Raw genomic sequence first — 57671 nt, 5'->3', positions numbered from 1 at the left:
ATGTTATCTTATATCATCGTTTTAATGATGATAGATATCCATCAACATCTACTTCAACAGAAGATATAGAAATGCATTTAAATTATTTTAAAGATAACAATTATAAAATGCTTACTCCAGAAGAGTTTCAAGATTATATTGATAAAAAAATAGATATTGAAAAAGGAGTATTAATAACCATAGATGATGGTTATAAAACTACTAAATACGCTTATGACTTATTTAAAAAATATAATATACCTTTTATGTTGTTTATAAATACTGACAATGTTGGTTATCCAGATTATTTAACTTGGGAACAATTATCTCAAATGAATAAAGATGATATTGTGACTCTTGGCTCACATTCTGCCAAACATGATAATTTTGTTTATATGTTAAAAACAAAAGGAAAAGAATTTACTTTAAAATTTTTTGAAGATGATTTAAAAAAATCTATAAAAACTTTTCAAGATAATATAAAATTCACTCCAAAACATTATGCTTATCCTTATGGATATTATACAACTGGAATGGATAAAATATTAGAAGAGAATGGTATATCTTATGCTTTTAGTATGGATTATGGACCATTTATACCAGAATATAGCAAATATTATATACCAAGAGAACCCTTAACAGAAGATTGGGCTTATAAATCTCATTTAAATTATGTTATGAATAGAAAAGCTTTAAAAGTAAAAGATATATATCCTGAAGAAATTCCTATTGATGAAGAATTTAAAATTTCTGCATCAGTTGATTTGAATTTTCATAATCCCATACTATATATATCTCAAGAAGGTATAATTCCTAATTATGTAAAAGATGATAATATATATTCAAAAGATTCTTATAAGATAAAAAAAGACAATAATAAAATAGCTTTATTTTTAAGAGATGAAAATAATATAGAACATGTTAAATATTGGCTTCTAAGACCTATTAAGGAGTTGAATTAATGAATATAAAAAATATATTAGCTTATGGAATCATAGGATTTGGAATTATTTTAATTGGATATTTTATAATAACTACACCTGCAAATATAATAATTCAAAATAATGAAGAACTTAAAAAAATTCCTGAAAATATTGAAAAAGAACTAAATAATAATTCAAAAATAATGATTGAAAAAGATAAAATCTCTTGGGAATATAAAAACTTTGAATCATGGAAAGATATAGAAAAATATTTTAATGATATCGATTATACTTTAAATACCAAAGAAATTCCCACATTAATAATTGAAAGTTTTCCAGAAAATTTTAAAAATATACCCGATGTAAACAAAAAAAAAGAGATGTTTGTTCAAATAGTTTTACCTATAATATTAAAAATAAATGAAGAAATTTCTTTTGAAAGAGATAAATTATTTTTTTATATAAAAAATGATATGAATGATGAAATAGAAATTTTAAAAGAAAAATATTCCGCAAAAAATATTGAAGATTTAAAAATAAAAATCAATACAATCCCAGTACATATAGCAATAGGTCAATCTGCTAAAGAATCTGGTTGGGGTAGTTCAAGATTTACCGTCGAGGGAAATAACATATTTGGTGAATGGACGTTTGAACCTGGAACTGGTATTGTTCCATCTGGAAGACCAGAAGGAGCTACTTATGAAGTTAAAAAATTCGATAATATAGAACAATCTATGAAATCATATGCAGAAAAACTCAATACTTTAGATTATTATGAAGATTTTAGGCTCATAAGATCTGGAAAAATTAAAGACAAAAGATATGAAGATGGACTTTTGTATTATTCACAACAGAGAGAATTATATGTATCTTCTTTAAAAAGTCTTATAGATTCTAATAACTTTGAAAAATATTCTGATTACTATTTAGAAGTACAGAATAATGAATAAATATGATAAAATTGAAATGAGGGAAAACATAATGAAAACATTCGTTTTTGATTTAGATGGCACTTTATTAAATAGCAATTCAGAAATAAGTAAAAAAAATATCGAAGCCATGAAAATGATTATACAATCAAAAAATCAATTAATCTTAGCAAGTGGCAGAATGCTTATTTCTATGAAAAAAATAATAGATAAATACATACCATTTATAAAAGGTATTTCACCAATAATATCTTACAATGGTGCCTATATAATAGATGAAAAAGATAAATTAATTTATGAATCTATAATAGATAAACAGGTCGCTGTTGATTTGATAAACCATTTGAGAAATATAAAATCCCATAGACAAATATATGTAAAAGATGTACTGATAAGTGAAGAAGAAAATGATTTCATTGAATTTTATTCAAAACATGCAAATGTTGATTATAAAATAGTGAAAGATTTAAATGATTTCATTATGCAAAAAGACAATGATCCATTGAAGATCTTATGTATAGATGATGAATTAAAAATAAGAGAAATAGAAAATGAAATTCAAAATAAATTTTCAAACAAACTCAATATAGTTCTATCATTTAAAAACTTCTTAGATATTATGTCCAAAGAAGCCTCTAAAGGAAATGCCATCAAAAAAATATCTAAGATATATAATATAAATTTTGAACAATTATATGTTTTTGGAGATTCAAACAATGATATATCTATGTTTGAAATTACAAACAATTCTTTTACTTTGAATAATGCCAACAAAAATGTTAAAAGTGCTGCAAAGCATATTTTACCCTCAAATGATGAGGATGGTGTTTATTATGCAGTTAAAAAAATACTTAATGATGATAATAATTTTGATGATTGGATTGACCATCAAAGCTGATGAATTCGAACTAATAAATATTTATAAGGAAAATATAGGATTTATATATGATAAATTAGAACCCATAAAAAAATCAGAAGATCTAATATATGGTTATATTTTAAATTTAAAAGAAATAGATGATGATTTATCTTATCTTTCTCTTGGAAGTGTCAAAAATTATGATCTAATAGAAAAATTAAGTATCGATATTGGAATAAAAATAAAAAGTTATGGTTTTGATTTTATAATATTTGGAAATTTAGAAATACTCAAAAAAGATACTGAAAACCCTTTAAATTATATAGGAAAGTCTCCATATATAAATTCTGAAATAATGTATAGAATGATACGTGGATTCGAAACTTCTGGTTTATATCCAATTATAAATGTAGGGTCTAATGATGATAAATCATTTATAGATTCTTTATTACAAAAAACAGGTTCTTTTTTATCTTATTCTGATACTTTAAAAAATGTCGATATCTATAAATCAGATAATATATACACATTATTAAAAAACTATAATTTAAAACTACCTTGGACTTTGAATAATAATAATTTAGATGAATCATTATTAAATATTTATAAAAATTCAATAGTAATTAGTGGTCATTTAAAAGGTGAAGAAGAAATCTTATTGAATAAAATAAATAATTCAAATTATAAAAAAATAACTTATTTTTCAAATAAAGTAAAAGATTTAGCAGAAAAAACCCTTAGAGGGGAAATACTACCCACAGGAAATAAAAATTGGTAAATAAAATATTGGGGGCTGAAAAATGGAAAGCTTAGAATTAAACACTTCTGGTAAAATAGTTGTAAATGGACCACAAACTGCCAAAGGTGATATATATATTTCTGGAAGTAAAAATGCTGTGTTACCTATAATGGCTGCATGTTTATTAACAGATGAAAAAATAACTCTTGATAATGTACCCGATCTTGCAGATGTTAGTACTATGATAGATATACTTGAAAGTGCTGGAAAAGTAGTAGATAGAATAGAAGATAAATTAATAATAACAAGTACATCACTCGAAGATTTTGAAATTCCTTATGAACCAGTAAGAAAAATGCGTGCTTCTTTTAATGTTTTTGGGCCATTAACTATAAAAATGAAAAAGGCAAAAGTAGCATTACCTGGAGGTTGTTCTATAGGAGTAAGACCTGTAAATTTTCATCTTGAAGGACTTAAAAAACTTGGTATAGAATCTAAAATTGAACATGGTTTTGCATTATCAAAATTCAATGGTGCTGAAAAGGAAGTAAATATATCTTTAAAATTTCCAAGTGTTGGAGCTACTGAACATATAATTACAACAGCAACTTTAATATATGGAACCAAAACAATTATAAGCAATTGTGCAATGGAACCTGAAATTTCTGATTTAATAGATTTTTTAAATGCAATGGGTGCAGATATAATTGGTAAAAATACTTCAACAATTACAATAAATGGAGTTGATAAACTTCATGGTTTGAATTATAGGGTTATTCCAGATAGAATAGAAGCTGGAACTTATGCCATAATGGGAGCTTTGATAGGAGATAATTTAACTATACATAATATTTGTTATGATGATTTAAGAATATTATTCTCAACATTTGATGATATAGGTATAAATTATGAATTAAACAAAGAAGAAAAAACATTAAAAATATCTAAAATAAAAAATAATAATTTAAATAATGTTATATTAAAAACAGAACCATATCCAGGATTCCCAACTGATTTACAACCACAAATTTCAGTATTATTATCTTTAATAAAAGGAAAGTCTACTATAACAGAAACTATTTTTAAAAGTCGTTTTAATCATATTGATGAATTAAATAGAATGGGAGCAAATATAAGACTCGAAGATAATACCGCCATAATAGATGGAGTTGATAAATTAACGGGTGCTCCGATTGAAGCAACAGATTTAAGAGCTTCTGCAGCACTTTTAATAGCTGGATTATTAGCTGAAGGAGAAACCATTATATCCAATGTAGATCATATATTTAGGGGTTATGAAAAGTTAGAAGAAAAATTAAATAAAATGGGTCTAAAAATGACTTATATTGACTAAAAGACGGCCAAAGGCCGTCTTTTAATTATAAATATAAATATTTAAATAATTCAAAATATAAATACCAATTCACTTTATTATCCATTTCATAAAAATTTCTGAAATATCCATCCGCATATCTTCTATTTTTTGTATTAAAAATTTTTATACCCATTTTTATTCCATCATAAGAAAAATAATTATCAAATTCAAAAGAATTTATAAAGTTGAAACTATTATTAAAATCAAAATAATAATTAAATTCAGAATAAAAATTATCTTCAAATTTCATTTTAAACCCTGGATTTATCATAAAATTGAAATCATCCTCAGCTTTATCATAAAAATATTTAAAAATAAAGAAAATATTATTACCAGACCCTATTCTATAATTTTTCTTATAATTTAAACTATATAAATAATCTCCAGTTTCAAGGTTTATAATAAATTTATCCAATAAAAAATCATTCCATTTACCAGAAAAATAAAAAAAATCAATTCCTAAAGTTAATGAAGTAGCCTCATTAGAACTTATCCCTTTAAAATCATATTCTTTTTTCATAAAATGGTCATAACCTTTAGTTGAAACACCAAATAATTGATTTCTTAAATATATATTTATATGTGGTGTTATTATAAAATTTTTTAAATTTATATTATTTCTATAATATGTATCACTAAAATAATATAAATCTACTTTTTTTAATTTTTGTTCATATGGAATTTTATAAATTAAAGTATCAATTTTATTTTTTTCTGAAGAATTGTTTTGTGATTCAAAATCTATTATTTCAAGATTATAATATCCATTGATCTCTTCATCTATATAAAGAATATCATAATCATATTTCCATTCAAAAGAATTTATAGTTTTAAATCCTTTTAAAAAACCATTTTTCCTACTTATATTAAAATCAAATTTAATATTTTTTTGATCTAATTTGATTTTTTCTTCCCTTACGCGATCATAATCATAGTAATATTTTATAAATGTTTTATCTTTTTGATTTTTTATTTCAATACCTTTTTTAAAATTTTCATAAGAATTTTCTTGAGATTTATTTTCAAATTTACTGACATATTCTTTCTCTTTATTAATATAAGCAATATTTATTTTAAGATAATTATTATTTTTAGTTGCATCATGAGTTATACCAAATTTATCATTTTTTAAAATTTTTTCATATTCAAAATCATAATTATAATTATTTTCTAATTTAATATCTTGAAGATATTTCCCATTCAAATCTTCATAGTATATAAATAAATCTTCTAAATATTTTTTCATGGGATAAATTCTAAATTGGCTTTCATTAAATCCCAATTTCAAATTAGCAAACTCCGCCTCAAGTAATGTATAATCAAAAATACTATAATATTTTTCTTCTTCTGCCCTTTTATATTTTAACCCTAAATTTACAGTAAATGTTGGTTCAAATGTAAAAGGGATTCTTATTTCATTTGTAGTAAAATATATATCAAAGTTTGTCCATGCGTCTATACCATCTGGATTTAAATAAAGTTTATATTTATTCATAAAATAAGAAGGATTTATATCATATGAAAAACAAAACATAAAAATACTTATAAAAAGAAATAAAAATATTATTCTTTTCAAATTTATCTCCCCATTTTTAATTTATAAAATAAAACCCGGCTATTAGCCGGGTATATTATATTAAATTATTACATTTCAAAAGATACTTTGAAACCAAATAATGGTTTTGCATCTTTTTCATTAACTTTAAATTCTGAATAAAGTTTGTATGTTAATAATTCATAGTCAGCTTCTACATATGGTTTAATTTCATAAACTGCTTTTGCATCTTTTTCAAGTAATACAGGAACAACTGCATCTACCCCAACCTTGTAGTCTTCCATGAATTTATAAGATACTTCTGGTTTATATGTTAATAATGTATCTACATCTTTTTGCATAACCATTTCAAATTTGTTATTGAATGTTAATGCGTCATAATTTAAATTAAGTTCTGGTTTATATGTTGTTTTTGTATCTACATCTTTTTCCATGTTTAATATAACTTCATTTTTGAAGTCAACTTTTCTATCAGCACCATCAAAAGCATATCCTATGTTAGCTTTTGCTTTTAATGTGTTTGTAGCAAAGTTGCTTTCTGTTTTATAATAACCTTCAACAAATAATGTTACAGGCATAGAAACTAATTTATCTACGTTTGAATTTAATTTTGCTTCAAGAACCATATTTGTTGCGCCTTCTGTTAAAGCTTTTGCTTTAAATTCAGCGTATATTGCTTTTTCCATATAATTAGCTGTAGCTTTTAAATCCATTCCTATTGTAGGTGTTGTTTCATGTGTAGCTACATACATAACAGGAGTTACAACAAATTCTAAGTCGTTCATTTTACTTGTTAAAGCTGCTGACATTCCAACTCTTGATTCTACAACTTTATGTTTACCATAAGTCAATTTTAAAGATAATGCATCTGAAAAATTAGCTTTATGATAAGCATAGAAATCTGTACCTTCAAGTTTTCCAAAATCATTCAATGATTCAGAAGCTATTGTTACTTTCCAACCTGTTTTTTCTCCATCTTTTGCAACTGAAAAACCTAATCCTTTTGCCCATCCACTGTCGATACCAAATGTATCTTCCATACTTAATTCTTCTTGATATTTGAAATCAAAATGTCCTTTACCTGAGATTTTCCATTCAGGTGTGCTACTAGCAAATGCTGCTAATGCTAATACTGCTACCATTAAAAAAGCTAATACTTTTTTCATTAAACCAAACCCCCTTTAATAAGTTTAATTTTTTTTGGTTTGAGCTTACTCAACTAATTATATCAGATGTACCAATAAATTGTCAATAGTAAATTATGTAAAAATCCAGATTTAATAGTTATTTTAACAGATTTTACAAAATTATTTTGCTACTGGCATGAAAATTCCTGCAACGCCTAGACCTACACCTGCTAAAGCAACAACCCATAATAAAATGTTGTTATTACCTTCAACAGACTTTATTCTTTCATCTTGTGCATTAACTTTTTCAGTTAAAGCTTCTATTTTATCTTTATTTTCTGCTGTTCTCAATGTTACTGCTGGAAGTGCTTCTAAGAACATTGAATTTTCATCAACTTTTGACTCTAATGTAGATATTTTTTCTGCATTTGCTTTAGCCATTGCATTAGCTCTATCTGTTTCATCCATCAAATACAACATATCTTCTGATAATGAATCACCCATATTTTTTGCTCTGAAAGCTGATTTTTTTACATTATCATAAGAAGCGCTAACATCTGATAAAAGTTTTTCTCTTCCATTTACTGATTCTTCAAGTTGTGCAACTTTATCTTCTAAAGAAGATATATTTGAATTTGTTTCATCGATTTTATCAAAAGCATCATATTTTAACTTTAATATAGCTCTTGTAGTTCTTGCTTTATACTCATCATAATCACCAATTTTTCCTGACAATTCTTTAACGACTTTTTCCATTCTATCTATATCTTCGTATTTAGCAATCATAGGTGAATTTTCTAAGTACATAATAGCTCTTGTAAACCATACTGATGCTTCAGATCTTGTCAAAGATTCAAAACCATTGAAAGTATCCTGATCTACAGGTATAACTCCCTTATCTACAAGATTTGTAACATAATCATATGCCCAGTGATCCTCTTTAACGTCTTTGAATCCTCCTGCAAACGCTGCAACAACAACTAATAATGCTACTAATACAGCTAATGTTTTTTTCATTTGTTTTACCCCCTTTTATAAAGTGTTTAATATTTTATATCCATTTTATTATACTACATTTTCGACTTTTTTCAAAGACAGAAACTTCACTTAATTTTTATTTTAAAGAAATTTCTTTTACCTATTCTTAAAATTTCTCCACCTTTTAAAACTAATTCCTGTTTGAAATCATCTACTTTTTCATCATCTATTTTTACTCCACCCTGTTTTATTAATCTTTTTATCTCAGACTTGGATGATAAAACTTTTGAATTTTCAACTAAATCTACTATATTTATTTCGGGTACTGTTTCTAAATCTTCTATATCATCTGGTATATCATTTTTTTGAAAAACTTTTATGAATTGTTCTTTTGCATCATTTGCAACTTCTTCAGAATGAAACATCTTTATTATTTCTATTCCCAAAAACATTTTAATATCTCTTGGATTTACTTCATTTTTTTCCATCTGATCTTCATATTTTTTTATTTGTTCTGGATCTGTGTTTGTTAAATATTTCATATATTTAATTATCAATGTATCAGGTATAGACATTATCTTACCAAACATATCTTTTGGCGTGTCTGTAAATCCTATATAATTATCATAAGATTTACTCATTTTTAAATGTCCATCTGTACCTTCAATTAAAGGCATAGTCATAACTATTTGTGGCTTTTTACCAGCTTCTTCAAGTAATCTTCTACCCATTAAAAGGTTGAATAACTGATCAGAACCTCCCATCTCAACATCGGCATCTATCATTATAGAATCATGACCTTGAGCTAAAGGATATAAAAATTCAGATATACTTATTGGTTGATTCTCTTTATATCTTTTATTGAAGTCATCTCTTTCAAGCATCCTTGCAACTGTAAGTTTAGAAGCAAGTTTTAAAACATCTTCAAAGTTCATCTCATCAAACCATTCACCATTGAATCTAACTTCAGTCTTTTCTTTATCCAGTAACATAAAAACCTGTTCAGTATATGTTTTTGAATTCTCAATTACTTCTTCTTTAGTTAACATCGGTCTGGTTTTAGATCTTCCTGAAGGATCTCCTATTCTCGCTGTAAAATCTCCAATTATTAAAACTACTTTATGACCTAATTCTTGGAAAAGTTTTAATTTTCTAAGCACTACGGCATGACCAAGATGTAGATCCGGTCTTGAAGGATCTACTCCTAATTTAATTCTTAATTGTTTTCCTGATTTTAATTTTTCAAGCATTTCTTCATCTGATATAAAGTCTATAGTATTTCTTTTAATTAATTCTAATTGTTCTTCAACGCTTAACACGTATATATCCTCCAATCAATTCAACATCTTATACTAATACCATAGTTGTCAAAAAACATGATAACATAAAGAATATTCCTAACCATAAAGCCCATTTAGCTGAAGTGTCAAGTCCTTTTTCTCTTCCAAAATGTGCTTGAGATGCTCCACCACCAAAAGCTCCACCTAATTCAGCATTTTTTTGCATTCTTTGCAATGAGAAAAATATTACACCTACTGCTAAAATAACATGTACAATAACCATTATAATTGCTAAAGCACTCATATAATTACTCCTCCTTATATTGTATATATTTCAAAATAAATTATACAATAATGCATCTTTATTTTCAAGTTTTATTGAGTTTATAAACGTAATAAACTCTAATTGGTTTAATTATAACAGATTATTTTTCATTTTATATTTAAATTAATTAAACAATTTTATATTATAATCATAAATATTTAATAGTTTTTATTTATAATTGATTATAAATGAATTAGATAATTATTAAATTAAATTATAAAATGAATATTGGTACAGGAAACGATTTCATTATAGTATTACAGGAGGAGCATTTAAATGTCTATAAATTATAATTCTTATCCAACTATAAAAGATGTTGCTAAAAAAGCTAATGTTGGTATAGCTACAGTTTCAAGAGTTTTAAATAATTCTGAGAAAGTAAGTGAAAAAACCCGTAAAAGAGTTCTTCAAATAGTTGAAGATTTAGGATATTCTCCAAATTTACATGCACGTTCTTTATCATCTAAAAAAGGTAATTCTGTATCTTTGGTTGTACCAAGTATAGGAAACGAAGTTTATGCCACCATTTATTCGGCACTTGAAAAAGAGCTTTCGAAAAAAGGTTATAGAATGATAGTCTTTCCACTTATGGATAATTTATCTTTACAAAAAATAAAACAAAAAACAGATTTAATATATCAAACTGATGGAGTTTTTATAGCCTCATTATGTATAAATAAAATATTTAAAGATAATCCTCTAAATAAAAAAATAGTTTTAATCGATTCTTTTGATGAAAGATTTGATTCTGTTCATATAGATAATTTTGAAGTGGGAGTAAATGCAGCTAAATATTTATTACAAAAACAAAAAGATGATTCTGACTTCTTTTTAATCTCATATAAAGAAGTACAAGATGAATTCACTTCAACCGTATTTGAAAATAGAGATAGAGGATTTGTAGAAACTCTTGAGAAAAATGGTAAAAAGCCTAATATAATATATACTGATTTAAATTGGGATAGCGGATTTAAACTTGCTAAGAGAATAGCTTCAAAGAAAAAGCATAATCTAATATTTTCAACTGCTGATAAGATTGCTTTTGGATTGAAAGCTTTTTTTGATCAAAATATATATACACCTGATGAAGACTATAACATGATTTCAGTCGATGATCTTCCTTTTAGTAAAGTCACTGGATTAACCACAATAAGACAACCTTTTGAAAAGATGGCTAAAGAAGCTACAAATCTTTATTTTTCTTATATTGAAGGAAATGAAGATATAAAAAATATTAAATTAAAAACAAAATTGATTATAAGAGAAACCTAATTAAAATCCTTCATTTTCGAAGGATTTTTTATTTTTAGATATATAATCTGCAATATTTAATCATAATAACTTATAAATATGTTTGTTTTTTTATTCATAAAAAATTAAAATAGAAATGTAATCCATTACATGATTTTTCTTTTTTGCTTTTCAAATAATGTAATCCATTACATCACAGGAGTTGATAATATTAATGAGTAAAATACAAGATGTGGCAAATTTAGCTGGTGTATCTGTTGCAACTGTATCAAGGGTCTTGAATAATAGCCCAAAAGTTTCTGCAAAAACAAGATTAAATGTAATAAACGCTGTAAAAGAATTAAATTATGAACCTAATCTTTTGGGTAGAAATTTAAGAAGATCTGAAACTAAAATGATTCTTGTTTTATTACAAAATATTTCTAATCCATTTTATTCAAAAGTTATAAAAGGTATGGAAGATTATGGTCATAAGAATAACTATAATGTCATGTTTTGTAATACTGACTCTAATATTGAAAGAGAAAAAAAATATCTTGATTTATTAAAAAATAAATTAGTTGATGGTGTTATATTTATGGCTCCAGAAATTGATACATATACTATGAATACAATCGGCAAAAACTATCCATTAATTCAATGTTGTGAATATCTTGAAAATTCACAAATAAGTAGAGTTTCAATAGATAATGAAAAAGCCGCTTTTGAAGCCGTTGAATATTTGATAAAAAATGGTCATAAGAAAATAGGTTTAATTAACTCTAAAAAGCCTCATCAATCTTCTAAAGATAGGGAAAAAGGTTATAGAAGAGCTTTGTATGAAAATAATATACAAATCGATGAATCTTTAATAAGATATGAGAGTTATGGATTTAAAGGTGGAATAAATGCCATAAAGAGTTTTGTTGATGAAAAAAAAGTTCCAGATGCTTTGTTTACTGTCTCAGATATTATTGCAATTGGTGCCATTAAAGCTTTGAAGAGTTTTAATGTTAATGTGCCAGATGATATTTCTATAATAGGTTTTGATAATCTAAGTATTTCATCTATGTATGATCCCATTTTAAGCACCGTTTCTCAACCAAGATATGAATTGGGTAATAAAGCTATGGAATTAATTATAGAAATAATAAAAAACAAAAAAAATATTATAAAAAATGTTGTTCTTAACCATCAATTATTGATAAGAGAGTCAACCAAAAAGGAGTGATTTCAATGGCAAGAATTGTAAATGTAGGAATAATAGGTTGTGGTGGAATTGCCAATCAGAAACATCTTCCATCATTATCTAAGTTATCAAATGTTAAAATAAAAGCATTTTGTGATATTATACCTGAACGAGCTGAAAAAGCCTGTAAAAAATATGGCACTGAAGATGCTAAAGTTTATGAAAACTATAAAGATCTAATCATTAATGAAAAGGATATAGAAGTAATACATGTTTGTACTCCTAATATATCTCATTCAGAAATTACTGTTTTTGCTTTAAAAAATGATAAGCATGTTATGTGTGAAAAACCAATGGCAAAAACTTATAATCAGGCCATTGAGATGGTGAAAGCAGCAGAAGAAACTGGAAAAAAATTGACTATTGGTTATCAAAATAGGTTTAGACCAGATTCTTTATATTTAAAAAAAGCATGTAATAATGATGAACTTGGAAATATATATTTTGCAAAAGCTCATGCAATAAGAAGAAGAGCAGTTCCAACATGGGGTGTTTTTTTAGATGAAGAAGCTCAAGGAGGAGGACCTTTAATAGATATAGGAACTCATGCTTTAGATTTAACTTTATGGATGATGAATAATTATAAACCTAAAATGGTTGTTGGAAATACTTTTTATAAACTAAAAGATCAAAAGGAAACAGCCAATGCTTGGGGTGATTGGGATACTGAAAAATTTACAGTTGAAGATTCAGCTTTTGGTTATATTGTAATGGAAGATAATTCCACAATATTTTTAGAATCTAGTTGGGCTTTAAATACTTTAGATATTGGTGAAGCAAGAACTACTTTATGCGGAACAAAAGCAGGTGCAGATATGAGAGATGGACTCAGAATAAATGGTGTCAAATATAATAAACAATATGTAGAAAAACCTGCTTTAACAGAAGATGGTGTAGATTTCTATGATGGTACACAAGATAGTCCTGCAGATTTAGAAGCAAAGAAATGGATTGAATCTATTGTTGAAGATAAAGAACCTGTTGTAAAACCTGAAGAGGCATTAGTTGTAACTCAAATACTTGAAGCTATATACGAATCTTCAAAAACAGGAAAACCTGTTTATTTTAAATGAGGTGATTATATGAACATTCCTATTTCAGTACAATTATATACATTAAGAGAGTTTAATAAAAATGATTTTTTGGGTACCCTTAAAAAAGTTTCTTCTCTTGGATATGATGGTGTTGAATTTGCTGGATATTATGATTTAAGTGCAGAAGATCTTTCTGATAATTTAAAAAGATTAAATTTAAAGCCATTTGGCTCTCATGTGTCATTTGAAAATTTGAAAAATAATCTTAAATATGAGATTGATTTTAATAAAAAAATAGGTAATAAAAATATTATATGTCCATGGGCAAAATTTGATTCTATAGACGATTGGGCTTCTTTTTGTAAAGATCTAAATTTTATTGGAAAAAAATTAAAAGAAAACGGATTACAACTTTTTTATCATAATCACGATCATGAGTTTAACACAATAGATGGAAAATATATTTTTGATTTTATTTATGAAAATACAGATGAAAATTTAGTAAAAGCCGAAATAGATACATTTTGGGTTTATAAAGCTAATGTAGATCCATTAAAATTAATGAATAAATATAAAAATAGATGTTCTTTAATACATATAAAAGATATGAAAAATGATTCTAAAAAAAGTTTTGAAGCTATAGGTGAAGGAATTATTGATATTGAAAGTATTATAAAATATGCTAAAGATATTGATATTGAAACGTTAATAGTGGAAAATGATGATCCTAAACCAGATGGGCTTAAAAATATTTCTATAAGTATAAAGAATCTTTCAAAAATGGCTATTTTAAAGGAGTGAAGAATATGAAACTTGGTGTTTTTACAGTAGTTTTAGGAAGTAAAGATCTTGATTCTGCTTTAGATTATTTAAAAAAATTAGGTGTTCAATCTGTTGAAATTGGTGCAGGAGGTTATCCAGGGACTAATCATGCAAATCCAGATTTACTTTTAAATAATTCTAATGAATTACAAAAATTTAAAGATACTATAAATAAGTATGAAATGTCTATAAGTGGTATTAGTTGTCATGGAAATCCTGTTCACCCTCAAAAAGAAATTGCCAATAAATTTCATACAGAGTTCGAAAAAGCTATACTTTTAGCTGAAAAACTTGGTGTAGATACTATAAATGGATTTTCTGGTTGTCCAGGAGATTCTAAAAATTCTATGTATCCTAATTGGGTTGTATGCCCATGGCCAGAAGATTTCTTAAAAATACTAGATTTTCAATGGAATGATATTCTTATTCCTTATTGGGAAAATGAAAGTAAGTTTGCTAAAGATCATGGTATTAAAAAAATTGCTTTTGAAATGCATCCTGGTTTTTGCGTTTATAATCCTGAAACATTGTTGAAATTGAGAAATTCAGTCGGAGATATAATAGGTGCAAATTTTGATCCAAGTCATTTATTTTGGCAAGGAATAGATCCTGTAGAAGCTATAAAAGAACTTGGAAGTTCTATTTATCATTTTCATGCAAAAGACACTAAAATAGATAAAAGAAATACTTCTGTAAATGGTGTATTAGATACAAAACATTATGGTGATGAAATAAATAGATCTTGGATTTTTAGAACTGTTGGTTATGGTCATGATTATCAAACATGGAAAGATATGGTAAGTGCTTTAAGATTGATAGGATATGATGGAGCACTTAGTATAGAACATGAGGATAGTCTTATGTCTGGAAATGAAGGTTTAAAAAAAGCTATTTCATTTTTAAAAGAAGTTTTAGTATTTGAAAAAACTAATGATATGTGGTGGGCCTAAAGCTCATCACATTCTTAAATATTAAATGGAGGAATAAATATGAATAAATTAAGAGTTGGTATTGTAGGTTGTGGAAATATTTTTCCAATGCATGCTGTTTCTGTTCAAATGATAGAAAGTGCCGAACTAGTAGCTGTTTGTGATACTAAAGAGGACAGAGCTAAAAGTAAAGCAAAAGAATTTAATTGTAATTATTATTTAGATTATAAAGATATGATAGAAAAAGAAAATCTCGATATAATACATATATGTACACCTCATTATATGCATCCCCCAATTGCAATATATGCTGCAAGTAAAAAAATAAATATAATGACTGAAAAACCCATGTCAATAAATTTGAAAGATGCTAATGATATGATAAATGCAGCAAAAGATAATAATATCACTCTTGGAGTTATATTTCAAAATAGATATAATCCTGGATCCCAATTAATAAAAAACACTCTTGAATCTGGAGAGCTTGGTAAGATCCTTTCTGGGAAACTTTCAGTAACCTGGGATAGATCTGATGAATATTATCAAAAAAGTGATTGGAAAGGTACTTGGGATAAAGAAGGTGGCGGTGTAATTATAGATCAAGCAATTCATACTATGGATTTGATGAGATGGTTTATAAATAGTGAAATAGATTATATAGATGCTAATATAAGTAATAGAGCTCATGAAATAATAGAAGTAGAAGATTCGGCTGAAGGAGTTATAAAATATAAAAATGGTGTATTAACTTCTTTTCATGCTGTAAATTATTATTCATATGATGCTCCAGTAGAAATAGAAATTCATTGTGAAAAAGGATTAGTAAAAATGATAGCAGATAAAGCTATTATAAAATTTAATGATGGTAGAGAATTAATTGCAGATAAAAATCCAGCAGAAACTTTTAATTATGGTAATGTGAAAGGTTACTGGGGTGTTAGTCATATAAAACAAATTTCAAAATATTATAAAAACATTTTAAATTCGGAAAAACCTGAAATTGATGGTAATGAAGCTTTTAAAACTCAAGAGATGATATGTGCAATATATGAAAGTGGTAAAACAAATAAAAGAATACACTTTTAACCTCCTCATTTTGTTTATTAATAATTAATCTGGTATAATAAACTTTGAAAATAAGAAGTTTTATGGAGGTGTAATAATTTTGTATAACCCTGAGTTGATTAGAAATATTTCTATAATTGCTCATATAGATCATGGAAAAACAACTCTTGTAGATAGAATTCTTGAAATGACTCATTCTGTTGAAGAGAGAAAAATGAAAGAGCAATTTATGGATAGTATGGAATTAGAGAGAGAAAGAGGAATAACAATAAAATCAAAACCCGTAAAAATTTACTATGATTCTGATGATGGAAATACTTATGAAATAAATATAATAGACACTCCTGGACATGTAGACTTCACTTATGAAGTCTCCAGGAGTTTAGCTGCTTGTGAAGGTGCTGTTTTACTCGTCGATGCGTCTCAAGGTGTAGAAGCTCAAACTGTTACAAACACCTATCTTGCACTTGAAAATGACCTTGAAATTATAGGGGTTATAAATAAAATAGATCTACCAAATTCTAACCCTGAAGAAACTATTCTTGAAATAAATGATTTAGTTGGAATTGATACAGATGATATATCAAAATTAAGTGCCAAAACAGGAGAAGGTGTTCATGATCTTCTCGAAAAAATAGTAAGAACTGTTCCTTCACCTGTAAGTAAAGGTAGTTCGGATGATAAATTAAAGGCTTTAATATTTGATGCTGAATATGATAAATATAAAGGGGTTATAATATATACAAGAATTTTTTCTGGTTCTATTAAAAAAGGTGATACCATAAAATTAATGGCTAAAGATACTTCTTATGAAGTTTCAGAAGTTGGAATATTTCACCCTGAATTACAAGAAACTGAAGATTTAACAGCTGGAGAAGTTGGGTATATTATAGCTGGAATTAAAGACATTGAAGAAGCAAATGTTGGAGATACAATAACTCTTCAATCAAATCCTACAGATAAAAGATTACCAGGTTATAAGGAATCAAAACCAATGGTTTATGCTGGACTTTATCCGGGAGTACCAAAATATTATGAAGAATTAAGAAAAGCACTGGAAAAACTTAAATTAAACGATGCAGCTTTGACATTTACAGCTGAACATTCACCAGCTATGGGATTTGGTTTTAGATGTGGATTTTTAGGTTTATTACATATGGATATAGTTAGAGAGAGACTTCAAAGAGAATTTGAAATAGCTGTTATTTTAACAGCTCCAAGTGTCGTTTATAAAACTAAATTAAAATCTGGTGAAATGCTTGAAGTTACAAACCCATCAGAATTTCCATCTAATGATTCTATAGATGAAATATATGAACCTTATGCAAAACTCGATATAATAACACCACCAGATTATATGGGCAATTTAATGAATCTTTCCCAAGTTGAAAAAAGAGGCGAATTTAAATCAGTTTCAAATGCTGGTAAAGATAGAGTTGTTTTACATTTTGAAATTCCTATAGCTGATTTAATATTTGATTATTTTGATAAGATGAAAGCCATTTCAAGAGGTTATGCTTCTATGGACTATGAGTACATAGATTATAGAAAGTCTAATCTCGAAAAAATAACTATACTTGTTAATAAGGAAACTGTAGACGCTCTTTCTTTTATAGAACATGAAAGTAAAGCTTATGAAACTTCAAGAAAAATTGTTGACAAATTGAGTGATTTAATTCCAAAACATCAATTTGAGATCCCAATACAAGCTTATTCACATGGTAAAATAATAGCAAGGTCTACAATAAAAGCTTTAAGAAAAGATGTTTTAGCAAAGTGTTATGGTGGAGATATTACAAGAAAAATGAAGCTTTTGAATAAACAAAAAGAAGGAAAGAAAAAAATGCGTGAAATAGGAAGTGTTTCTATTCCTCAGGATGCTTTTCTAGCAATACTTAAAATTAATGATGAAGATAATTAATTTTTGTTTATCCATTTGTAAAATGAATAAAATTATTGTATAATTAGATAAATAATAATCTTTTTTAGGGGGTGTCGTTTTTGTCAGACTCAATTTCAGAAAAAAGTGCCAAAAAAAAGCAAAAAAAATTAATTTACAGAATTTCTCTGTGGATTGTTGGAATTGCTTGCTTACTAATTTTTAGTTTAGTTGTTGATATTCCCGCAATAATATTTTTAGCATCTTTAGTCGCTTTATTATCCAGAGAATGGATACTTGCAATGGCAATTACCTTTATAAGAGGTACTGCTATTTTTGGGATTATGGATGATATACAGATGCTTTGGATAACGGTTTTCCTTTTATATGTTTTCATATGGGGAATTTATACATTCTTCTTTAACACAGATAAATTTATAAAGCCAAAAAGAAGTTAATTTAACTAAAAATTTTGAAAAACTTACCTTATAAAAAGGTAAGTTTTTTAATTTATACTATACTTTTTTTTCACATTATTTATTTCATCTCTATATTTTGCTGCATCTTCATATCTTAATTCAGATGCTGCTTTATACATTTCTTCTTCAAGAACTGCTAAATAATCTTCTGGACTCATACCTTCACCAACTTCAAATACATAGTCTTCTTCAGTCATTTTATCTTTAAAAGGCGCAAATACATCATCAGGTAATTTTTTTATTATTGAAGTAGGTATTATATTGTTTTCTTCATTGAATGTTTTTTGTATTTTTCTTCTTCTATTAGTTTCATCTATAGAAATTTTCATAGCTGGTGTCATTTTATCAGCATATAATAAAACTTTTCCATTTACATTTCTTGCAGCCCTACCTATTGTTTGTATAAGAGTTGTTTCTGATCTTAAAAAACCCTCTCTATCCGCATCCATTATAACAACAAGAGAGACTTCTGGCATATCCAAACCTTCTCTTAAAAGATTAACTCCAACAACTACATCTATATCACCATTTCTTAATTTTTTTACAACTTCTGCTCTTTCTAAAGTATCGAGTTCAGAATGTAAATACTCTGATTTAATTCCCATAAGATTCAAATGATCTGATAACATTTCAGCATCTTTTTTCGTCAATACAACTGCAAGAGCTCTTTCATTTCTTTTAACTATTTTACTGATTTCAGAAACAAAATCATCTATTTGACCTTCTGTAGCTCTAACTATAACTTCAGGATCTAATAAACCTGTAGGTCTTATTATTTGCTCAACAACTTGTTCAGAAACTTCTTTTTCAAATCTTCCAGGTGTAGCCGATACTAAAATAGTTTGATTTACTCTTTGGGCAAATTCATCAAATCTTAAAGGCCTATTATCAAGAGAAGAAGGAAGTCTAAATCCAAAATCAACAAGATTTTTTTTTCTTGCATAATCTCCTTTATACATTCCTCCAATTTGTGGAACTGCTATATGTGATTCATCTATAAAAGTTAAAAAATCTTTTTCAAAGTAATTCAATAATGTCCAAGGAGAATCTCCTGGTTTTCTACCATCAAAATATCTTGAATAGTTTTCTATTCCTTTACAATATCCCATTGTTTCAAGAAATTCTATATCTTGTCTGGTTCTTTGCTCTATTCTTTGCGCTTCTAATAATTTACCATTTTTTTTAAATTTTTGAATTTGAAGATCTAAATCATTTTCTATATCTTTTATTGCTCCAAGAATTTTATCTTCTGTCGTAACAAATTCTTTTGCGGGATATATAGTTATTTTATCAAAATCTTCAATATGTGTTCTATTATAAATATCAAAAGATATTATATTTTCTATTTCATCATCAAAAAAAGTAATTCTTATTCCATGGTCATCATAAACAGGATAAATTTCTAATGTTTCACCTTTCCATCTAAATGTACCACCAGTAAAATCATCTTCTTTTCTTGTGTATTGCATTTTACCAAGTTTTTCTAATATGTCTCTTCTTAAGTATCTTTGACCTTTTTTTAAATAAAGATTTATATTCGCAAAGTCTCTTGGGTTTCCAGATGCATAAATTGCTGATACAGATGAAACAACGATTACGTCTTTTCTTGTTAATATAGATTTTAACGTAGATAATCTCATTTTAACTAAAATATCGTTTATATCAGCATTTTTTTCAATATATATATCTCTTGTGGGAACATATGCTTCAGGCTGATAATAATCATAATAAGATACAAAAAATTCGACTTTGTTATTTGGAAAAAATTCTTTGAATTCATGGTATAGTTGAACTGCAAGTATTTTATTTGGTGACATTATCAACGCTGGTCTACCTGTTTTTGCAATGACATTAGCCATGGTATAAGTTTTTCCAGATCCAGTAACCCCTAAAAGTGTTTGAAATCTTTTTTTATCATTTAATCCTTGTACAAGTTGTTCAATGGCAAGCGGTTGATCTCCTCTCGGTTCATATTCAGAATATAAATCATACAAAGTTATCACCTCAAATGTAATTTATCAATTCATATAAAGAAGATATGTCTCCTTTTCCTTTTCTATCTATTCTTAAGGACTTTATACCTATATCTTTTGTTGCTTTAATATCGGTAATTAAATTATCACCTATAAATATTATTTCTTCTTTATTTAAATTAAGTCTTTGAAGAGCTAATTCAAATATTCTTTTATCAGGTTTATATAACTCAACTTCTTCAGATATTATAAGATCTTCATAGTATATTTGTGATGAATTAATTTTTTTTCTTACGAAATAAGAATCTGCATTTGTAAGTATACTAACATATATATTTTTCTTTTTTATTTCATTTAAATAATCAATATCTTTAAAATATGGTAATTTTGAAAAACTTTCATACATAAAGTCTATATAATATTTTGCATCTTCTTTTAAATTATATTTTTTTATAATTTCATTGAAAAGCATTTTATAATAGTATTTTTCAGGTTTAAATTCTTTTAAATAATAATCTTTAAAATAATGAGAATATAGATTTAAAACTTCTTTTTCAATATATTCAACATTTTTTGAAGTCTTTTTAGATAATAAATTCGAAACCTCATAAAACAATCCTTCAGCATCAATTAATGTACCATATAAATCAAATATAATAGCTTTTAACATAAATAACCTCCATAAAAAAAGAGTTTGCAGTTTAAAAACAACTGCAAACCTTTATTTTTATTCAAATTAAAATCTTAATTCTAAACCAGCAGAAAGTTTTAATTTATTATCTATAGGATTTCCATTAAAGCCAAAATTAAAATCATACCCAATTTCCGTTGTTAGTCCAATATTTTTATTAAAGAAATAATCTAATTTGAGTCCAGGAGTTACAGCAAAAGAATCATCTGAAAAATCTTCTGAATACAATTTAGAAACTACTCCAAGTCCTATATTAGGTGTTATCGCAAAATCATTCATATCCAATATATAACCCAATCTAAAAGCAATAGAAATCATATTATAATTTATATTATAATTATATTCAAAATTTCCTCCAAGATATAATCCTTCATAATTATCTATCGCAAATGCAAAACTTACACCATGATCTTTAAGTCCTTTATTTAAATAGCTTATATCGTATAAAGCTCTAATCGCTAATTCATATGGTGCTTCTATTACATAATCTGCATTATTTATATTAAAAGCTCTAGGATGTTCAAGAATTCTAAGGACAGATTCATTTTCTCTTACTTGTTTAACTACAAGTTTTCCATCTGTTATCATCTTTCCATCAAATTCTTTCACAAATTGAAATATCATACCATTATAAACTCCATAATTCTTACCTTTGTTAATTTTAACAAAATCATTTACTATGTTACTATTCATATCCGCTTTAATTCTAAATAGCATATTCAATTTAGAAACTATATTACCCGTCACTTCTCCTACCGCCTGATCTCTGGCTTGTTTCATAACATAAGAACTATTACTTGGGGTAAAAAATCCAGTAGATGCAAGTTTTGTATATGAAGTTCCAGATCCTGTAAATCTTTTACTTTCCAAAACATCTCCATTTTGAACATTTATCAATTTATAATTTACATATAATTTGAAATCCCACCATAAATAATTGTTCTTATCTATATAAGAATTTTGGTATGAATCAGTAACATCAACAAAAACAATAGCATCTACATTTAATTCTTTTAAATTAGATTGATTTATATTAGAATTTAAATTTCCTAATATATCTCTAAAAAGAAGATCATCTTTATCAACGAGTTTGTATTTTCCTAAATAGGATATTCTCCTGTTTAATTCACTTTCAAGTAAGCCAGTCGCTTCTGAGTACCCTTTAGTATAAACTAATAATGTTTTTCTCATATCTTGAGAAAAAGCAAATATTCCTATAATTGTTATTAATAATATGATTAGATTTTTTTTCATTTTAACACCTCCAATTGAATTAATTATATATCTTAAATATATTTTTTTCAACTTTATAGCGATATTTTGTCTTTTTAAGGTGTAAAATGGCTATTTTTTAATATATCTGTTTAAATAATAATATACAAAAAATGACTTACAGATGCTGCAATTATTCCTGCTATAGTATGGGCAAAGATTGCCTTTGAAGCAAGGTTTCTTGCAGCAAGAGAATCCATCATGGCAACATGAGTTGATAAATAACCACTCCATGTAAGACCTATAGATGTGAAAACAGCGATATCATTTGCTGTTAATATTCCCTCATTTATAAAAGATGGTATTAACGCCAAAGCCGCTCCGGTCGAGCCAAGTGCTGTCAATGGAAAAGCTATTAATTTTGGGCTTTGAAATCCAAATAAAAATTCCAATCCTCCAGAAACTTTTGAAGCCAACCAAGGTAAAAATGGAACACCTTCAAAAGCAAGTCCTTGATATCCTATATTTGGATCTTTTGGTCCATAAGTAATAAGCATAACAAATGATGAAATTATTAATACTCCTGGAATAATATCTAAACCAAGATTAACACCACTTTTTCCACCTTCTAAAAGGGCATCTAAAAATCTTGAACCAACTGTACCTTGTCTAACTTTTCTCCAATTTATATTGGATTGAATAGTTTCTTCTTCAGAGCCATAAAATCTTTTTGTGTATATAGAAAAGATTTTTACACTAATAATAGAACCAACAACTGCTCCAAGAAGACCTATTAAAACTGGCTTTATTAAGTTTACTCCCATAGTTCCAGACTGAGCCATCATATAAGTTGAAACAATTAAACCCATTCCAAAAGATGTTCCTAAATTACATAATAAAGGTACTTGCCATTTTTGAAAATATTTTATAAATTCATTGTCTTTAGCAAGAGAAATTATTGCAGGATTATCTGATAAAAAAGTTGTTAATATTCCCAAAGATGCTGCTCCAGGTAATCCATATAAAGGTTTCATCAAAGGTTTTAATAATTTATTTAAAAGATTAACAACTCCAAATTCCGATAAAAGAGAACCAAGTGCTCCAGTTAATACCGCAACAGCCATTATAAAAAATACAGTATTTAATAAAAGATTGTGTGCAGTATTCATAAGAGTTTTGAATAAATTTGCTGTTCCCATAATATTCGCTAAGGGAACAAATATTAATAATAGTATTCCAATAAAAATATATGGTTCGATTTCATGACCTAAATTCCTTTTTTTCATCTTTTTTGATTGTAATCTTGTTTTCAATTTAATCCTCCTGCATATGAAAATTTTTTCATTATTCAAAAATAAAATACAGAATTTTTATCAAAAACTCAAATCTAATATTAGACGATTTAAGTCATTTAGAGTCATAGAAAAGTCATTTAAATTAAAAATAGGGCGAATGCCCTATTTATATATTTAAAATTTTATTTTTTATATTTTCTTTTTTATGTATAATAGTTTTTCTATATAAGTCTAACTTTTCATCAAGTATTATTCCCGAATCTTCCAAAACATTATAATCCAGAGTTATAAATTCATCGAAACTTCCTATAAAAGCTTCTTTTGAATCTTTTAACATTAATACATTCGGTTTTAATTCAAGAAATTCACTTATCCAATGTGTAGATAATATTATTGTTTTTCCCATTTTATTGAGTTGTTTTATTGTATTAAAAACAGATTCTCTGGTAGAATAATCTAAACCAACAGTTGGTTCATCAAAAATTATATACTCTGGTTTATAAGATAATACTGAAATTATAGCTACTTTTCTCATTTCTCCACCAGATAAGTTAAAAGGAGATCTTTCAAGATATTCATAAGGTAAAGATAAAAGTTGCATATAAAATGATATTTCTTTTTTGTCTATGTTTACATTAAAATTTTTGGGTGCATATAATATTTCTTCTTTTATGGTAGGTAAAAAAAACTGAGTTTCTGGATATTGAAATATTATACCTACTTTTCTTCTTATATCCTTTATTTTTATTTCTTTAGATTTTGTAGACTCTTCATCTATATATACTTCACCTTGTTGAGGAATTAAAAGGCCATTAAACGTATTTATTAATGTACTTTTACCAGACCCCGTATGACCAACAAATAGCCATAATTCTCCAGATTTTATTTCTAAATTTATATTGTTTAAAGCTATCTTTTCAAATGGTGTATTTTTAGAATATGTATATGTAAGATTTTTTACTTTTATTGACATATTTCTTCCACCAACTCATCATAAGATTTATTTAAAAATTTTTTTAATTTTATATCAAAAGGTATTTCTATAGCCATTTTTGTATTCATATAAAATTTATCTCTATTTCCATCATAAATAACTTTACCATTTTTAAGTCCTATAATTCTATCAACTTCATTTAAATCTGGTGCATGATGCGATGCAATAATTATAGTTTTTCCCATATTCACAAGTTTTTTTATTACTTTATAAACTTCAAGTCTTCCCTTTGGATCTAACATAGTTGTAGGTTCATCCATAAATATTATGGAAGGATCCATTGCAACTATTGAAGCAATTGCGAGTCTTTGTTTTTGACCCCCAGATAAAGTGTTTGGATCAGCTTTTTCTTTTTCATTTAAGCCAACTACATCGAGTGCCCATTTTATTTTTTTTATCATTTCTTCTCTTGGAACACCTGTATTTTCAAGTCCAAAAGCTATATCCTCATCAACAGTAACTCCAACTATTTGATTTTCTGGATTTTGAAAAACATAACCAATTTTTGTTCTATTTTTTATATTCAATTCTTCATTTTCATATATTATTTTCCCATTTTTAGGTTCATATATACCGCTTAAAATTTTCATTAATGTTGATTTTCCAGAACCATTATCTCCAACTAAACCAACAAATTCTCCCTTTTTAAACTCGAGGGAGATATTTTTCAATATTTTATTTTCATTATAATCAAATTCTATATTTTTACATTCAAAAAACATTTTATTCTTCCTTTATAGATTTATATACTCTTATTCCACCACTTTTTTGTAAAGTGTCTACATTTTTAAATATATTTTCCATATATTCTTGTATTCTTTTACCACCTTTATTGTGATAAGCTACTAAAAGTAATACTCCATCTTTATTTAAATGTTTATAAGAACCTTCTATCAAAGATTGCCAAACTTTTTTACCTGCTACTATTGGAGGATTTGAAATTATTGTATCAAACATCATATCTTCCCATGGTTCATAAAGATAACCTTGTCTTATTTCAATATCAGCATTGTTATCTTTAGCATTTACACCGGCATAATCACATGCTCTATTATTTATATCACTCATATACATTTTTAAATTTGGATTCTCTTTTTTTAAAGTTATACCAATAGGACCATATCCGCATCCTATGTCTAAAATATTTTCTCCATAAATTTCTGCATTTTCTATTAAAAGTCTTGTAGCTTTGTCTATTTTTTTCTTTCCATAAACTCCAGTTACAGATTTAAATATATATTCATGATCATTTTTTAATTTTAATTTTAATTTTTTAGATCTCATTTCAGATGTTGGATTCTCTGTATAATAATGTTCAAATCCTTCTGGTTTTATTTTTTTTACTTCTTTTTTGTTTCCTTTTATTTTTTGATTAACTATATCAACAACACTTTCTACATCTAAATGCATTAAATCTTCTGGACCTAATATTTTAACATTTTCTTTTTTATCTTTTTTATTTTTTTTGTTCCTTTGATTCATTGAAATACCTCCATCAAAAAGCATTTAAATACAATTCTAAATTAAAACTATAATCTTGATCAAATTTATAAAAAACAAATCCACCAGGAACTATAGAATATTTTCCAGCAAAATTGACATAAAATCTCATCATCGCTTCTTTTGTTTCAAATATTTCATATCCAATATAACCACTAAAGCCTCTTAATTGTGCAAGATCTTCCGGAAAAGCTTGAAAATTATAATTAAGTCCTTCATCAGTTCTTATTATATCTATAAGTCTATATGTAAGATTAGCTCCAAATATTATGTTTCCCAAGCCTCCATTAAAAAAGACATTTGCACCTGCAAAACCTGATTTATTATTTCCAGTTTCAGAGGCATCTTCTGTAAAAGAATTCCATAAGCCTATTCCAAAATCAAAATCTTCATATATAAGATCTACACCAGCGTTTAAATTATTATTAAAAACTGGATTATTAAAATCGAAATTCAAACTTAAAAAAGGTCTTATTTGATCAAAAAAAGTATATTTATATGAAAAAGAAAAATCTTTATTTGTTAATTTCAAATAATTATTCTCATCTTCATACCCCGCACCTATAGAAAATGGAGTATTTATAACTCCAAAAACTTTAGAAAAAGATAAAATAGTCATAGTAAGAATTAATAAAACCATTAAGTTCTTTTTCATTTTATTCCCCCTCATAATAAAATATATAAAAAAAGGTGGCTGAGCTTCCCTGCGGCACACAAAAGACAAAGCTTATGGCTGCTCCCTTCCGGGCCTGACCAGTTTCACTAGTTTTCGTTGCGCAGGACCCAGCCACGTGTAGTCCCAAAAAGAATTATACCATAAAAATCAAAAAAATCAATACTTATGATATCTATTAGGCGTTACAATTATCTTAAAACCTTTTTGTTTTAAAGTTTCTAAATATTGTTTATCTTTAGGTAATGGCGGTGGAACTATCAATTCATTAATATTCCAGTCTTCTAATTTTTTTATTATTCTTTCATCATTAATTGGTGAATCAAAAATCATAGTTCCAGTATTTAAATTTTCATCAAAAGCATTTAACACGTATTCTAAGGTGTTTAAAGCTATCATTCTATTTAATGAACTTTGATTTCCAGAATAAATTCTATTTCCTTTTAAATATACGATTGAATCTGATTTATGCATTTTAGCAATTTCAAAAGCTAATTTCGAATAATCGTCTGAATCAATTATTAAATTTTTATATTCTTGTTTTATAACTATATCTTCGTCTATAATATATTCTTGGTCAAAGGACATATCAAATCTATCCATTTTGAATACCATAGATTTGTATGATAAAAGATCTTCTTGATTTATATCTGCCGTAGTTAAAATACAATCTATCATATTGTTTTTTAATTTTTTTATTATATCTAAACTATCGGTATATAATACTCCACCCCTCAATTTATTTATATGTTTAAAAAATTCTTCCAAGTCTTTTTCTGATGGATCTATATAAGCAAATACAATAATTCCTTTCTTTGAAAAAGCTATTATTTCTCTATTCGTTTTGCTAACTAATTTGAATAATTTTTTTATATCTTTTATTATCCTAAGGGTTGGAGATTTGAATTTTGTCATATTTTCCATATGATCAAAAATACTTTCTCCACCTGAAAATTTCATGAGTGTAGCTTCTTGAAGTGGATTAGAACCATATCTCAACATTCCACCTATTTCAAAAAATTCATGATCAAATTTTTCAGAAGCAAAAAGTTCACTAAACACTTTATGAATGTTTGAGTCATATTTAGATGTGGTATAAAATGCTTTTAAAGATAATTTTCTTCTATTATGTAAAGGTACATCTCCACATTCTTCAATAGATTCTATTATATCTTCATAATCTTCTGGATCAACAAGAGGTACAACATCTCTATAATTTTTTGCTGCAGCTCTTATCATTGCAAGTCCACCTATATCAATATAATTTAAAAGTTCTTTTTCTATAGTTGTATTTTTAGCGATTTCATCAAATGGATATAAATTAACTACAACAAGGTCTACTCTTTTTATACCTAAATTATCACATTGTTCTTCATGTTCTTTATTTCCAACTTCTCCAAGAATTCCTCCAAATAATTTAGGATGTAAACTTTTAACTCTGCCTCCCAATATTTCTGGAAAGTCAGTATATTCAGACATTTTAGTCACAGAAATTCCTATACTATTTAAATATTCAGCAGTTCCACCAGTAGATATTATTTCAACATCGTTTGCTTTAAGAAATTTTGCAAGTTTTTCTAATCCAGTTTTATCATATACTGAAATTATAGCTCTTTTTATATTCATAAAAATCCTCCCAAATATAATTCTTATAATATTATTTTACCACTCTATTTGTTAATATTCATTACAGAAAAATATTGTTAGAATTAATACATAATAAATTACCTTAACTTACATACATGTAAGTTTTAATTTCTAAATGTAATAACTTTAAATTTCTAAAATACATTAAAATTGTTAAAATATAAATGAACATTAAAAGGAGGTAATAATATGAAAAAAATAATTAAGAATTTTGATTTTTTTATATATATACTATTTAATCCAGAATTGATAGCAGAAGAACCAAAAGAAACCTCTTCCCCTTTAAATAAGTTAAAAAAATAAAGACATTTTGCATTTGCAAAATGTCTTTATTTTTAATATAATTTCAAATACTGGTCTATTTCCCAATCGGTAACATGAACTTTAAAACACTCGATTTCTTTTTCTTTAATACTTATGAAAGTCTTATATATATGTTCACCAATAATTTCTCTTACAAAATTATCTCTTTTTAATTCATTTAATGACTCCTTCAAAGAACCTGGCAATTTGCCGATTCCCAGGTCTATCTTTCTGTTATTATCCATTGAGTATATATCTTCAATAACAGGATCTGGAGGAGTTATTTTTTCTTCTATTCCTTTTAATCCACATCCAAATATTACAGCAAGTAAAAGATATGGGTTAGAAGTTGGATCTGGACTTCTTAATTCTGCTCTTGTTCCTTTACCTCTTGCTGCGGGAACTCTTATTAAAGCACTTCTATTCGAAACAGACCATGCTACATTAACAGGTGCTTCATATCCTGGTATTAATCTCTTATAAGAATTTATAGTAGGATTTGCAATTGCGGTAATAGCTGGTATATGTTTTATTACACCTCCAACAAAATACCTCAATTCCTGTGAAAGTTGATAATCTCCATCTTTATTGAAGAAAATATTTTTATCTTCTTTAAATAAACTTGTATTTGCATGCATTCCAGAACCATTCACCATAGGAAATGGTTTAGGCATAAATGTAGCGTGTAACCCTCTTATAAGAGCCATCGTTTTAACAACAAGTTTAAAAGTTTGTATGTTATCTGCTGTACTTATAAGATCATCATATTGAAAATCAATCTCATGTTGTGATGGTGCTACTTCATGATGAGAAGCTTCTACTTTTAATCCCATAACTTGTAAAGCATTCACTATTGATTTTCTTGTTTCTTCACCAAGATCTACTGGTAAAAGATCAAAATATCCTCCTTCATCCAAAAATTCAAGTTTAATTTGCTTGTTTTTTTCGTCTTTTGGTAAAAGAAAAAATTCGGGTTCAGGCCCACAATATCCTGTATAACCTTTTTCTTCAAGTTTTTTGACAACTTTTTTCAATATATATCTTGAATCCCCTTCAAAAGGTTTACCAGTAGTAGTATAAACATCACATATAAGTCTTCCAACTTTTCCCCTTTCAACTGTCCAAGGTAAAATAGTAAAAGTATTTAAATCAGGCTTTAATATCATATCAGATTCATCTATTCTCGCTAATCCCTCTATAGAAGAGCCATCAAACATGGTTCCATCTTTTATAACTTGTTCAAGTCTTGAAGAAGGAACTTCAACGTTTTTTAGCATTCCATTAATATCTGTAACCTGAAGTCTTATAAATTTTATACCTTGACTTTTTACATATTCCAAAAGTTGTTCTTTCTCCATGCTTCACCATCCTTTATATAGATATTTTCCCCGGTGCCTTGGCAAACATTCTTGCTTTTTCAACATGTTTTAGTCCTAAAATATACCTTGTAAATCTCTCTATGCCAAGACCACATCCAGCAGATTCTTTTAGAAGTCCTTTTTTTGCGATTTTTAAATATTCTTCAAAACTTTTTTCTGAATTACCTTTTAATCTCATTCTACTTAGTATTTGTTTATATTCATGTTCTCTCTCTCCTCCAGAGATGGCTTCACCAAATCCTTTTGGATATATTAAATCAAAATCTAAAAGATATTCTGGATCTTTTTTGTTTTGTTTATCATAAAATTCTCTATCTAATAAAGGTAAATCTATAAGCCAAAAAGGAGCTCCTTCTTTTTCTGAAAGAATTTTTTCATAATCTTTACCATATTTTTTTAAAGCTTCTTTTACTTTTATTTTTTTAAAATTCTTTTTTGGTACTTCTAAAGTTTCATTATACTTCTTGATAAGATTTGAATAGTTACATTTTATATAATCTATTGTTTCAATTATCAAATCCTCCATTATATCCATAATATCTTCTCTCTTAGCTTCTCTAACTTCCATATCAAGTTGTACAAATTCATAAAGATGCCTTCCACTTTCATATTTATCTTCAATTTCAAGTCTTATATTTGGAGACATACAGAATATCTTTTTATGTACAAGTGTACTAACTTGCTTATGAAGAATCATAGATTTCGTTATAGAATATTTTTGATCATAATATTCTATACTCGCATCAAAAATTTCATGATTTAATGGATCTGTTATTGGGGATATTATTACAGGAAGAATTTCTGTAAATCCTTTAGAATACATTACATCTCTTGTTTTCCTCAATATTACAGATTGAATAGTTAATAAATCAGAATAAAATTCATCACTGATATAAGTATCAACCAAATCAATAGTATCTACAACTCTCTCTTCTAATCTTTTCATAATTTTCCCTCCTAATTTAATAAAAAAAAACCGACGCTAATAAGCGTCGGTTAATTTTTATACGCAAAAAATCAGCGTAAAATCCCGACGCTGTTCATATTATTATTATTATTATTATTTAATTGTTGAATTAAAAAGTTATTTATTGAAATTGAAAGTTTTTTCATATTAATCACCTTTAATTAAGAATAATTGACTTTTTTGAATTAAAACCATTATATCAAAATAAAATTTATATGTCAAATATTATTTTTGCATAAAGTTTTCAAAAAAAGTATTTACAAAACTAAAAAAGAATGGTATAATATCTCTTGTTATGGCCCCATAGGATAACGGCCAGTCCATCGGATTCTCAGTCCGAGAGTCGGGGTTCGATTCCCCGTGGGGCTGCCATAAAACATACAAATAAGTGTTTGTTTGGAGCGAGTATATTATTACCCGCTCCATTTTTTTATTTATTCTTCTTCAATTATACTTATTTCTTTTAAAATTAAAATTTTTTTCTCATCTTGCTCTTTTTCATAAGCAATCACATGTATTCTCTGTTCTGAAACTAAATCTTTTATATTATTCCCAAAATCATTCAAAACTACAGCTATTTTTTCTGTAGGGTTATTTTCTTCATTAGTCGATACTATATATTCTAAAACTAATTCATAATAACCCAATTCATTTGGTTTTTCAGAAATACTCAAGATTTTCCCTTCAAATTCAAACTCTCCATTCTCATTTTTTGTTGCTTGCAATTCTGAGTTCATTTGATAATCAAACTCAAAATCTTTTGGTGATTCTTCTAATGGATCATTTTTAGTACTAAAAGTACCTGCAAAAATCAACATTCCTAAAGACATAAGGCATAAAAAAAGTTGTAACTGTTTTTTTCATAGTAAACACCTCCATAAAATAATAAAATATAAGTTAAAAACATAATTATATTTTATTTACGAAGGCTTAAATTATTCTAAAATAAAGCTTAGATTTTAATAAAATTTAATTTAAAATAACCTTAAAATCAAAAAGGATACCAAAAATTTTTTAATAATGTATTTTTCAAGTATATTCCAACTATTATCATGCCAAAAGATATCATTAAAAATAAAAAGTCTATGATCGAAAAAGTTTTTTGATGATACCAAGTTCTTTTTTTATATCTTCCAAACCCCCTTAAATCCATAGCATTCGAAACAATTTCAACTCTGTTTAATGAAGATATTAAAAGAGGTATTAAAATAGTGACATAATTTTTTAATCTTTTGAATATCCCCGCATCTTTTTTATTAAAACAAACACCTCTTGCTTCTTGAGCATTTATTATATTTTTCATTTCATCTGTTACATCCGGTATATATCTTAAAGCTATATTAACTGCATAAGCTACTTTATATGGTATTCCTATTTTATTTAAGCTACTTGCAAATTCGCTTGGATGAGTTGTAAAAAGAAAAAGTAATGTAATTGGTAATATAGACAAATATTTTAAAGATAAAGTTAAAGAAAAAAATAGAGTTTCATAAGTTATATTTAAATTTCCAATTTCAAAAAAAGTATTATAAGTACCAGCAAGTTCAGACCCGTACTCTGGAGTTATAAGTAAGAGAAATATAGAATTAAATATAGTAAAAATAACAACAAACCAAATTAAAGTTTTTATCTTTTTAAAAGGTATTTGTGCCATTTTTAATAATATAAACCCTATAATTATCATACTCAAAAAGACTCTTAAGTCCATAAATAAAAATATAAAAACAGTCCAACATATTAAGAGCAAAAGTTTTACAGCACCATTTAAATTATGTATAAAAGAAGTTTTTTCTATATATAAAGATCCGGTTCTATTCATTTAAATCACCACTTAAATCTCTTGATATAAAAGAATTTATAAAGTTTTTCGAATTTTTTATACCACATATTTTTGCAAGTTTAGTTAAAGATGTTTCTTTTAAATTTGATTTTTCAATTATTTCTTCATTTGATAATATATTATATACCGTATCTTCTTTTAAAATTTCACCTTCACATAAAACAAGAGATCTATCAGAATATTCAAGGGCGAGGTGCATATCATGTGTTATTATTATTATGCTTTTTTCTGACATTTTCAATTCATTAATAAAACTCATAAAATCACGATAATTTTTATAATCTTGACCAGCGGTTGGTTCATCTAATATAATAATTTCAGGATTCATAACTAATATAGAAGCTATCGTTAATCTTTTCTTCTGTCCATAACTTAAAGCAGATACAGGCCAATTTCTATATTCATGTAAACCACATACTTTTAAAATATCATATACCTTTTCTTTTATATTTTTTTCATTTTCTTTAAAATTTCTAAGACCGAATGCTATTTCATCGAATATTTGAGTTTGAGTTATCATATGATTTGGATTTTGCATAACATATCCTATTTTCATTGCTCTTTCTCTAATAGTCCATTTATTTATATTTTCTTCTTTATAATATATATCTCCTTTTTGATGTTTTAATATTCCTGTTAAAACTTTCATCATTGTAGATTTTCCAGATCCATTATTGCCCAAAACAGATAGTATTTCACCTTTTTTTAATTCAAAATTTATATTTTTTATTGTATAAGGAGAATCATCAAAATATTTAAAATATACATTTTTAAATTTTATTAAAGTTTCTGATTCATTTATATTATCAATATTTTTTTCATTATATTTAATATTATTTAAAATTTCTTTATACTTAATAGTATTTTTGATATCACTTATTTGATCTTCTTTTTTTATATTTATTCCTAATTTTTTTATAGCTTCAACATACAATGGTTCTCTTAAACCATTAGATATAATAAAATCTCCAGATAATAGATTATCTGGTGTATCATTTGCAACTATCTCACCATTATTCATAACAATCATTCTATCAATATTATATTCCAAAACATCTTCTATTCTATGTTCTATTATAATTATAGTTTTTGAAGTTTTTTCATGTATTTCATTTATTATTTCCATGGCTCTTTTGCCACTGGCTGGATCTAAATTTGCAAGAGGTTCATCAAATAATAAAATCTCTGAATCAGATGCAAGTATTCCTGCCATTGATACTCTTTGTTTTTGACCTCCGCTTAAATTATGAGGAGTTTCATTTATAAAATTTATCATATCTACAGATAAAAGAGCTTTTTTAACAGATTCAAGCATTTCATTTTGTTCAACTTTATTGTTTTCATAAGTAAAAGCTACATCTTCTCCAACACTTAAACCAACAAATTGTGCATCTTGATCTTGTAATATAGTCCCAACATATTCACTTATTTTGAATATACTTTCTTTATGAGGAATTATATCTTTTATCTTTAAATTACCTTTGATATTTCCTTTATAAGAAAAAGGAATTAAGCCATTTATACAATGTGCTAAAGTGGATTTGCCGGATCCGCTAGGTCCGGCAATTAAAACTTTTTCACCTTTTTCTATAATTAAATTTATATTTTTTAAAGTATTTTCTTTAACTCCCAGATACTGGAAATAAAAATTTTCAAATTTTATAATTTCCAATTAAAAAACCTCCGATTATTCTTTTTCCAAACTTCCTTTTGAATTTCTTTTTGCCAAAGCAATTATAGCAGGAATTCCAACCACTGCGATAACAACAAAGTTAGAAATATTTGCTAAAATTATTTGAAGCCATACTTTATCAGCTGGTTCACCATACAAGAAAACATCTCCCAAATAAGAAACTACACTTCCAGCTAATATTCCAAAAATTGAATATAAATACATTTTAATTATATGTGATTTATTAATTTGGCCTGTTTTAACACTAAAAGATTTATTTAAGAATATAAATCCTGCAAATAATCCTATCATTGCTGACATAAAAACCCAACTCCACCAAACCGAACCATACATAAGTGCATCATTTAAAGCATGACCTATAAATCCTACAAGAAAACCAACTATTGGTCCATATATTGCACCAAATATAACTAATAATGCTATAGCAATTCTAAAAGATGTATTAGGTCCTATTGGTATTGATAAAAAAGACACAGCTGCAAATAAAGCCGCTCCTATCCCAATAGCAACAACATCTTTTGTACTTATAGAAGCTTTTTTTCCTTTACTTTTTGCAAAAATATAAACTCCCAAACAAATCAAAACAACTATTATCAAAGATATTAATCCCTGCATAGTAGCTAATGACTTAAAAAATCCCATAAAAATCCCTCCTAATGTTTTTTACATCCACCAAGATGTTTTAATATTTTACCTAAAAAGTTAATATTATATCTCTCAAAAAAAAATAAAGTACACCAGTCAATACTGATAGATTTATCAGTATTCTGGTGTATTTTGCTCATCAGTTTATTTTTTATATAATATCTTTTTAACAAAAGATATTATACATCATTTGAAATATTAATTCAAGATATAATAATATATAATATATTCGATATAATCTTAAATATTAAAAAATAATATAAAAAAATATAGATATAAAATGTGAAAAACTTCCAAATAATACAAAAATATGCCATACTGCATGATGATATTTAAATTTTCTCCAAATATAGAATATAGTTCCGATAGTATACAATATTCCTCCAATTACTAACCAAATAAAACCCCAAAATGGTAAGTTTAAAAAGATTTGTTTTATTCCTATAATTATGATCCAGCCCATTAATATATAAATGAATGTACTAAGCATTACATGTTTTTTTAAAAAAAAGATTTTAAAAAGTATTCCTAATACTGCCATACCCCATACTATCCCAAATATTGTCCAACCTAAAGGTCCTCTTAATGTAACTAATGTATAAGGTGTATAAGTTCCTGCAATTAATAAATATATTGATATATGATCAAAAATTTCAAAAATATGTTTTGCTTTTCTATTAGTGAGAGCATGATATAAAGTAGAAGAAGTATACATAATTAGTAATGTAGACCCAAAAATAGTTGTACTAACAATTTTCCAAGGATCTCCTTTAATAGATGAAAAAACAATCATTAAAACTAAAGCTGCCAATGAAAATAAAATTCCAATTCCATGAATTATTGAATTTGCTATTTCTTCGCCTTTGGTAAATTTTTCATAATTATCAAAATCAAACATATTTGCCTCCCAATTATAAATTTATTTCTTATTTATTATATCAAAATAATTTATAATATTTTTAATATAAAAATGACAAGTTTGGACAGATTTTTAATTTAAAACTAATATATAATGGAGATGATCTTGTGAAAAAGAGTACTCAAATAGATTGGAATAAAAAAAGATGGGGTGTATGTATGAGTATTCCTAAAAAAATTAAAGAAGATTTTGGATTGAAATATTATGAAACTCCTGGTGGAATGTATGCTATTTTAACCCATCAAGGTTCTTATGAAGAAATTGGAAATATCTGGGATAAATGGAGAAAAGAATGGCTTCCAAATAGTGGATGGAAGTTTGATTCAAATAGACCTTCTTTTGAATGGTATCAAAATAGTTTTACACAAGTTCAACCTGAACTATTAATAACTTATCTATGTGATCCTGTTATTAAAGTAGAGTTATAAAAAATATTTTATCATAAATTAGAAGTTAATATATATTTGTTTATAGAGACGCCATAAGCGTCTCTTTTTTAATTAAATAATAATATTTTTTTCATTTTATTAAATATTAGCAATTTATATCATCAAAAAATTTAATATATTTTAATATCAATATAAATTTAAAACATAAAACTTAAACTTGACTTTATATGTCAGAAATAGAATTATTATATCATATGATTGTACTATATATTGTACAATTTTTTCTCAAATCATATAGTGGGAGGGTAAAGTATGTTTGAAGAATGGAAAGGTTTTAAAGGCGATTTATGGAAAAAAGAAATTAATGTGAGAGATTTTATTCAGAATAACTATACTGAATATACCGGGGATGAAAAATTTCTTGCAGAAGCAACAGAAAATTCAAAGAAACTTTGGAATAAATTATCTGAAATGTTTAAAGTTGAGAATGAAAAAGGTATATATGATGCAGAAACATCAGAACCATCACAAATAGACAATTATGGTCCAGGTTATATTGAAAAAGAAATCGAAAAAATAGTTGGTGTTCAAACAGATAAACCATTAAAAAGAGCAATTTTCCCAAATGGTGGACTTAGAATGGTAAAACAATCACTTGAAGCATATGGTTATACTCTCGATGAAACCACTGAAAAAATATATACTAAGTACAGAAAATCACATAATGATGGTGTATTTTCTGCTTATACAGATGAAATAAGAGCTTGTAGAAGATCTGGTATTGTTACAGGATTACCAGATGCATATGGTAGAGGTAGAATTATTGGTGACTATAGAAGAGTTGCTTTATATGGTGTAGACAAATTAATAGAAGAAAAGAAATTTTTACTTTCAGAGAAATATAATAAATATGATATGGATGAAGAATTAATATTAAAAAGAGAAGAATTTTCGGAACAAATAAAAGCTTTGAATGCTTTAAAAAATATGGCTTTATCTTATGGTTTTGATATTTCAAAACCAGCTAATAATTCAAAAGAAGCTATTCAATGGACTTATTTCGGATATCTTGCAGCTGTTAAAGAACAAAATGGAGCCGCAATGTCTTTAGGTAGAGTTTCTACTTTTTTAGATATTTATATAAAGAGAGATCTTGATGATGGAATAATAGATGAAAAAACAGCTCAAGAATATATAGATCATTTTGTAATGAAATTGAGAATCGTTAGATTTTTAAGGACACCTTCTTATAATGAATTATTCTCAGGTGATCCAACTTGGGTTACAGAATCAATTGGTGGAATGGGTGTAGATGGTAGAAGTCTTGTAACAAAAACTTCTTTTAGATTTTTAAATACTTTATATAATTTAGGTTCTGCACCAGAGCCTAATATGACAATTTTATGGTCTGAACGTCTTCCAGAAAATTGGAAAAAGTATTGTACAAAAGTTTCAATAGATACTTCAGCTTTACAATATGAAAATGATGATTTAATGAGACCCGAATTTGGAGATGATTATGGTATAGCTTGTTGTGTTTCTCCAATGAAAATAGGTAAACAAATGCAATTTTTTGGTGCAAGAGTAAATCTTCCAAAAGCTTTATTATATGCAATAAATGGAGGAAAAGATGAAAAAACAGGTGTGCAAGTTGCTCCAAAGTATGAACCTATAAATTCCGAATACTTAAATTATGAAGAAGTAAAAGAAAAACTTCAAAATATGTTGAAATGGTTAGCTGGAGTTTATGTTAAAGCATTAAATATAATTCATTTTATGCATGATAAATATTCCTATGAAGCAGTACAAATGGCTTTACATGATGCTGAAGTTATAAGAACAGAAGCATTCGGTATTGCAGGATTATCTATAATAGCTGATTCTCTTGCTGCAATTAAAAATGCTAAGGTAAAAGTAATAAGAAATGATGTTGGTCTTGCTATCGATTATAAAATAGAAGGTGAATATGTAGCTTTTGGAAATAATGAAGATGAAACTGATAATATTGCAGTTGAAACTGTAGAATATTTTATGAATGAACTTAGAAAACATAAGATGTATAGAAACGCAGTACCTACTCAATCAATTTTAACAATAACTTCAAATGTAGTTTATGGTAAAAAAACTGGAAGTACTCCTGATGGAAGAAAAGCTGGTGAACCTTTTGCACCAGGCGCAAATCCTATGCATGGTAGAGATAAAAGAGGAGCTGTTGCTTCATTATCTTCTGTTGCAAAACTTCCGTTTGAACATGCAAATGATGGAATTTCATATACTTTTGCAATTACTCCATCAACTTTGGGAAAAACAGATGAAGAAAGACAAAAAAACTTAATTTCATTATTAGATGGATATTTCACACCTAATGGTGGTCAGCATTTAAATGTAAATGTTTTTAATAGAAATCTTTTAATAGATGCTATGGAACATCCAGAAAATTATCCTCAATTAACTATTAGAGTTTCAGGTTATGCCGTTAATTTTGTAAAACTTACTAAAGAACAACAACTAGATGTTATAAACAGAACAATAGCAGAAAGAATTTAAAATAATAACTGTCGTAATATAAAAAATAATTACGGCAGTTTTTTGTTGAGAAGGTGATTTGCTTTGAATAGACTAATTGGAGAATTACATTCTTTTGAATCTTGTGGAACTGTAGACGGACCTGGGTTAAGATTTGTAATTTTCATGCAAGGTTGTCCTTTGAGATGTAAATTTTGTCATAATCCAGATACTTGGAATATAAAAGAAGCTAAATATCATAGATCACCAGAATTTGTGGTAAATCATGTTTTAAAGTACAAAAGCTTTATAAAAAATGGAGGAGTTACAATAACAGGCGGAGAACCTTTTATGCAAATAGATTTTTTAAAAGAAATTTTAAAAAGATTTAAACAAGAAGGATTGCATACTGCTGTAGATACTTCAGGATATATATTCAATGATAAGGTTAAAGATGTTTTAAAATATGTAGATTTAGTACTTCTTGATATTAAAGCTATAGATGAAAAAATATATAAAAATATAACAGGAGTTGAATTAAAACCTACTTTAGAATTTGCAAAATATTTATCAGAAATAAATAAACCTACTTGGATAAGACATGTTTTAGTTCCAACTTTGAATGATAAAGAATCATTATTAAATGATCTTGCTGATTTCATAAAAGAACTTAAAAATGTTGAAAAAGTAGAAATACTTCCTTTTCATAAAATGGGAGAATATAAATGGCAAAATTTAGGATTAAAATACGAATTGTCAGATGTTTTACCACCAGATAATAATAAATTAAGAAAAGTCAAAGATATTTTTATTAGTAAAGGTATTATTGTTTGACTATATAAATTAATTATGATATAATAATTTAATAAAAAATATATAAGGTGATCTATATGATTAATAATATTAAAAATTTTAATATCGTTTTATCCTCCAACTTACAGCATCGTTTTGATAGCTGTGAGTTTGTTAATTTATTTTAACAAATTTCAAATATCTAAAATGATGCTATTTTTATAGCATCATTTTTTTTTATAAAAGGAGATGGTAACAGTGTTAGACATAAAATTTATACGAGAGAACCCGAAAGAGGTAAAAGAAATTTGTAATAAAAGAAATATAAATCTCAATATTGATGAATTGATATCTTTAGATAATGAATTCAGAAATATAAAAAAAAGAATTGATGATTTGAGACAATTAAAAAATAGTTTAAATGGTCCCAAAAATTCACAAAAAATAAAAGTTTTAAAAGAGGATTTAAAAAAATTAGAATTAAAATTTAAATCTATAACAAATAAAAGGAATTATTATTTAGATAGAATCCCTAATATTCTTTCAGATGATGTTCCCATTGGTTTAGATGAAAAAGATAATATAGAAATTTATAAATATAATGAAAAAAAAGTTTTTAATTTTATACCTTTAATACATGATGAATTATGTGTAAAAAAAGATATTCTTGATATTAAACAAGGTTCAAAAGTTTCTGGTAATGGTTTTTATTATTGGAAAAATAAAGGAGCAATCGTTTTAAGGGCATTAATTAATTATGCCATAGATTTTTTATTAGAAAAAAATTTTGAATTGATGTTTACTCCAATATTAACAAGAAAAAAAAGTCTTTATGGTACAGGATTTATACCTTTCATTTCTGATGAAAATTATAAAATAGAAGATGAAGATTTAAATTTGATTGGAACTTCTGAACAAACGCTCATTTCTTATAATATGGATAAATTATTAAAAGAAAAAGATTTACCTATTTTATATACAGCTTATACTCCATGTTTTAGAACTGAATCAGGTTCTTATGGAAAAGAAAGTAGAGGTATATTTAGAGTACATCAATTTAATAAAGTAGAACAAATTTGTTTTTGTAAACCAGAAGATTCAGAAAAATATTTTGATTTCTTAATCAAAAATTCAATTGATTTTATGAAAAGTCTTGATTTACATTTTAGAGTTGTAAATGTTTGTAGTGGAGATTTAGGAGCTCCTGCTTTTAAAAAATATGATATAGAGTCTTGGTTTCCAGGTTTTAAAGCATATAGAGAAACTCACTCTGGTTCTAATATATTAGATTTTCAAAGTAGAAGACTTAATATCAAATACTTAAAAAATGATTTATTTATTTATCCACATACATTAAATTGTACTCTTGTAACTGATAGAACTTTATTAGCTATAATTGAACAAAATCAAACTGAAGATGGTAGAATATTAGTACCAGAACCTTTAAAGAAATATTTAAATTTTAATTATTTTTAATGGAGGGATTTTATGACTTTAGAAATATCTGTTGATCTTTTAGAATCTGCAATAATTGCTAATAATGCTGGAGTTGATAGAATAGAATTATGTTCGGATTTAAGTCTTGGTGGAACTACTCCATCATATGGTCTGATGAAAAAAGCCAGAAAATTGATAGATATAGAACTATATCCAATAATAAGACCTCGTGCTGGAGATTTTCTTTATAATAAATTTGAATTTGATACTATTAAAGAAGATGTTATCTTAGCAAAAGATCTTGAAATGGATGGTGTAGTGATTGGATTTTTAGATAAATTTGGTAATATAGATAAGCTTAAAACTAAACAAATTTTAGAATTGGCTTATCCATTAAAAGTAACTTTTCATAGAGCAATAGATAGATCTAAAGATATTTTAAAATCTATAGATGATTTAATAGATGTTGGAGTAGATAGAGTTCTTACTTCCGCTGGGAAAGATAAAGCTTATGATGATTTAAAAATGATGGAACAAATAGTTAAAAGAGCTAATAATAAAATTAAAATTATGGCTGGAAGTGGTATTTCAGAAGAAAATATACTTTCTATATTAAACACTGGTGTTGATGATATTCATATGTCAGCAAAAAAAATATTTGAATCAAATATGATATTTAAAAAAGAAGCTTTAATTGGATACATGGATGATGATAAAATTTTTAAAACTGATTTAAACAAAATTAAAAATATAAAAAATATTATAAAATCCGCATAGTTTAATACTATGCGGATTTTTATATTTCATGTTTTTATTCTTCATCTGCTGTATTTGGTATTACACATATAAATTCTAAATCTGTTTTTCCAACATTTTTAAATTGATGCTCTATTTCTGGTGGAACAAAAACATAACTTCCTTCTTCCACAACAATATACTCTTCACCATTAAATACTTCTGCTTTTCCTTTTACTATAAAAACCTCATGTTCCCAATTATGACTATGTTTAGGTGAATGTCCACCAGGTTTAACAGTAAAAAGTCTCATAACAAAATTCGGTGCTTCTTGTTTACTTCCTATGAGTATTCTTTTTTCAACATTTTTAACGGTTTCATTGTTTATTAGTATTGGGGCAACATTTTTTGCATTATCTGTAATAACTTTTTTCATAATTTTTCACCCCTTTAAAATGTTATTGTGATATGAGAACAACTTTTCTGTAAGGTTCTAACCCAACAGATTTAGTTTTTATTTCTGGATGGTTTTTTCTTATATATTCATGTACAGTCTTTCTCTCAAATGAAAACATTGGAGCAAGCTCTACTTCATTTTTTTGTTTTTTTACTTTTAATGCAGCTTGTTCTGCTATTTCTTCTATTTTCCTTCTTCTCTTTTTTCTATATTCACCAATATCGAGTTTTATATCTACTTTAGTATCTGTCATTCTATTTATATATATCATTATTAAATGTTGTAATGCACCTAATGTTCTACCATGTTTTCCTATGAGTTTACCAAGTCCATCACCATCTAAATATATAACAATAGTTTTTCCAAATACTTTTATATTGGTCTTTATATCTTCATCAAAATGAATTAATACTTCTGATAAAAATTCTTTTATTTTATTGACTAAAAAGTTTTCATTTATAAAAGCGTCTATAATTATAGGTTTACTTCCTATTCCAAATAAAAAACCTTTACTTGATTCTTGTATAACTTTATAGGATATTTCATTCTTTTCAACCCCAAATTCTAATTGCGCTTTTTCTAAAGCTTCTTCTAGGTTTTTAGATGTAAATTGCTGTGACTTTATTTTAATCATTAAATTCACCTCCTAACAGGTTTAGGGCCGAGTCCAAATAGTTCTCTAACAGATATTCCTTTTATACCATGTCTCTTATTATTATAGAAAGTCATAAGAACTTGAATAGAAGCATTTGTAGCATAGTAAAGGAATACACCTGCTGGCAAATTAGCAAGGAATATAGGGAATATAACTGACATACCTATAGATTGCCAAGCCATCTTTGAATTTTGAGAACTTAAAAGTGCGTTTAAAATATATGCTATTAATGATATAACTATTAATAGTAAGTTTGTTACAAAACCACCTTCTGAAAGATCATTCCAAATTAAGAATTTTGGATTATATGCAAAACTTTCTCCAAAATATTGTATAGTCTGCCAAAGTATTAAAAAGACTGGCAATTGTATCAATGCTGGCAAACATCCTCCAGCTGGATTAATTCCTTTTTCTCTATAAAGTTTCATCATTTCTTCTTGTTGTTTTTGAGGATTGGAATATTTCTTTTTCAATTTATCTACTTCTGGTTGAATTTCTCTCATTTGAACCATAGACTTTGTTTGTTTATGATATAAAGGATACAATACTAATCTTATTATAACTGTAAATATTATTATAGCCCAACCAAAATTTCCAGTTATATTATAAAGCCACCATAAAAATTCAACAAACCAATAAAAAATAGATGATAACCAACCTAATGCTCCAACTTCTTTTAACATGGTTTTTATGTCATTATAAGTATTTTCAGAAAAGGTTTCTTTTACAAAAGTCCTTTTAAATGGTCCCATATAAATTTTTGCATTTGTTTTCCCCTGTGTATAAAAACTTAAATTATTTTCAATTTTAGATGGTGCATCAATTGCAAATAAAGCTTTAAACTTCTTACCAGTATCTGGTAATTTTTCTATATAAGAAATCATTCTTGAATCCATAATTCTTATTCCAGGTTGATAAGAAATTGTAGGAATTTTTACATATCCCTCTAAATTATTTAGTTCTAAATCAAAATGAAAGTTTGGATCATTATAAAATCTATAAGTTTTAACTCCTGTATTTCCATAAAAATAAGATACTTCTATAAATTTTTCATCTGCATCGATTCTGTAACTATAATTATCTGGCAAAATTTCTTCTTGAGTTTCCGGATCAATAATATCGAATGAATCATTTAAATATTCATAAATAGTATTGAATTTTTTTATTTTAAATTCTACAACGGAAACATTTTTCATATGCCCTAATTTGTCAAGTTCAATATTCATAAGTTTCATATCAATCTTCAAAGAATTATCGGTCGCATTCTCAGTAACATCTATAGATGGTAAAGCAAATGCAAAAATACTTAGGACCAAAAGTCCTATTATTAATAAATACTTTTTCAATTCAAGCACCCCTTCTGGTCTTATTGTTATCATTTACTTTGCTTAAAAAGAACGAAAATTTTACTGGCACTGGATCTTCACCACCAGGATTAAAAGGATGACATCTTAAAATACGTCTGAGACCGAGATATAACCCTTTAAAAACACCAAACCTTTCCACAGCAGTATATGTGTAAGTGGAACATGTTGGTGTAAACCTACAGGTTGGAGGTTTTAAAGGGGATATGATTTTTCTATAAAAATCTATGAGCGCGAGTACTATAAATTTCATTTTATCTTACCCACAACATTAAAAATCATATTTTCAATATCATGATAATTTACATTTTTAAAACAATCAGATAATCCTTTTCTTGGTATAAATAAAATATCATAGCCAGATGGAAAATCTTCTTTGTTTTTTCTGTAAACTTCCTTTATATATCTTCTAACTTTATTTCTGAGATGAGCTTTCCCAAATTTTTTTTTGACTGATATTCCAATTCTACAATGATCAAGTCCATTCTCTTTGTAAACGAGAACAAAATATGAAGAAACTGCTCTTCCCTTATCGTTAAAAAGATTCTTGAAATCTCTTCTTAGTCTCAGACGTTCATTTTTGTATAATCTTTGAGTGTTCATCCTTAAACTGCTAATCTTTTTCTTCCTTTAGCTCTTCTTCTTCTCAATACACTACTACCAGCTTTTGTTCTTTTTCTAACTAAGAAACCGTGTGTTCTCTTTCTTTTTATTCTTGATGGCTGATATGTTCTTTTCAATGTACTTACCTCCCTTTATATATTCTACAAAATTTAGATTTTTCTCAACATTAATTATAAACATAAAAATGTTTTAATGTCAATAAATATAAGTAACAATAATGATTTGAAATAAACATCAAACCAAATTATTATATCACATTATACCGTAAAAAGTATAGAAAAAATTTATTGTTTTTCTGTTAAAAGTATGTATGAAAAGCGTCTCAATAGAAAGATATTTTTAACATAAAGATTTAATAACAATAATAATAACAAAACTTAATTTAATTTATATATTATATAATAATGTTATATAATAATATTAGGAGCGTGTTTTTTATGAAAGCAAGTTATGAGTGTTTAAACTGTGTCGCCAAAAATGGACTTAATTTAATCAATAAAGTAAAAAAAATAAATGATTATACTGAAGAAGAGCTATTTAATGCTTATAAAGATATTTTAAAAAGTGTTGTAGATAATTCTTTTTATGGTTTAAAACCCATTGAAATATCTTTAAATATGTATGATAAATTTTATGAGTTATTTGGGAAAAGGGATTATTATGAAAATGAAAAAACTAATTCTAATCAAATTTTTCTTGAAATGTATGATGATTTATTAGAATTTTGTAGAAATAGTAAAAATCCTATAAAACTTGCCACAAAATTATCTGCAGTGGGAAATCTTATAGATTATGGCATAAAAAATTCTTTTGGAGAACTAGAATGGGAAATAGAAAATTTAACAAAAAATAGAGAATTTAGTATTAATGATTTTGATATTTTAGATGAAAAATTAAAAAATGCAAATTCATTGCTATTTATTCATGATAATGCTGGCGAAATTGTACTTGACAAGATACTAATAAAGGTGATAAAAGATAAGTACCCAGATTTAATGATTCATTCAGCAGTCAGAAGTACTCCAATAATAAATGATGCTACTTTAAAAGATACGGAAGAGATAAATTTAAAAGAAGTTTCAATTCCAATTGAAAGTGGTTCTATATATCCTGGAACTATTTTATCTAATGTAAATACTGCTTTTAAAAATATTTTTGATAATTCAGATGTTATAATTTCAAAAGGACAAGGTAATTTTGAAGGACTTGAATTTGAAAATGGAAATATTTTTTATATATTAATGGCAAAATGCAAAACTATAGCAGATGTTCTTGGTGTTAATGTTGGTGAAATAGTATTAAAAAACCTTTAAATCTAACCGGGAGGGGATATAGGTGAAGAAAGTAGTAGGACTATTTATCATTTTATTAATCGCATTATCTTTATTTGCTGAACCTGTTCAGTTGACTGTTCTCCATGTAAATGATACACATGGACATGTATGGTCTTTTGATAAAGATATCGGAGGATTTGCAAGAATTGCAACTATTGTTAATGATGTAAAAGCTGAAGTGGAGAAAAAGGGTGGTCATGTTTTATTCTTACATGCTGGTGATGTTAACACAGGTGTACCAGAATCAGATCAATTAGATGCTATACCAGATTTTGTAGCTTTACATTATATGGGTGCAGATGCAATGGTTCTTGGTAATCATGAATTTGACATTCCTCTTAACACTTTAAAAATGCAACAGAGATATGCAGGATTTCCTTTTTTAAGTGCTAATTTTGTAGATAAAAATTTATATCCTATTTTTGATCCTTATATAGTTAAAGATTTTGGAAATTTAAAAGTTGGTATTATCGGCTTAACAACAGAACAAACAACCGTATTAGAATCTCTTTATCTTGAAAATAATATGTTTTCAAGTGCTTATGAAGCTTTAAATGATTATATGCCTGTTCTTAAAGAAAAATCAGATATTCAAATAGTTTTGAGCCATTTAGGTTATTATAGTGGTAACAAACCTAATCTTCCAGTTGGCTATACAACATCAAATGAAATTGCATTGAATAGAAATGATATAGCTTTGATAGTTGATGGTCATTCTCATACTTTATTGGAAAATCCTGAAATGATAAACAATACCATATTAACTCAGTCAGGAGAATGGGGAAAATATGTTGGAAGAGTTGATATGTGGATAGAAGATGGAAGAGTAATCGATTGGAAAGCTCAGCAGATACCTGTGAATTCACAGATAAAAGAAGATCCTTTTATAAAGATGATAGCAGATATGTATTATAATATGGGTGCTGAAAAATTGAATGAAAAAGTTGGAGTAACTAATGTATATCTCGATGGCGAAAGAAATCATGTTAGAAGTGGAGAAACCAATTTAGGTCATTTAATTGTTGATTCTATGGTATGGAAAACAGATTCAGATTTTGGTTTTATGAATGGTGGAGGTATAAGAGCTTCCATTGATAAAGGTGATATTTCTTATAGGGATATATTAACAGTTCTTCCTTTTGGAAATACAGTTTATGTTATGAAATTAAATGGAAATACAGTAAAAGAAGTATTAGATTTTGCAGCAACAATACCAGATGGTCAAGGTGCAAAATTACATGTTTCAGGTGTAACCTTTGAAATAGTAGATGGAAAAGCTAATAATATAATGATAAATGGAGAACCTCTCGATATCAACAAAGTATATAATGTAGCAACAAATAATTATTTAGCATCTGGTGGAGATGGCTATAAAATGTTAAAGGGTTTAAATGGTTATGATACAGGTTTTGTAGCTGCAGATGTTTTAAAAGAATATATAATGCATTTAGGAACTATAGAAAATTCTAATATTGAAAAAAGAATTATTGTAAAAAATTAAAAATCAATATGTTCGAATAGGAGACATTTATAAAATGTCTCCTATTTTTTAGGTCAATTAATATTACTTTTGAGATGCCCAATCTGCTGGATAGGTAACATATAGAAATTTAGCGTAATCTGGCACACAAAATTGTATTGATGATCCTTTAGGTATAAATATTACATTTCCGGCACTGGCCTTAACTTTTTTGCCGTTTATATTGATTTCAAGTGTACCTTCTATTATATAATCAACCTCATCATATTCTAAAGTCCAATCGAATGTTGTCTCTTTCATTTCCATTAAACCTGCTCCAAGTCTTGGACTTTCTTCTAATGTTAATATATCTTTTAAATAAACTTGATCTCCTTCTTTTCCAGTATCAAATTTTTCTGGTTTAACTGTATTCATATCAACAGAAAGAATTCCTGACAAAGGTTCTATATTTTTCTTTATTTCCGAATTATTTTTTAATCCTTCTGTTAAAATTTCTCTAACTATATTTTCTATAATTTCTTTATTTATTTCCATTTTAACAACTCCTTATTCTTTTACAAGAGAACTTCTTGAAGCTATAAAACAAGCTAAAACAACTGCAGTAATTCCACCAACAAGTTTTCCAACAATCATAGGAAATATCATACCTTTCTCTACACCGGCGGTAAAACCTAAATGGTCTCCAAACACAAAAGATGCACTAACCGCAAAAGCTACATTTATTACTTTTCCTCTTGCATTCATATCTTTCATCATACCGAACATAGGAATGTTATTAGCAAGCGTTGCAACCATACCAGCAGCAGCTATTTCATTCATTCCCAAAGTTTTTCCTAATTTCATTAAAGGTTTTTTAAATACTTTAGTTATAACATATACCATAGGAAATGCTCCAGCAAGTACTATTGCTATATCTCCCACTACTTTTATACCTTCAGATATTGGTTTCATTCCAGGTATTATAACAAGACCTGTTAATGTTTCTATAATTATAGCAGCAAGACCAAGAGTTATTATTATAACTACTATTTTTCCAAAAACATTGAAACCTTTTATCATTTTTTCAGGGATTAATTTTAACCCAATTGCTATTAAAACAGCAAATATTATTATAGGTACTAAATTTCTTAAAATCATTATTATACTGTATCCAGCAACGAGTCCACCAACTAAAGTTCCAATTGGTATAGTTATTATACCTGCTAAAACTCCAGTAGCAAGATATTTATGATCTTCTTTTTTTATTATTCCCAATGCAACAGGTATTGTAAAAACAATAGTTGGTCCCATCATAGATCCAAGAATTATTCCAGCAAACTTTCCTGCTTCTTCTGTTAAAGCAAGTTCCATAGCTAATGGATACCCACCCATATCACAAGCAAGCAATGTTGTTGCAAACATTGAAGGATCTGCTCCTAAAAATTTATAAACTGGTACTATAACTGGTTCTAATATATTTTTTAATACCGGTGCCAATGAAATAACTCCAACCATAGCAACTGTCAAAGCTCCCATAGCCATGAAACCTTCTTCAAACTTTTCACCCAAACCAAATTTGTTTCCTAAACATTTATCAATAGCTCCTAAAGCCATAAATACAACCATTATATCTATTATAATAGTATTTATTATTTCCATTTGTTTTCCTCCCCATTTTATAATTTACTTATTAATTCTGTATCAGGATTTGCTATTACACTTGTTTGTAATCTTTTTTTATCTATGCCCCCAAATATTGCCTGTTCTACAGAACTAAGATCTCCATTTATTATGAAATAGCATTTTCCACCTATCATAATCGATGGATTTAATTTTAGTAAATTTACATTATTATTTTTTAAAATTTTATTAAGACTATTAATACCTGTAACTATATCTAAAGATTCTACTATACCTATTGCACCACTTTTATATGTATCAAATTTATTTTTTAAGCCATCTATTAATTTTTGATGAGCATCTGAAATTAACAAATTCCCTATTAAATTTTTATGTCTTTTTATACTAATAATTGCATCATTTACATTTTGAGTATCTGAACATATTATTATAATAAATTTCCCTGGACATTTTGTTTTACATTGTAATAGTTCAACATCATAATCTTTTAATAATTTGTCCGCTATTTCATAACCAAAAGCTATTGATCTTGTTTCTATTATTCCAATTGATTTAAACATAATATAATCACCTTTATTTTAATAATCCTTCATCCACTTCAAGGCTATCTATTATCCCAACAATTACTGCATCAATTGGTATATTTGTATTTTCAAGAGAATTCCTTGCCGAACTTCCTTTTGTTATTAGTACAGTATCCCCTATTCCAGCACCAATCATATCTGCTGCAACAAATTGATTATCTGTTTGAGTGTTACATTGTTTAACAACTAAAAATTTAAATCCATTTAATTTTTCATCTTTTCTCGTAGCCCATATATTTCCGATTACCTTTGCAATAATCATATTTTTTCCTCCTGACTTTTAGTCAGTCTTATTTTATGTATTCTTATATAATCTTTTGCAAGAGGGGTTATTATGGATTTATTTCCAATATTTATTTTCGATCCATTTTTTAATCCTAATTTTTTTAACTCATTTTCTGTTATTAATTTATTTTTTAAAATTATTGAATCTTCTTCTTTAACTTCATTTTTATATTTTGTATTAATGTTTATATTTTCTTTTATATCTATTTTTTCATCTAATATTATTATTCCGATATTTTTTATATTTTCAATATTTTGATTAAAAATTTTATATAAATTTGTGTTTTTAGTATTATTGAATTTTTTTAATTCTATATCTTCAGAAAATAAAAATATTTTTTTATCCTTCAGAAGAGATTTTAAAATTAAATCTTCTATTTCATTTATTATTATTCCATTGGCCAAATGTGAAATCATCTTTAAATCCATTTTTCCTAAATAAATTTCATCAAAATCTTTTAATTCAAGATCTTCAGAATAATGAATTATTTCATAATCTGTTAATAAATCATCTAAACTTTTAAATCCTTCATTTAAAACCAATAATTTCTTTTTATTTTTTAATTTTAATCTTTTAATTACCTCAACAGTTATTAATTCAACTAATTCTTTAGTATTCAAGTTTTTCCCCACCTTATAGCTACTTTTTTATAATTGCTAAAGTGTCTTTCTTGAATCCACATGCATTTGCTTCATCATAATCTATATGCATAAAAGTTTTATAATTATCACTAACTCTTATAACTACATCCTCAAATATTAAAGGTCTATTTGAAAAAATTTTTACATTTACTATTTCTTCATCTTTAACTCCATGTTTTTTAGCATCTTCTGGAGTCATATGAATATGTCTTTTAGCTATTATTAGTCCTTCTTTTATTTCTAATTCAGTTTTTTCTGTTTTTATCTTTATTGAACCAGAACCTTTTATATCTCCAGATTCTCTAATTGGAGCATTTAATCCCAATGGTCTAAGATCTGTTTTAGAAACTTCTACTTGAGTATTTTTTCTAACAGGTCCTAAAATAACAACATTTTCTATTTTTCCTTTTGGACCTATTAAGGTCACTCTTTCTTCACAAGCATATTGACCAGGCTGTGAAAGATCTTTAGTTTTTGTTAATTTATAATTTTTTCCAAATAATAACTCTAAATGTTCCTGAGATAGATGTACATGTCTTCCAGAAGCTTCTACTTTTATAAATAATTCATTTATAACCTTATCAGTTATTTTCTCTATAATTTTTTCCATTTATAGTACACCTCTTAAATTTAATTATATTTTCCAGATAAATATTTAAACATCATTACATATAAGCAACTACTTAATCTATTTAAATATTTTATTATATCAAGTCTACTTATCTCATTTTCTGAATTAGAAAAAGCATTGTACGCACTTATTTCAGTTTCTCTTACAAGACTTCTAATAGAGTTTAAATATATTACATAATCTCCCATGGTATATTCAGGAAAAATATGCCCTATACCAAAATATTTTTTAGGATAATGTGACATTTCATGTATTTCTTCTTCATTTAAACCTATAAGGTTAAAATCTTTTAATTCTTCATCTAATACTTCTGCTCTTAAAATTTTTCTTACAAAAATAAGAACATCTTCTAAATCTTTTAATAGTTTTTCTTTTTTATTATTTTTACAATATACTTGAACTTCTAATATTTTAGATTCTAAACTATCTATTTTACCTCTAAAAATTATTCTTTTATGATTTTTTGGGACAAGATTATTACCAAATAATTGAGTAAGATGTTCAGGTTTTTCATCATAATAACCACCATATATATATTTAAACTTTGGTGTATTTTTTTTATTTTCTTTTTCATCTTTAAATACTTTATTCAATTCCTTTTCTCTAATGAGTTTTATTTTCTTACCATCTATTAACTCTTTAGCTGAAGGAGTTATTATAGTTTTATCATCTATTATTATTTTATCTTTGTTTTCTTTTATAATTTTTTTCACTTCATTTTCGGTTAATAAACTCATTATTTCACATCCTTATAAAATGGCTGTCTCAATTTTTTGTTTGAGACAGCCTTATAATTATTAACCTTGTACTTTAGGTAATATTGCGTCTACTTCAGAATGTGGCCTTGGAATTACATGTACAGATACTAATTCCCCAACTCTTTCTGCTGCTGCTGCTCCTGCATCAGTTGCTGCTTTAACGGCTCCTACATCACCTCTTACCATTACAGTTACTAATCCACCACCAACATGTTCTTTACCTACTAATGTTACATTAGCAGCTTTCACCATTGCATCTGCTGCCTCTATTGAACCTACTAATCCTCTTGTTTCTACCATACCTAATGCATTTGAACTTGGCATTTGTAAAACCTCCTTTGAGATGAATAATTAATTTAATTTAATTTAATTTAATTTATTTTTTCTTTTAATTTTTGTACTATTTTTTCAACTATTAAATTTACATAATCTTCAGAAATTGTATTATTGTTTTCATTTGAATCTTTATTTTCTTTTAAATCTTCAAGTTCACGTATTCCATATACTGCTCTTCTTATATTTATTAAGTTCATAGGTCCTATATTATCTGATGTAGCACTTCCTCCAACAGCACCACATCCAAGTGTTAATGCAGGAACTAAATTTGTTGTTCCTCCTATTCCACCCAATGAACCTGGAGTATTTATTAAAATTCTTGATACTGGTTTTTTCAATGCAAATTCTTTTATTATTTCTTCGTTTTCACTATGAATTATCATTGTATGGCCAGCACCTTCATTGTATAAAACTTGAATACATCTGTCACATGCCGATTTCCAATCTTTTTCAACATAGAAAGCAAGTATTGGAGCTAATTTTTCTCTTGAATATGGATATTTAGGACCAACATTTTCTTCGTAGGCTATCAATACCTTTGTATTTTCAGGAATCTTTATTCCAGCAAGATCAGCTATAACTTGTGGACTTTTACCAACTATTTGAGGATTCATAGTTCCATTTGATCTCAAGATAAATTTAGACAATTTGTCTGCTTCTTCTTTTGTCATAAAATATGCACCTTGAGCTTTTAATTCTTTTACAACTTTTTCTTCAGTTTCTTTTTCTACAACAATGGATTGTTCAGAAGCACAAATAGTACCATTATCAAATGTTTTACTATCTATTATTCTTTTTACAGCTAATTTTATATTTGCAGATTTTTCAATAAAAGCTGGTCCATTTCCCGGTCCAACACCTATTGCAGGAGTACCCGAACTATAGGCAGCTTTTACCATAGCCGAACCACCTGTTGCAAGTATAAGAGAAACATCATCATGTTTCATCAATTCTGTAGTTCCTTGCATACTTGGAATACTTATACAAGAAATAGCATCTTCAGGCATTCCTGCTTTTAAAGCAGCTTCTTTTATAACTTTTACAGTTTCTAATATACATTTTTTAGCATTTGGATGTGGTGAAAAAACTATTGAATTTCCTGCTTTTAAAGCTATCATTGCTTTATAAATTGCAGTTGAAGTTGGATTTGTTGATGGAATTAATCCAGCTACAACTCCTACTGGTACAGCAATTTCTAATATTTTATTTTCTTTATCTTCATTTAAAATACCTACAGTTTTTAAATCTTTTATATTTTCATAAACCACTTTACTGGCAAATGTATTTTTTACTATTTTATCCTGATATTTTCCAAATCCAGTTTCTTCATGAGCCATTTTAGCCAATTTTTCTCTATTTGTATAACCAGCTTCTGAAATTGCTTTTACTATTTTATTTATCTGTTCTTGATTCATATTAGCAAGAATTTTTTGAGCTTCTTTTGCTTTTTTTACTAAATCTCTTACTTCTTGTATTGATAATAAGTCTTTATCCTGCAACATCATTTATTCCCCCTTTTATAATAACGGGATAATTCTTCTATTAATTTGTCTTTTCTTGCATACTTTATTTGTTTATTTGACATTGAACTTTTTATATTTCTTACCATTCTTCTAAGTTCTTCCACAGTTTTTAATTCAAGTTCTTCTTTTGTAAATATAATTTTATTATCTGTTTCTATTTTTGAAACTTCACTTTTTTCTTCTTTTATTATTTCTTTTTTTGATTCAGTTTTTATTTTTTTATTTATTTCTAATATTTTTTTTAATGAATCATCTGGTTTAGCGATAACATGGCTTGATACATATACATTCAAATTTTTAGTTTTTTCTTCTGCAACATCTACAGCAGCTTTTATAGCTCCTACATCACCTGTTAATTTTACACATACTAAACCACCTCTTACCTTTTCACAGTCAATCAATTTAACATTTGCAGCTTTAAGTGCTGAATCGGCAGCTTCAATAGCACCCAAATATCCATATACTTCTATTAAACCCAAAGCATTCATTATTATTTAGCCTTAATAATTTGTAGGATTTTCTGCTACTTGTTGAACTGCTTGTGCAAATGCATCACATGCTGCCTTACATGCCGATTGACTTCCCGTTAATAATGCTCCACCAAAATTTGTTTCTGAAGGAGGTCCATATAATGTAGCCATTTTAACATCTGCCGCTTTTAATGCAGCATCTAATGCATACATTGCTTCAAGAGGTGGTGCTATTAAATAAGCTATAGGTTCTCCTTCTTGTATTCCAGCTGTCTCTGATAAAAATGATCCACTTCTCGATACGCAATGAGCATAATATGTAATTGAATCATCTTCATTTGCTGATATAAAATGTGCTCCGCTTTCAATAAAGTCTATCGCAGCATTCAATCCACTTCTTACTTCTGCTGGATTTGGTCCTGCTATAATACCTATAACTTCACCAGCAAGTTTAGTATTTGCATTCGCAGAACCACCATACATAGATTTAGCATAAACAACCTCAACATCTGCTGCTTTTGTTGCTTCATCTAAAGCAGTGTATGTAACATCATCTATATCAGCACTTATCAAACCTAAACTTTTATGATGAGATTTTAATTTTAACTCATTTGCAAGATCAGGACTTACATTTGATATTATTTTTGTACTCAATACTTTTGCATATAAAGCATCATTTTTCATAAGTTTACCTCCTAAGCTTTTAATTCAATTCCACTTGCTTTTTTCTCTAACATAGTTTTTATAAGCTCAGCAATATGAGCACCTGCTTCTACAGCAGAAGTACCACCTTTATGTATGTTAGATATAACTGTTCTTCTTGCTTCTGGCATGTTAACTTTAGCTTTGTATGCAATATAAGCACTCATACTTTCAGCAGTAACAAGCCCTGGTCTTTCTCCAACTAATAAACAAGTAACTTCTGCATTCGTTATTTCTGAAACATGATCCATAACTCCAACTCTACCAAGTTTCACAAAAAATGTAGTTCCAATATCTATATTAAAACCTTTTAACCCCTGTACAATTGATGGAAGTATATCTTTTAAATTTGCTTCTATAGCTGAAGAACTCAATCCATCTGCAATTAATATCTGTACTGTTGGATTCATTTTACATTTTTCTTTTATCAGATCAATACCTTCGTCATTTATTTTCCTTCCTAAATCAGGTCTAGTTATATATTCATCTTTTGTTTTACACTTACTTTGAACTGTGAAAAGTCCCATTTCATTTAAAAACTCATCAGATACATAAGAAAAAACAGCATCTTGAGCTGCGGCATGATCTGCTCTAAATCTTAAAGAAGATAATGTCTTATATCTAACTCCTGCTCTTCCAACTCCTATTCTTGCTGGAGTATTTTGTTTCATTTTTAAATATCCTTCTCTATCAGCTGGATTTTCAACTAATAACTGAGTTTTTAAATCTGTTTCTGTTATATCTTCAATACAACCTTCTTCTATATTAGAATCAGATGTTATATTATTAGTTTGTTGTACTTTATTAATAACTTCTTCTTTTACTTTTTCTGTGTTACCTGAAGTCATTTCATTTAAAACTTGTTCAACTAATTTTTTTAATTCACTGCTTTCAAGTTGCATTTTCCCACCTCTTTATTTAAGAAATATTGAAGCATCTCCGGCAATTTCAGTTAATTTTCCATTATTCATAATACCCATTTTTTCTAACCAAATTTCAAATTCTTTAATAGGTTTTAATCCCAATAATTGTCTTAATGCTGCAGTTTCATGATAACCTGTACATTGATAGTTAAGCATTACATCATCTCCATGGGGAATACCCATAAAATAATTACAGCCTGCATTAGATAAAAGTACAGCAAGATTTTCTATATCATTTTGATCAGCTTTCATATGATTTGTATAACAAGCATCACAACCCATAGATATACCTGTGAGTTTTCCCATAAAATGATCTTCAAGTCCAGCTCTTATAACCTGTTTACTATCATATAAATATTCAGGACCTATAAATCCAACAACTGTGTTAACAAGAAAAGGATCATATTTTTTTGCAAATCCATAACATCTCGCTTCCATAGTAACCTGATCTACTCCATTGTGAGCATCTGCTGATAACTCTGAACCTTGACCTGTTTCAAAATACATAACATTAGGTCCTGCTCCAGTACCCTCTTTTAGTGCAAGTTGTCTTGCTTCTTCTATCATTTCTCCAGTTATCCCAAAAGCTTCATTCCCTTTTTGAGATCCAGCAATACTCTGAAATATAAGATCTGATGGTGCACCTTTTTTTATAGCTTCCATTTGTGTTGTTACATGAGCTAAAACACAATTTTGTGTTGGAATTTCCCATTTTTGTTTAAATTCTTCAAATTTTTTGAGTACTCTTGTAACACTTTCAACAGAGTCATCAACTGGATTTAAACCTATAACAGCATCTCCAACTCCGTAGCTTAATCCTTCCATCAATGATACTAATATTCCATCTGGATTATCTGTAGGATGATTTGGTTGTAATCTTGCAGATAATCTGCCTTTATATCCTATAGTTGTATTACAATGAGCAGTTATTTCTA

General features: G+C 26.9%; 60 protein-coding genes, 1 tRNA gene and 1 other RNA gene (2 of these 62 cut by a window edge). 21 read left to right on the top strand and 41 right to left on the bottom strand.

What is annotated here, in order from left to right:
- The 5 genes in view from PWP28_RS00595 to murA are tightly spaced (at most 31 nt apart) and all read left to right on the top strand, a layout consistent with a single transcriptional unit that may run on beyond the window.
- Positions 1-941 carry the 3' portion of a polysaccharide deacetylase family protein gene (locus PWP28_RS00595; RefSeq protein ID WP_308644044.1) on the top strand. Its footprint begins 64 nt before the window's first position, so only the last 941 of its 1005 coding nucleotides appear in the window; its start codon lies beyond the left edge, outside the window; its stop codon occupies positions 939-941.
- A complete protein-coding gene (locus PWP28_RS00590; RefSeq protein WP_264150369.1) occupies positions 941-1855 on the top strand; it encodes a glucosaminidase domain-containing protein in 915 nt (304 codons plus the stop codon). Before PWP28_RS00595 ends, PWP28_RS00590 begins: the two co-directional genes overlap by 1 nt.
- Before the next feature lie 31 nt (positions 1856-1886).
- On the top strand, positions 1887-2732 hold the full coding sequence (locus PWP28_RS00585; RefSeq protein WP_308644043.1) for an HAD family hydrolase: 846 nt from the start codon (positions 1887-1889) through the stop codon (positions 2730-2732).
- Positions 2668-3471, top strand: coding sequence for a hypothetical protein (locus PWP28_RS00580; protein WP_109604113.1), 804 nt, complete (start codon positions 2668-2670; stop codon positions 3469-3471). The genes PWP28_RS00585 and PWP28_RS00580 overlap by 65 nt, the downstream gene beginning before the upstream one ends.
- Positions 3472-3493: 22 nt before the next feature.
- Positions 3494-4786, top strand: coding sequence for a UDP-N-acetylglucosamine 1-carboxyvinyltransferase (murA, locus tag PWP28_RS00575; RefSeq protein WP_109604112.1), 1293 nt, complete (start codon positions 3494-3496; stop codon positions 4784-4786).
- Positions 4787-4811: 25 nt separating this feature from the next.
- Here the strand turns inward: murA and PWP28_RS00570 are convergent, their stop codons facing one another.
- From PWP28_RS00570 to secG, 5 genes are all read right to left on the bottom strand, one after another.
- Complete coding sequence (locus tag PWP28_RS00570; RefSeq protein WP_264150372.1) at positions 4812-6383, bottom strand: hypothetical protein; 1572 nt, start codon at positions 6381-6383, stop codon at positions 4812-4814.
- Positions 6384-6451: 68 nt separating this feature from the next.
- A complete protein-coding gene (locus tag PWP28_RS00565) occupies positions 6452-7528 on the bottom strand; it encodes a hypothetical protein (RefSeq protein WP_308644042.1) in 1077 nt (358 codons plus the stop codon).
- 141 nt (positions 7529-7669) lie between these two features.
- The gene (locus PWP28_RS00560) at positions 7670-8506 is read right to left on the bottom strand and encodes an S-layer homology domain-containing protein (protein WP_109604109.1); all 837 of its coding nucleotides are present in this window, start codon (positions 8504-8506) and stop codon (positions 7670-7672) included.
- 86 nt (positions 8507-8592) lie between these two features.
- The gene (gene tyrS, locus PWP28_RS00555) at positions 8593-9786 is read right to left on the bottom strand and encodes a tyrosine--tRNA ligase (RefSeq protein WP_264150375.1); all 1194 of its coding nucleotides are present in this window, start codon (positions 9784-9786) and stop codon (positions 8593-8595) included.
- A 28-nt stretch (positions 9787-9814) separates the two neighbouring features.
- Positions 9815-10051 (bottom strand): preprotein translocase subunit SecG, encoded by a 237-nt coding sequence (secG, locus tag PWP28_RS00550; protein ID WP_109604107.1) that lies wholly within the window; start codon positions 10049-10051, stop codon positions 9815-9817.
- Positions 10052-10348: 297 nt separating this feature from the next.
- Between secG and PWP28_RS00545 the strand changes: the two genes are divergently transcribed.
- The 8 genes from PWP28_RS00545 (at position 10349) to PWP28_RS00510 (ending at position 18738) form a co-directional block, all read left to right on the top strand.
- Entirely contained in the window at positions 10349-11344 is a 996-nt protein-coding gene (locus tag PWP28_RS00545; RefSeq protein WP_308644041.1) for a LacI family DNA-binding transcriptional regulator, read from the top strand.
- 193 nt (positions 11345-11537) lie between these two features.
- On the top strand, positions 11538-12533 hold the full coding sequence (locus tag PWP28_RS00540) for a LacI family DNA-binding transcriptional regulator (protein WP_308644040.1): 996 nt from the start codon (positions 11538-11540) through the stop codon (positions 12531-12533).
- A gap of 5 nt (positions 12534-12538) precedes the next feature.
- Positions 12539-13624: a Gfo/Idh/MocA family protein gene (locus tag PWP28_RS00535; RefSeq protein ID WP_264150377.1), complete on the top strand. Its 1086-nt coding sequence runs from the start codon at positions 12539-12541 to the stop codon at positions 13622-13624.
- A gap of 9 nt (positions 13625-13633) precedes the next feature.
- Positions 13634-14386, top strand: a complete 753-nt coding sequence (locus PWP28_RS00530; RefSeq protein ID WP_109604103.1) for a sugar phosphate isomerase/epimerase — start codon at positions 13634-13636, stop codon at positions 14384-14386.
- 5 nt (positions 14387-14391) lie between these two features.
- Entirely contained in the window at positions 14392-15357 is a 966-nt protein-coding gene (locus PWP28_RS00525; RefSeq protein WP_109604102.1) for a sugar phosphate isomerase/epimerase, read from the top strand.
- A gap of 39 nt (positions 15358-15396) precedes the next feature.
- Complete coding sequence (locus PWP28_RS00520; RefSeq protein WP_308644039.1) at positions 15397-16422, top strand: Gfo/Idh/MocA family oxidoreductase; 1026 nt, start codon at positions 15397-15399, stop codon at positions 16420-16422.
- Between the two features lie 79 nt (positions 16423-16501).
- Complete coding sequence (lepA, locus tag PWP28_RS00515; RefSeq protein ID WP_109604100.1) at positions 16502-18322, top strand: translation elongation factor 4; 1821 nt, start codon at positions 16502-16504, stop codon at positions 18320-18322.
- Positions 18323-18402: 80 nt separating this feature from the next.
- A complete protein-coding gene (locus tag PWP28_RS00510; protein WP_109604099.1) occupies positions 18403-18738 on the top strand; it encodes a hypothetical protein in 336 nt (111 codons plus the stop codon).
- Between the two features lie 47 nt (positions 18739-18785).
- On the opposite strand, the gene uvrB is transcribed toward PWP28_RS00510, so the two are convergent.
- From uvrB to PWP28_RS00450, 12 genes are all read right to left on the bottom strand, one after another.
- Positions 18786-20753, bottom strand: a complete 1968-nt coding sequence (uvrB, locus tag PWP28_RS00505) for an excinuclease ABC subunit UvrB (protein ID WP_109604098.1) — start codon at positions 20751-20753, stop codon at positions 18786-18788.
- 10 nt (positions 20754-20763) lie between these two features.
- A complete protein-coding gene (locus PWP28_RS00500; protein WP_109604097.1) occupies positions 20764-21402 on the bottom strand; it encodes an HAD family hydrolase in 639 nt (212 codons plus the stop codon).
- Positions 21403-21468: 66 nt separating this feature from the next.
- The gene (locus PWP28_RS00495) at positions 21469-22677 is read right to left on the bottom strand and encodes a DUF2715 domain-containing protein (protein WP_308644038.1); all 1209 of its coding nucleotides are present in this window, start codon (positions 22675-22677) and stop codon (positions 21469-21471) included.
- A 110-nt stretch (positions 22678-22787) separates the two neighbouring features.
- On the bottom strand, positions 22788-23921 hold the full coding sequence (locus PWP28_RS00490) for a hypothetical protein (RefSeq protein ID WP_369426105.1): 1134 nt from the start codon (positions 23919-23921) through the stop codon (positions 22788-22790).
- 175 nt (positions 23922-24096) lie between these two features.
- Positions 24097-24903, bottom strand: coding sequence for an ATP-binding cassette domain-containing protein (locus PWP28_RS00485; RefSeq protein ID WP_308644037.1), 807 nt, complete (start codon positions 24901-24903; stop codon positions 24097-24099).
- Entirely contained in the window at positions 24894-25646 is a 753-nt protein-coding gene (locus tag PWP28_RS00480) for an energy-coupling factor ABC transporter ATP-binding protein (RefSeq protein WP_109604094.1), read from the bottom strand. Before PWP28_RS00480 ends, PWP28_RS00485 begins: the two co-directional genes overlap by 10 nt.
- A gap of 1 nt (position 25647) precedes the next feature.
- Positions 25648-26208, bottom strand: a complete 561-nt coding sequence (locus PWP28_RS00475; protein WP_369426104.1) for a class I SAM-dependent methyltransferase — start codon at positions 26206-26208, stop codon at positions 25648-25650.
- Positions 26209-26419: 211 nt separating this feature from the next.
- Positions 26420-27079: a hypothetical protein gene (locus tag PWP28_RS00470; protein WP_109604093.1), complete on the bottom strand. Its 660-nt coding sequence runs from the start codon at positions 27077-27079 to the stop codon at positions 26420-26422.
- A gap of 34 nt (positions 27080-27113) precedes the next feature.
- Positions 27114-27213, bottom strand: an RNA gene (ffs, locus tag PWP28_RS00465) — signal recognition particle sRNA small type.
- A gap of 43 nt (positions 27214-27256) precedes the next feature.
- Positions 27257-28723, bottom strand: a complete 1467-nt coding sequence (locus PWP28_RS00460; RefSeq protein ID WP_109604092.1) for an IMP cyclohydrolase — start codon at positions 28721-28723, stop codon at positions 27257-27259.
- Between the two features lie 356 nt (positions 28724-29079).
- Positions 29080-30405, bottom strand: coding sequence for a type I glutamate--ammonia ligase (gene glnA / locus PWP28_RS00455; RefSeq protein ID WP_109604091.1), 1326 nt, complete (start codon positions 30403-30405; stop codon positions 29080-29082).
- Between the two features lie 13 nt (positions 30406-30418).
- On the bottom strand, positions 30419-31372 hold the full coding sequence (locus tag PWP28_RS00450) for an asparagine synthetase A (protein ID WP_109604090.1): 954 nt from the start codon (positions 31370-31372) through the stop codon (positions 30419-30421).
- Positions 31373-31690: 318 nt separating this feature from the next.
- Between PWP28_RS00450 and PWP28_RS00445 the strand changes: the two genes are divergently transcribed.
- Positions 31691-31765 (top strand) — tRNA-Glu (locus PWP28_RS00445).
- 62 nt (positions 31766-31827) lie between these two features.
- Here PWP28_RS00445 and PWP28_RS00440 read toward each other — a convergent pair.
- The 5 genes from PWP28_RS00440 to PWP28_RS00420 form a co-directional block, all read right to left on the bottom strand.
- Positions 31828-32208, bottom strand: coding sequence for a hypothetical protein (locus PWP28_RS00440; protein WP_308644036.1), 381 nt, complete (start codon positions 32206-32208; stop codon positions 31828-31830).
- A 176-nt stretch (positions 32209-32384) separates the two neighbouring features.
- Positions 32385-33212: an energy-coupling factor transporter transmembrane component T gene (locus PWP28_RS00435; protein ID WP_308644035.1), complete on the bottom strand. Its 828-nt coding sequence runs from the start codon at positions 33210-33212 to the stop codon at positions 32385-32387.
- A complete protein-coding gene (locus tag PWP28_RS00430; protein ID WP_109604125.1) occupies positions 33205-34899 on the bottom strand; it encodes an ABC transporter ATP-binding protein in 1695 nt (564 codons plus the stop codon). The genes PWP28_RS00435 and PWP28_RS00430 overlap by 8 nt, the downstream gene beginning before the upstream one ends.
- Positions 34900-34920: 21 nt before the next feature.
- The gene (locus PWP28_RS00425) at positions 34921-35568 is read right to left on the bottom strand and encodes an ECF-type riboflavin transporter substrate-binding protein (RefSeq protein WP_109604087.1); all 648 of its coding nucleotides are present in this window, start codon (positions 35566-35568) and stop codon (positions 34921-34923) included.
- A 250-nt stretch (positions 35569-35818) separates the two neighbouring features.
- Positions 35819-36469: a hemolysin III family protein gene (locus PWP28_RS00420; RefSeq protein ID WP_109604086.1), complete on the bottom strand. Its 651-nt coding sequence runs from the start codon at positions 36467-36469 to the stop codon at positions 35819-35821.
- Between the two features lie 128 nt (positions 36470-36597).
- Between PWP28_RS00420 and PWP28_RS00415 the strand changes: the two genes are divergently transcribed.
- The 5 genes from PWP28_RS00415 (at position 36598) to PWP28_RS00395 (ending at position 42390) form a co-directional block, all read left to right on the top strand.
- On the top strand, positions 36598-36918 hold the full coding sequence (locus PWP28_RS00415) for a GyrI-like domain-containing protein (RefSeq protein ID WP_109604085.1): 321 nt from the start codon (positions 36598-36600) through the stop codon (positions 36916-36918).
- Between the two features lie 273 nt (positions 36919-37191).
- Complete coding sequence (pflB, locus tag PWP28_RS00410; RefSeq protein WP_305081776.1) at positions 37192-39426, top strand: formate C-acetyltransferase; 2235 nt, start codon at positions 37192-37194, stop codon at positions 39424-39426.
- 63 nt (positions 39427-39489) lie between these two features.
- Entirely contained in the window at positions 39490-40218 is a 729-nt protein-coding gene (gene pflA, locus PWP28_RS00405) for a pyruvate formate-lyase-activating protein (protein ID WP_109604083.1), read from the top strand.
- A gap of 216 nt (positions 40219-40434) precedes the next feature.
- A complete protein-coding gene (serS, locus tag PWP28_RS00400; protein ID WP_305081774.1) occupies positions 40435-41652 on the top strand; it encodes a serine--tRNA ligase in 1218 nt (405 codons plus the stop codon).
- Between the two features lie 12 nt (positions 41653-41664).
- Positions 41665-42390, top strand: coding sequence for a copper homeostasis protein CutC (locus PWP28_RS00395; protein WP_109604081.1), 726 nt, complete (start codon positions 41665-41667; stop codon positions 42388-42390).
- Positions 42391-42424: 34 nt separating this feature from the next.
- Here the strand turns inward: PWP28_RS00395 and PWP28_RS00390 are convergent, their stop codons facing one another.
- Genes PWP28_RS00390 through rpmH form a run of 6 tightly spaced genes read right to left on the bottom strand, consistent with a single transcriptional unit; the run spans position 42425 to position 45564 of the window.
- Positions 42425-42784 (bottom strand): cupin domain-containing protein, encoded by a 360-nt coding sequence (locus PWP28_RS00390; protein WP_109604080.1) that lies wholly within the window; start codon positions 42782-42784, stop codon positions 42425-42427.
- Positions 42785-42806: 22 nt separating this feature from the next.
- Positions 42807-43439, bottom strand: coding sequence for an RNA-binding cell elongation regulator Jag/EloR (jag, locus tag PWP28_RS00385; protein WP_109604079.1), 633 nt, complete (start codon positions 43437-43439; stop codon positions 42807-42809).
- Positions 43440-43444: 5 nt separating this feature from the next.
- Positions 43445-44806, bottom strand: coding sequence for a membrane protein insertase YidC (gene yidC, locus PWP28_RS00380; RefSeq protein WP_158274763.1), 1362 nt, complete (start codon positions 44804-44806; stop codon positions 43445-43447).
- A 1-nt stretch (position 44807) separates the two neighbouring features.
- Positions 44808-45077, bottom strand: coding sequence for a membrane protein insertion efficiency factor YidD (yidD, locus tag PWP28_RS00375; RefSeq protein ID WP_109604077.1), 270 nt, complete (start codon positions 45075-45077; stop codon positions 44808-44810).
- Positions 45074-45427 (bottom strand): ribonuclease P protein component, encoded by a 354-nt coding sequence (gene rnpA, locus PWP28_RS00370; RefSeq protein ID WP_305081772.1) that lies wholly within the window; start codon positions 45425-45427, stop codon positions 45074-45076. Before rnpA ends, yidD begins: the two co-directional genes overlap by 4 nt.
- 2 nt (positions 45428-45429) lie before the next feature.
- Positions 45430-45564: a 50S ribosomal protein L34 gene (gene rpmH, locus PWP28_RS00365; RefSeq protein WP_109604076.1), complete on the bottom strand. Its 135-nt coding sequence runs from the start codon at positions 45562-45564 to the stop codon at positions 45430-45432.
- Between the two features lie 321 nt (positions 45565-45885).
- On the opposite strand from rpmH, the gene PWP28_RS00360 reads away from it, so the two are divergent.
- Positions 45886-46761 (top strand): DUF89 domain-containing protein, encoded by an 876-nt coding sequence (locus tag PWP28_RS00360; RefSeq protein WP_158274762.1) that lies wholly within the window; start codon positions 45886-45888, stop codon positions 46759-46761.
- A 22-nt stretch (positions 46762-46783) separates the two neighbouring features.
- Positions 46784-48283, top strand: coding sequence for a 5'-nucleotidase C-terminal domain-containing protein (locus PWP28_RS00355; RefSeq protein WP_308644034.1), 1500 nt, complete (start codon positions 46784-46786; stop codon positions 48281-48283).
- Positions 48284-48346: 63 nt separating this feature from the next.
- On the opposite strand, the gene PWP28_RS00350 is transcribed toward PWP28_RS00355, so the two are convergent.
- The 13 genes in view from PWP28_RS00350 to PWP28_RS00290 are tightly spaced (at most 60 nt apart) and all read right to left on the bottom strand, a layout consistent with a single transcriptional unit that may run on beyond the window.
- Positions 48347-48796, bottom strand: a complete 450-nt coding sequence (locus PWP28_RS00350; RefSeq protein ID WP_109604073.1) for a cupin domain-containing protein — start codon at positions 48794-48796, stop codon at positions 48347-48349.
- A 12-nt stretch (positions 48797-48808) separates the two neighbouring features.
- Complete coding sequence (gene eutH, locus PWP28_RS00345) at positions 48809-49900, bottom strand: ethanolamine utilization protein EutH (RefSeq protein WP_109604072.1); 1092 nt, start codon at positions 49898-49900, stop codon at positions 48809-48811.
- A 17-nt stretch (positions 49901-49917) separates the two neighbouring features.
- Entirely contained in the window at positions 49918-50442 is a 525-nt protein-coding gene (locus PWP28_RS00340; RefSeq protein ID WP_264150395.1) for a BMC domain-containing protein, read from the bottom strand.
- A gap of 13 nt (positions 50443-50455) precedes the next feature.
- Complete coding sequence (locus PWP28_RS00335) at positions 50456-50728, bottom strand: EutN/CcmL family microcompartment protein (RefSeq protein WP_109604070.1); 273 nt, start codon at positions 50726-50728, stop codon at positions 50456-50458.
- Entirely contained in the window at positions 50725-51372 is a 648-nt protein-coding gene (locus tag PWP28_RS00330) for a hypothetical protein (RefSeq protein WP_109604069.1), read from the bottom strand. The genes PWP28_RS00335 and PWP28_RS00330 overlap by 4 nt, the downstream gene beginning before the upstream one ends.
- 19 nt (positions 51373-51391) lie before the next feature.
- A complete protein-coding gene (gene eutD / locus PWP28_RS00325) occupies positions 51392-52003 on the bottom strand; it encodes an ethanolamine utilization phosphate acetyltransferase EutD (protein ID WP_308644033.1) in 612 nt (203 codons plus the stop codon).
- A gap of 20 nt (positions 52004-52023) precedes the next feature.
- Positions 52024-52761 (bottom strand): cobalamin adenosyltransferase, encoded by a 738-nt coding sequence (locus tag PWP28_RS00320; protein WP_109604067.1) that lies wholly within the window; start codon positions 52759-52761, stop codon positions 52024-52026.
- Positions 52762-52821: 60 nt separating this feature from the next.
- Positions 52822-53106 (bottom strand): BMC domain-containing protein, encoded by a 285-nt coding sequence (locus PWP28_RS00315; RefSeq protein WP_109604066.1) that lies wholly within the window; start codon positions 53104-53106, stop codon positions 52822-52824.
- Positions 53107-53153: 47 nt separating this feature from the next.
- Complete coding sequence (locus tag PWP28_RS00310; RefSeq protein WP_308644032.1) at positions 53154-54623, bottom strand: acetaldehyde dehydrogenase (acetylating); 1470 nt, start codon at positions 54621-54623, stop codon at positions 53154-53156.
- The gene (locus PWP28_RS00305; protein ID WP_308644031.1) at positions 54620-55129 is read right to left on the bottom strand and encodes a BMC domain-containing protein; all 510 of its coding nucleotides are present in this window, start codon (positions 55127-55129) and stop codon (positions 54620-54622) included. Before PWP28_RS00305 ends, PWP28_RS00310 begins: the two co-directional genes overlap by 4 nt.
- A gap of 12 nt (positions 55130-55141) precedes the next feature.
- Positions 55142-55795 carry an ethanolamine utilization microcompartment protein EutL gene (eutL, locus tag PWP28_RS00300; RefSeq protein WP_109604063.1) on the bottom strand — a complete coding sequence of 218 codons (654 nt, stop codon included), beginning with the start codon at positions 55793-55795 and terminating at the stop codon, positions 55142-55144.
- Positions 55796-55806: 11 nt separating this feature from the next.
- Positions 55807-56715 carry an ethanolamine ammonia-lyase subunit EutC gene (gene eutC, locus PWP28_RS00295; protein ID WP_264150398.1) on the bottom strand — a complete coding sequence of 303 codons (909 nt, stop codon included), beginning with the start codon at positions 56713-56715 and terminating at the stop codon, positions 55807-55809.
- A gap of 12 nt (positions 56716-56727) precedes the next feature.
- On the bottom strand, positions 56728-57671 hold the 3' portion of the coding sequence (locus PWP28_RS00290) for an ethanolamine ammonia-lyase subunit EutB (RefSeq protein WP_109604061.1). Its footprint extends 421 nt past the window's final position; only the last 944 of its 1365 coding nucleotides appear in the window; its start codon lies off the right edge, out of view — the gene reads right to left on this strand; it ends in the stop codon at positions 56728-56730.

This window comes from Oceanotoga sp. (assembly GCF_030445905.1).
Taxonomy (GTDB): domain Bacteria; phylum Thermotogota; class Thermotogae; order Petrotogales; family Petrotogaceae; genus Oceanotoga; species Oceanotoga teriensis.
This window is presented reverse-complemented; position numbering and strand designations above follow the sequence as displayed.

Excerpts from the sequence above, each read along its gene's own strand:
- eutL (WP_109604063.1), bottom strand. The coding sequence starts at position 55,795 with ATGAAAAATGATGCTTTATATGCAAAAGTATTGAGTACAAAAATAATA.
- PWP28_RS00460 (WP_109604092.1), bottom strand. The coding sequence starts at position 28,723 with ATGAATATAAAAAGAGCTATAATTTCAGTATATGATAAAACTGGATTA.
- jag (WP_109604079.1), bottom strand. The coding sequence starts at position 43,439 with ATGATTAAAATAAAGTCACAGCAATTTACATCTAAAAACCTAGAAGAA.
- PWP28_RS00490 (WP_369426105.1), bottom strand. The coding sequence starts at position 23,921 with ATGAAAAAAAGGAATTTAGGTCATGAAATCGAACCATATATTTTTATT.
- PWP28_RS00425 (WP_109604087.1), bottom strand. The coding sequence starts at position 35,568 with ATGGGATTTTTTAAGTCATTAGCTACTATGCAGGGATTAATATCTTTG.
- PWP28_RS00565 (WP_308644042.1), bottom strand. The coding sequence starts at position 7,528 with ATGAAAAAAGTATTAGCTTTTTTAATGGTAGCAGTATTAGCATTAGCA.
- PWP28_RS00350 (WP_109604073.1), bottom strand. The coding sequence starts at position 48,796 with ATGGAAATAAATAAAGAAATTATAGAAAATATAGTTAGAGAAATTTTA.
- PWP28_RS00335 (WP_109604070.1), bottom strand. The coding sequence starts at position 50,728 with ATGATTATTGCAAAGGTAATCGGAAATATATGGGCTACGAGAAAAGAT.
- PWP28_RS00580 (WP_109604113.1), top strand. The coding sequence starts at position 2,668 with ATGCAGTTAAAAAAATACTTAATGATGATAATAATTTTGATGATTGGA.
- eutH (WP_109604072.1), bottom strand. The coding sequence starts at position 49,900 with ATGGAAATAATAAATACTATTATAATAGATATAATGGTTGTATTTATG.
- PWP28_RS00585 (WP_308644043.1), top strand. The coding sequence starts at position 1,887 with ATGAAAACATTCGTTTTTGATTTAGATGGCACTTTATTAAATAGCAAT.
- PWP28_RS00590 (WP_264150369.1), top strand. The coding sequence starts at position 941 with ATGAATATAAAAAATATATTAGCTTATGGAATCATAGGATTTGGAATT.
- PWP28_RS00520 (WP_308644039.1), top strand. The coding sequence starts at position 15,397 with ATGAATAAATTAAGAGTTGGTATTGTAGGTTGTGGAAATATTTTTCCA.
- secG (WP_109604107.1), bottom strand. The coding sequence starts at position 10,051 with ATGAGTGCTTTAGCAATTATAATGGTTATTGTACATGTTATTTTAGCA.
- PWP28_RS00475 (WP_369426104.1), bottom strand. The coding sequence starts at position 26,208 with ATGAGATCTAAAAAATTAAAATTAAAATTAAAAAATGATCATGAATAT.
- PWP28_RS00305 (WP_308644031.1), bottom strand. The coding sequence starts at position 55,129 with ATGAATGCTTTGGGTTTAATAGAAGTATATGGATATTTGGGTGCTATT.
- PWP28_RS00495 (WP_308644038.1), bottom strand. The coding sequence starts at position 22,677 with ATGAAAAAAAATCTAATCATATTATTAATAACAATTATAGGAATATTT.
- PWP28_RS00360 (WP_158274762.1), top strand. The coding sequence starts at position 45,886 with ATGAAAGCAAGTTATGAGTGTTTAAACTGTGTCGCCAAAAATGGACTT.
- pflB (WP_305081776.1), top strand. The coding sequence starts at position 37,192 with ATGTTTGAAGAATGGAAAGGTTTTAAAGGCGATTTATGGAAAAAAGAA.
- glnA (WP_109604091.1), bottom strand. The coding sequence starts at position 30,405 with ATGGAGAAAGAACAACTTTTGGAATATGTAAAAAGTCAAGGTATAAAA.
- PWP28_RS00545 (WP_308644041.1), top strand. The coding sequence starts at position 10,349 with ATGTCTATAAATTATAATTCTTATCCAACTATAAAAGATGTTGCTAAA.
- PWP28_RS00390 (WP_109604080.1), bottom strand. The coding sequence starts at position 42,784 with ATGAAAAAAGTTATTACAGATAATGCAAAAAATGTTGCCCCAATACTA.
- PWP28_RS00525 (WP_109604102.1), top strand. The coding sequence starts at position 14,392 with ATGAAACTTGGTGTTTTTACAGTAGTTTTAGGAAGTAAAGATCTTGAT.
- PWP28_RS00540 (WP_308644040.1), top strand. The coding sequence starts at position 11,538 with ATGAGTAAAATACAAGATGTGGCAAATTTAGCTGGTGTATCTGTTGCA.
- PWP28_RS00420 (WP_109604086.1), bottom strand. The coding sequence starts at position 36,469 with ATGTTTGATTTTGATAATTATGAAAAATTTACCAAAGGCGAAGAAATA.
- PWP28_RS00435 (WP_308644035.1), bottom strand. The coding sequence starts at position 33,212 with ATGAATAGAACCGGATCTTTATATATAGAAAAAACTTCTTTTATACAT.
- PWP28_RS00485 (WP_308644037.1), bottom strand. The coding sequence starts at position 24,903 with ATGTCAATAAAAGTAAAAAATCTTACATATACATATTCTAAAAATACA.
- PWP28_RS00470 (WP_109604093.1), bottom strand. The coding sequence starts at position 27,079 with ATGAAAAAGAACTTAATGGTTTTATTAATTCTTACTATGACTATTTTA.
- PWP28_RS00560 (WP_109604109.1), bottom strand. The coding sequence starts at position 8,506 with ATGAAAAAAACATTAGCTGTATTAGTAGCATTATTAGTTGTTGTTGCA.
- PWP28_RS00530 (WP_109604103.1), top strand. The coding sequence starts at position 13,634 with ATGAACATTCCTATTTCAGTACAATTATATACATTAAGAGAGTTTAAT.
- eutC (WP_264150398.1), bottom strand. The coding sequence starts at position 56,715 with ATGCAACTTGAAAGCAGTGAATTAAAAAAATTAGTTGAACAAGTTTTA.
- PWP28_RS00535 (WP_264150377.1), top strand. The coding sequence starts at position 12,539 with ATGGCAAGAATTGTAAATGTAGGAATAATAGGTTGTGGTGGAATTGCC.
- PWP28_RS00500 (WP_109604097.1), bottom strand. The coding sequence starts at position 21,402 with ATGTTAAAAGCTATTATATTTGATTTATATGGTACATTAATTGATGCT.
- murA (WP_109604112.1), top strand. The coding sequence starts at position 3,494 with ATGGAAAGCTTAGAATTAAACACTTCTGGTAAAATAGTTGTAAATGGA.
- PWP28_RS00315 (WP_109604066.1), bottom strand. The coding sequence starts at position 53,106 with ATGCCAAGTTCAAATGCATTAGGTATGGTAGAAACAAGAGGATTAGTA.
- PWP28_RS00450 (WP_109604090.1), bottom strand. The coding sequence starts at position 31,372 with ATGAAAAGATTAGAAGAGAGAGTTGTAGATACTATTGATTTGGTTGAT.
- yidD (WP_109604077.1), bottom strand. The coding sequence starts at position 45,077 with ATGAAATTTATAGTACTCGCGCTCATAGATTTTTATAGAAAAATCATA.
- PWP28_RS00340 (WP_264150395.1), bottom strand. The coding sequence starts at position 50,442 with ATGTTTAAATCAATTGGAATAATAGAAACAAGATCAATAGCTTTTGGT.
- PWP28_RS00310 (WP_308644032.1), bottom strand. The coding sequence starts at position 54,623 with ATGATGTTGCAGGATAAAGACTTATTATCAATACAAGAAGTAAGAGAT.
- eutD (WP_308644033.1), bottom strand. The coding sequence starts at position 52,003 with ATGGAAAAAATTATAGAGAAAATAACTGATAAGGTTATAAATGAATTA.
- PWP28_RS00395 (WP_109604081.1), top strand. The coding sequence starts at position 41,665 with ATGACTTTAGAAATATCTGTTGATCTTTTAGAATCTGCAATAATTGCT.
- PWP28_RS00320 (WP_109604067.1), bottom strand. The coding sequence starts at position 52,761 with ATGAGTTTATTAACCGAAAATGAAGTGAAAAAAATTATAAAAGAAAAC.
- PWP28_RS00480 (WP_109604094.1), bottom strand. The coding sequence starts at position 25,646 with ATGTTTTTTGAATGTAAAAATATAGAATTTGATTATAATGAAAATAAA.
- rnpA (WP_305081772.1), bottom strand. The coding sequence starts at position 45,427 with ATGAACACTCAAAGATTATACAAAAATGAACGTCTGAGACTAAGAAGA.